We start from the raw sequence: 57,671 nt of genomic DNA, 5'->3' as shown, positions 1-57,671 counted from the left end.
CAATGACATCGAACTGATTGCTGCTCATCTTGACTTTGCTCTGCTTGATCTGCGGCTTGAAGTTCGATCGGGCGGCGCCGTGCGACCGTCTCACGGCAGGCCCTACTAACCCTGGCAACTTGAAGTTTGAACATCCTGTTCGACTTCAAGTCCCACCCGTCCGGTACAGGCCCGGACTCGCGGGCGCTGCCGCCGTACAGTCGCATGACTGTGCTGCTCGAGGCTCATGCCGACAAGTGTAAACCGACCTGGAACGCTTCCTGCATCCTGCTTGCCTGCACCCGCCTTGGCGAAGCGCACCGTCGTCAGACCGGAATGAACAGGGGCCGGTCGTCGTGCAAGTCGGGGACGCTCCACGTCCGCGCGGCCAGCCTCCCTCGGCCGCGCGGGCGTGATTATCCGCCTGCAGGGCCTTTTCCAGCGAGCTACCACGTCGCAGCCTCGTGCGTCGCCGGCCCGGAAAGGACCGGCGCCCGGGGGGTCGCTAGAACAGGGGGTATCCAGATGACCTTGATCCGGGCGCCGGAACCGGGATGACCTGAAGCGTCAGTCGATACTGGTCGCGGCAGGTCAAATGCCGACGTGTTCGGGCAGGCAGTGTACACCGTACGCCCTGCCCTGCACCTTACGTCGATCAGGCTGGCAGATCTGCGAGACCGCGCACGTTTAGCTAGTCCTCGCGATCACCAAATCGACCCGCTTCGGCGCGCGAACCGCGTCCGCGATCAACGCGCTCGACCGGCTCCGACCGCGGCGCCGGTTCGCTGCGCTCGATACGCGGTGCGCTGCGTTCTGCACCGCGACCACCGTCGGCCCGGCCAGCGCCAAAGTCGACCCGCGGCGGCGGGCTGTAGCTCGGTGCCGGCGCGGCCGGCGCGTTGTAGCGGATTGGCTCACGCGGCGGACTATAGCCGGTGGCCTCGCGACTGCGCTCGGTGCTGCGCGGAGCGTACTGCCGTGAGCGATTGAAACTGTCAGCCGGTGGCGTCGAACTGTAGCGGGGCGTCGTCTGCGGCAGAGTGCCGCTGGACGAACGATCCGGATAGGGAATGCCGCGCTGGCTAGCGTCGCGCGCCGGAGGAGATTGAACGCGCGGCTCGTTGATTCGAGAGGTTCGACCGGAGGCCGCGGCTTCGCGGCTGGCCATCGGCGCGCGCGATGAGTCGACCTGGCGCTGCGGCGAAAATTCACGTGCTTCACGGCGCGACGAACTGGCCTCACCGTAGCTGGCGCTGCGAGCGTTGCGATCACCATACGCGGACTCACCGGCGCTGACACCGCGCTGAAAACCACTGACCGCGGGATCACGTCGACGACTGGTCTCACCGTAACGATCGGCGCCGCGCACCGATTGGCGCTGAGCGTCGACCGCACGGCGGCTTTGCGTCTGATCCCAACTGCCGCTGTGGTAGCGCTGCGGATTGCGACTGTAGCGCGCGTCGCGGGTCAGTCCGTGCAGACGTGCCAGACGCTCTGCCTCATTGCGCGAATTGCCATAGCGCGGCGCATAGTAGCGGTGCGAGTAGTGGGGGTAATGCGCGTACCACGGATACCAGTCGTAGTAGTAATCGACCCAGGCGTAGCGATACGGCGAGTAGCTGAGATAGGCGTAGAACGGACGACCGTAGTGGTAACGGTAGCTGGGGAAATAACGATAGGTGACGCTGAAGTAGTTCCGTGGATACCAGGTGACACCGTAATAGAAGTGCGGGTGCCAGAACGGATCGACCCAGGCCCGATTGAAACTCCAGAACAGGGAGTAGTAGTAGGGGTAGTCAACCCAGTCCGGGTAGTCGTAGTAGTTCACCCCGAATCGATAACCGCCATCGACGTAGCCAGCATCGCTGTACTCCAGCGGCTCTACTGCCTGCCATCCGGGATCACCGCGACGGTAGGAATCCGCACCGTAATAGCGGTATTGCTGGGTCGCACAGCCACCCAGGAAGATCGTCACCATCAGGACCAAGATTGCACGCAACATAGCTTTGCTCCCCGCCATCGGGCTCTGCCCAGCTTACGGCAGCACGGCGGTCCGGGGATAAATCCGCTGTGAACTCGTCGCCAATCGGGCGACTGATTCAGCGCCGGTTGCGCTGTTGATTGGGAGTGGATTCAGCTGCGCAGCCCGATGCCGCGCTGCAACAACTGCAAGCCGAGCACGCTCAAGCCAAAGGCCAGACCCAGCATGACGGCGTAGGCGATCCACAGCGGCACATCACTCACTCCGAGCAGGCCAAAACGGAACGCATTGACCATGTGCAGAACCGGATTGAACCAGCTGACGTTCTCCCAGAAATCCGGCAACAAGGTCACCGAATAGAACACTCCACCCAGATAGGTCAGTGGGGTAAGGATAAAGGTCGGCACGATGGCGATGTCATCGAACTTCTTGGCATACACCGCGTTGACGAAGCCGGCCAGGGCAAACACCGTAGCTGACAACAGCACCGTACTGAGCATGACGATTGGGTGTGGAATCCGCACATGGGTAAAGCACATGGCAATCGCCAGCACGATGATGCCCACCATCAGGCCGCGGAACACCGCACCGGTGACATAGCCGGACAGGATGATCCAGTTCGGCAACGGACTGACCAGCAGCTCCTCGACATGACGACCAAACTTGGCACCGAAGAAGCTCGAAGAAATGTTGCCGTAGGCGTTCTGAATCACGCTCATCATCACCAGCCCGGGAACGATGAAATCCATGTAGTCAAAACCACCCATTTCACCGATGCGTCGGCCGATCAGGCTGCCAAAGATGAGGAAATACAGGGTCATGGTAATCGCCGGTGGCACCAGGGTCTGGCCCCAGATGCGCAGGATGCGATTGATCTCGCGGCGAACAATGGTGTGATAGGCAACTAGATTCGGGTGCATGGAAGGCCGGGGGTCGAAAGTCGGGAGTGGGGAGTCGCTCAAGCTGCTTTGTCGCCGCTGCCGGTCAAGCTGACGAACAGTTCCTCCAGCCGGTTGGCCTTGTTGCGCATCGAGCGCACCACGATGCCGGCTTGATTGAGGCGCTCAAACACCGCGTTAAGGCTCTTCGATCGCGGCATTTCCAGCTCCAGCGTATGTGCATCAATCGCACTCAGCTGGGCACCCTCGATGAGCGGCAGTTCGGCAGGCAGCTCGTTTTCGATATCGAACAGGAAGCCCTCGTTGTCGAGTTTGGCCAGCAATTGCTTCATCGGGCCGGATTCGATGATCCGGCCGTGGTCGATGATGGCCAGATTGCGGCACAGGCTCTCGGCTTCCTCCAGATAATGGGTAGTCAGGATCACCGAGGAGCCGCGGGCATTCACCTCGCGCAAGGTCTTCCACATGCTGCGGCGAATCTCGATATCGACTCCGGCGGTGGGCTCATCGAGGATCAGCAGACGCGGCTCGGTCATCATGGCGCGAGCGATCATCAGACGCCGCTTCATGCCGCCGGACAAAGTGCGACTCATCACCTGGGCCTTGTCCCACAGCTGGGCGGCGCGCAGCTCACGTTCGGCACGCTGCACTGCTTCGGCCCGCGGCACGCCGTAGAAACCGGCGTAGTTGACGCAGATGTCCAGCGGCTTTTCGAACATATTGAAGTTGATTTCCTGCGGCACGAGGCCAATCAGGCGCATTGCCTGCGAGCGCCGCTTCTGGATATCGACGCCGAACACCTCGACCCGTCCGCCGCTGGCATTGACCAGGGAGCTGACTACGCCAATCAGGGTCGATTTGCCGGCACCGTTGGGGCCGAGCAGGGCGAAGAAGTCGCCCTCCTGCACGTCCAGACTGACCCCCTTCAGGGCCTCGACGCGGTTGTCATAAGTCTTGCGTAGATCGCGGATGCTAAGGGCGGGTAGGGCACTCATCAGTCTGTCCGTAGGGTGGATCGGGCCCGGTCCAGGGCGGCGTCGCGGCGATGAACACTGTGTCGAACACCGGGGGCGGTAGTATATCGGCCTCGTTTTCCAGCTTCGGATCGATCGTGCCTCAACATTTTCCCTTGCGCCTTACCGCCAGCCGGATGATCGCCCCCAGCGTGCGCCATCTGGTGTTTCAGCGCGACGACGGCGACAGTCTGAGCTTTCTACCGGGCCAGTTTCTGCAGGTGCACTTCCACTACGACGATGGCAAGCCGACCAAGCGCAGCTATTCCATTGCCACGGTGTACGACGGACAGGCCCGACCGGACCTGCCGATCGAGATGGCGGTGTCCTACGTCAGCGGGGGTGCCGCCACCGCCCTGTTCGAGCACCTCAAGGAAGGCGACCGGGTCGAGGCCAGTGGTCCATTTGGACGCTTTTGCCTGATGCCGAACGACCAGAATCGACGCTATTTGCTGGTCGGCACCGGCACCGGCGTCACACCGTACCGCGCCATGCTGCCGCAGCTGGCGCAGCAGATCCGTGAACGCGGCATCGAAGTGATCTTGCTGTTTGGCGCCCGCACCCCGACCGAGTTGCTGTACGCCGATGAATTCGCCGCCTTCGCCGAGACCACACCGGGCTTCCGCTTCGTGCCCTGCTTCTCGCGAGAGATGCCGGCGCAGCCGCGTGCTGACGATCGACAGGGCTATGTGCAGAACGCCCTGGCCGAGTTTCAACCCGACCCGGAGGGCGATATCGCCTATCTTTGCGGCAACCCGAACATGGTCGATGCCAGCTTCGAGGTGCTCAAGGAAGCTGGCCTGCCCGTACCGCATATCCGCCGCGAGAAGTATGTCTCAAGCAAATAGGCCGGCTGCCTCGCATTCAGCGCGTCACAAAGCGCTGTGAACTTCGTTCTACTCTGCCAGCGGCCCGCTGCCGGCCAGGAGACAATGATGATCAATCGCAATCAACCGAGCCCGCTCGGCCAGCCCACCCTCGCCCGGCGCAGCCTGACGGCCGCGATGCTGCTGAGCGTGAGCGCCCTGGCCTGCGCCGCCGATCCGGCCACCCTGCGTCGGCAAGGCAACCTGGACTTCGAGCCTTGTGCGTTGCATGCCGGCAATCTGCCCTACTCGATCGAAGCGTATTGCACCGAGGTGGAGGTTGCAGAAGATCGCAGCAACCCCGAGTCGCGGCGAATTTCGCTGGGCCTGGCCTGGGTGCCGGCCAGCGGCGATGCCGAACCCGATCCGATCGTCATGCTTGCCGGCGGACCGGGGCAAGCGGCCAAGCAGGCCTATCCGATGGTCAACCACGCCTTCCGCGATGCCCGGCGCAACCGTGATGTATTCCTGCTCGATGCCCGCGGCACCGGCGATTCCAACCCGCTGGTCTGTCGCAATGCGGCCGGCGTGGCGGCGATCACCGAAAGCGCCGAAGACGACCCCAACCAAGCCGGCGAATTCGCCAGGCGATGTGTGGAAGCCCTGTCGCAGAAGGCCGATCTGCGCTTTTATGGCACTTCAGAACACATCGATGATCTCGACGAAGTACGGCAAAGACTGGCCATCGAGAAAATCAACCTGATCGGCATTTCCTACGGTACCCGCGTGGCGCAGCAATACGCGGCCCGCTATCCCGAGCACACCCGCACGGTGGTGCTCGATGCCGTGGTACCCAACACTTTGGTGCTCGGCGCCGAACATGCGCGCAATCTCGAGGACGCCCTGAACCAGCAGTTTGAGCGCTGCGTCGAAGCCGGCGGCTGTGCCGAAAAGCTGGGGAACCCGCGCGAACAATTGACCCAGGTGCGCGCGCTGCTGGAGCAAGGTGAGCTAGAGGAAGTCAGCTACCGTGATTCAACCAGTGGCCTCTGGCAGAAGGAAAAGCCGGCCTTTGGTCACTTGGCGCTATTGCTGCGCATGTACGCCTATTCACAGGAATCTGCCACCGCCTTGCCGTATCTGATCCACGAGGCGTCCGAGGGACGCTACGCCGACCTGCTGGCCCAGGCACGCGCCCTCGTAGGCAACCTGACTGACCAGCTCTATCACGGCATGCAGCTGTCGGTGAGCTGCACCGAGGATGCCGACGACCTCAGCGAGAGCAGCGCTGACGACGGCACCGTGATGGGGCCTGAATTCATTGCCTTCACCAAGGCCCAATGTGCGGTCTGGCCGCGCGGTACGCGCGACCCCAACTTTCGCCAACCGTTGAGCAATCCGGAACTGCCGGTGCTGGTGTTATCCGGCGAGTTCGACCCGGTCACTCCGCCGCGCTACGGCGAGGAGGTGGTGCAGCACCTGCCCAAAGGCCGGCACCTGATCATGAAAGGTCAGGGGCATGGCGCCATCGGGCTTGGCTGTATGCCGAAACTCTATGCTCAGTTTCTTGAGACCGCCGACGCCAAGGCGCTGAAACCCGAATGCCTCGGCCGACTGAAACCGCTGCCGCCATTCGCCGGAGTGTATGGGTGGGAGCCCTGAGTTGCCGTGATTCGTGATTGGTGATTCGTGATTGGCTGCGCTTCGATCCGAACAGCCGGCCAGTCGTTCCCGCTCTCGGCTCAGCCACAAGCGAAAGCCTCCAACAACGAATCACCAATCACAAATCACCAATCACGGACAAGCCAATGATCCAAGTCGATAACCTGCATAAGCAATTCAAGACCAAGACCGGTCTGGTCAAGGCCGTTGATGGGGTGAGTTTCAGTGCCCGCGACGGCGAGATCACTGGCCTGCTTGGACCCAATGGCGCCGGCAAGACGACCACCATGCGCATGCTGTACACCCTGATGACGCCGGACCAGGGTGCGGTCAAGGTCGATGGTCTCGACATCGCCCGCGAGGCCGAAGCGGTGCGGCGGCGTCTGGGCGTGCTGCCTGATGCGCGCGGGGTCTACAAGCGTCTGACGGCGCGCGAGAATATCGCCTACTTTGGCCGGCTACACGGACTTGACGACGCTTTGATCAAGCAGCGAACCGATGTGCTAAGTCGGGCGCTGGGCATGGAGGACGTACTCGATCGTCAGGCCGAAGGATTCTCCCAGGGGCAGCGCACCAAGACCGCGATTGCCCGCGCTCTGGTGCATGATCCAAAGAATGTCATTCTCGACGAACCCACCAATGGGCTGGATGTGATGACCACCCGCGCCTTGCGCGAGTTCTTGCGTCAGCTGCGCGCCGAAGGGCGCTGCGTGATCTTCTCCAGTCACATCATGCAGGAGGTTGCGGCGCTCTGCGATCGGATCGTGGTGATCGCCAAGGGCAAGGTGGTCGCCGAAGGCACTGCCGATGAACTGCGCAGCAAGACCGCGGAAGACAATCTTGAGGATGCCTTCGTCAAACTGATCGGTTCGGAAGAGGGGCTGCAGGCATGAAGACTCTGTTCGTCGTAATGCACAAGGAACTGCTCGACCTGTTCCGCGATCGCCGCACCTTTCTGCTGAATCTATTGATGGGTCCGCTGCTCTTTCCGGCCTTGATTCTGGGCATGGGTGCTTTGGCCGAAAAGCGCGCCAAGACCCAGCTGGAAAGCACGCTGAAGCTGCCTGTGGTGGGCGCCGAGCACGCCCCCAATCTGGTCAACTTCCTGTCCACCCACAACATCGAGGTACTGCCGGCGCCGGCCGACGCCGACGCCGAGATTCGGGCACAAAATCGCGACGTGATTCTGCGCATTCCGGCCGAGTTCGGTGATCAATGGCGAGCCAGCGAGCCGGCCGATATCGAGTTGATCTTTGATTCCACCCGCCGCGATACCGAGATTCCACTGCGCCGGGTGCGCGGGGTGCTCGATGCCTACAGCCAAACTGCAGGACATCTGCGTCTGCTGACCCGCGGGGTCAATCCGCAGCTGAGCAAGGCGCTGCGCACCAACTCGCGCGACCTCGCCACGCCCGAGGCCCAGCGCGGACAGATTCTCAGCGCCTTGTTGCCCTACCTGTTGATTCTCAGTGCCTTCCTGGGCGGCGCCTATCTGGTGATCGATGCCACCGCCGGCGAACGCGAGCGGCAGTCGCTGGAACCCTTGCTGGCCACGCCGGCCTCACGCAGCCTGATCATGAGCGGCAAGATCGGCGCTGCCTGTGTATTTGGTCTGGTATCCCTGCTGTTGATCATGGTGTCCTTCAAGGTCGCCTTCCTGTTTGCCGGTGCCACCTTCAAGGGCGTCGAAGTCACCTGGTGGGTCACCGCCAAACTGCTGGTTGTGCTGATGCCGATGGTGCTGCTCGGCACCACCCTGCTGACCTTGTTGTCGGCCAGCGCCAAGTCGATGAAGGAAGCGCAGAGCTACATGGGTATTCTGATGCTGTTACCGATGATTCCGACCATCATCCTGATGGTGAATCCGATCAAGGATCAGCTGTGGATGTTCACGGTGCCGTTCCTGGCACAGAACCAGCTGATCATCCGCATCGTGCGCAGCGAGCCGGTACTGGCCAGCGAATGGGGCGTGTACCTGGCGGCCGGACTCGGCCTCGGCGCGCTGCTGTGGCTGATTGCCGCCCGTCTGTACCATCGCGAGAAGCTGGCGATCTCGGCGTGAGGAGCCGGGATTCGGGATTTGGGGTTCGGGATTCGTCAAAGCGGGATAAGGCCAAGTTCGACTGACAGCGGTTAGTTAGCGCTAAGCACAGAGGAGCAGACAAGCCGCTGGAGCGGCGGGCTGTTGCGAAACCCGAATCCCCCCCAGGGTTTCCGCAGGCGCAACAGCGGCGCACAATAAGTCACCGCCATGGCGCTGCCGGGGAGTTCGCCATGAAGTGCGAGGCCGGACGCTGTTGGCATGCTGGAAAGGGGCTTGGTCGCAAGACCTTGGGGGGCCTGTATCGCCGGTGCTGGATGCTGGCGCTGCTGCTGGCGACGCCGCTGGCCCTGGCCCAGCCGGTGCCGCTGGATCAAGTCGAGTCGGTTGCTGCGGGTGGCGCGCATACCTGTGCCGCCGATCAGCAGCGGGGCGTGCGCTGCTGGGGTTTGAATTTTCTCGCCCAGCTCGGCGATGGCAGTCGGCGTGATCGACTGTTGCCGGTGGCGGTAGCCGGTCTGGGTGAACTCGTCAAAGCCCTGGCCGCCGGTCAGGATCACAGCTGCGCCCTACTCGACAACGGCGCGGTGCGCTGCTGGGGCATGAACTTCTATGGCCAGCTCGGCGATGGCAGTACCGAACTCGGCTTGAGCCTGGTCACCCCACAGGGACTTAACAGCGGGGTTCGTGCGCTGGCGGCCGGCGCCGATCATACCTGCGCCCTGACCGAGCAAGGCGCGGTGCTGTGCTGGGGTGCCAACTACGCCGGCCAACTCGGTGATGGCAGCGGTATCGACCGGTTGACACCCACCGCGGTTGCCGGCCTATCGAGCGGAGTGCGGGCGATCGGCGCCGGTCAGCGGCACAGCTGCGCGGTGCTGGATGGCGGTGGAATTCGCTGTTGGGGTTTCAACTTCGCTGGCCAGCTGGGTGACGGCAGCTTCGAGGATCGACTGAGCCCGGTCGCTGTACAGGGTATCGATGACGGCCTGAGGGTGGCCGGCGGCGAGCGTTTCAGCTGCGCCTTGCGGGCCGGCGGTGGAGTTAGTTGTTGGGGGGCGAACAATAATTCGCAGCTTGGTGCCGGTGATGACGAGACCGACCGCAGCACACCGATCGCCACCGCTGGCCTGCCCGGCCCGGCCAGCGCGATCGATCTGGGCGCCGAACATGGCTGCGCGCTGGTCACCGAGCAGGTGTACTGCTGGGGCCGCAATGATGTTGGCCAGCTTGGCGATGGCACACCGATTCGCCGTCATATCGCCACGCCGGTGCAGGGCCTGGCCGCTTCCGTTACGGCAATTGCGCTGGGCGATCTGCATAGCTGTGCCCGTTCGGCGCAGGCCACCTTGCAGTGCTGGGGCCTGAACTTCAGTGGTCAACTCGGCGACGGCAGCACCACCCAGAGCTTTGTGCCCTTGGCAACGCTGGGCCTCAACACAGCGATCAGTGCACTTGATGTTGGCGAGGAGCATAGCTGCGCGCTGGATCAGAACGGCGCAGTCAGCTGCTGGGGTCTCAACTTCTCCGGCCAACTTGGCGATGGCGGGCGCGATCAACGCCTGCGGCCGGGCGCAGTGAGCGGACTTAACAGCGCGGTCAATGCCATCGATGTCGGCGGATTCCATGCCTGCGCCCGACGCGGCGGTGCGGCGCTGTGCTGGGGCCGCAACGACTTCGGTCAACTCGGCGATGACAGCGGGCTCGATCAATTCTCACCGGTGCCGGTGCTGGGTCTGGACAGCGGGGTATCGGCGATCTCCGCCGGTGGCGTGCACAGCTGTGCGGTGCAGAACGGTGCGCTGTTCTGCTGGGGGCACAATTTCGCCGGCCAACTCGGCGATGCCAGCGATCAGCGTCGCTTCCGACCGGTGCCCGTGGTCGGACTGAGCAGCGGCGTCAGTCAGGTCGCCAGCAGCTTTGCCGCGCATACCTGCGCCCTCACCAGCGCCGGTGGACTCAAGTGTTGGGGGGCGAACGAGCGCGGTCAGCTTGGCGATGGCAGCACTACGACTCGCCTGACTCCGGTCGATGTGCCCGGGCTGGGTAGCGCTATACGCCAGGTCGCGCTGGGCCGAGAACACAGCTGTGCACTGAGCACCGCCGGAGCGGTGCAATGCTGGGGCAGCAATGACAATTTTCAGCTCGGCAGCTTCGAGATTGGCGATCGACTGCGCCCGGTCGATGTGCCGGGGCTGGCGCAGGGCGTGGCACAGATCGCCCTGGGCAATTCGCATACCTGCGCGTTGAGCACGGCCGGTGCGGTGAGCTGCTTTGGCCGCAATGACGCCGGCCAGATCGGCGACGGCACCAGTCTGCAACGCGCCGAACCGGCGCCGGTGAGTGGGCTGCAACGCGATGTGATCGCCATTGCCGCCGGTGCCGAACATAACTGCGCCCTGCTGCGCGGCGGCGCCATTCGCTGTTGGGGCTCGAACTACAGCGGTCAGTTTGGCAACCAGCGGTTTGCCGGCTCGCCGACCCCGGTCGCTGTGAAACTGGATCGCGATAATCGCAAGCGGCCGACGCCGGATGGCAATGCCGCCAGCCTGCGACCAGCCAGCGACTCTAGTGGGCGCTATCTGGTGTTCGAGTCAGAGGCCAGCAATCTGATCGATGGTGACAGCAACCAGAGCCGTGATGTGTTTCGCGTCGATACACACAGCGGCGCGCTACAACGGGTCAGCCTCGACAACGACGGCGCCCAGTTGGGCGGTCATGCCGGTGAAGCGGCGATCAGTGCCGACGGTCAGCGGGTATTGTTTATCGCCCCCGATGCTGCAGTGAATGCGTTGCTCGGCGAGTCGGCGAAAGCCCGTGCTAAGCGACAGAAGGGCGGACAAACCGGTTTGTTCCTTCGCAATATGCAAACCGGCACCACCCAGCGCATCGCCAGTACGGTGAGCGAAGGCAGCAGCCCGCGTTTTGCCGGCAATGGCGGCGCCCTGGTGTTTACCGCCATCAACACCGAGTTCAGTCAGGGCCCGACCGAGACCCGCCAGGTGTTCTTGCAACCGCTGGACGCTGCCGGCTTGCCGCAGGGCTCAGCGCAGTGCGTTTCCTGCAAATCGGTGCTGGCCGATGGCAGCGACAGCGGCGAGAACAGTGATGGCGAGGGCACTGATGCGGTGATCTCGGCCGATGGTCAGTGGGTGGCCTGGACTTCCAGCGCCAAGAATGTGTTAAGTGGGGTGCAGCCGGCCTGCCCCAGCGCCAACACCCAGGTGCTGTTGCGCAATATGCAGACCGGACAGGTGCAAACCGTCAGCTCGCCCAGTAGCGGTGGCAACTGCAATCAGGCCGGTGGGCAGAGCAGCAGCCCGGATATGGCGTTCAGTGGCGAGCTGCTGGTGTTCGAGAGCGATTTCCCGCTGGTGCCGCACGATAGCAATCAGCTGCAGGACGTCTACCTGTTCGACGCCCAGAGCAATGCCCTCACCCGACTTAGCGAGACCAGCTCCGGCGCCGATGGCAATGGCGCTTCCGCCAGCCCGAGCATCGCCGGCGATGGTCAAACCGTGGTGTTTCAATCCCAGGCCTACAACCTCAGCAGCCAGGCCGACAATAACGAGGTTGCCGACATTTTCAGCTGGAGCGCCGGCCAAACTGGCCTGAGCCGGGTCAGTGACAACGCAATCGGCGACCAGGCCGACGCCGTCAGTGACTACCCGGTGCTGAACTTTGGCGGGACCCAGGTGATCTTTGAGTCCGATGCGACCAACCTGTTGCTTGGCCGTGGCGGGCTCGACACCAATGGTGTCACCGATCTGTTCCAATCGATCAATCCGAGCGCGGTCACAGCGCTGAAGACGGCTACCTGGTGGAAGGAACAGGAGTCGGGCTGGGGACTGTTTATCTTCGATCAGGGCAATCTGCTGGCGCCGGCCTGGTTCACCTACGACGACGACGGCGAGCCGGCCTGGTTTCTGGCCGGCGGCGCCTTCCCACAGGCCGACGGCAGCTTCCGCGGTGATCTGTTCCGCTTTACCGGCCTGCCGTACAACCAGATCGGCGGCATCGCCAGCGAGACCAGCACTGCGGTCGGCAGCTTATCACTGCGCTTCATTGGCGATCAAAGTCTGCGCTTTGAGTACCAGGTAGGTGCGGTGAGCCAATTCAAACAATTGACCCGCTTCCCATTTGGGCCACGGCGCTTGGTGTGTCGGCCCAGCAGCGATCCCAACCGCGAATTCGCCAGCAACTACAGCGATGTCTGGTGGGGTGGCGCCGACCAGTCGGGATGGGGCCTGTTTCTCACCCATGTTGGTGATGGCCTGTTCGCTATCTGGTACACCTACGATCTAGACCACGAGCCGTTGTTCCTATCCCTGCTAACCCAGCGTCAGGCCGATGGTCGTTTTAGCGGACAGGTATTCCGCCAAGCCGACGGTCTGCCGTTCGATCAGATCGACAACCAGCCGCCCAGCCCCGGTGCGCAAGCCATCGGCACGGTCAGTTTCGAATTTGACAACGGCGCCCACGGCCGCTTCAGCTACCAGATCGACGGCGTCAATCAGACCCGCGAGATCCAGCGTCTGCAAGTCGGCTCGGTGGCTAGCAGCTGCGAGACTGTGGAGCTGGTCGACTGAGCGCTGCGTCGGCCTGCAATCCGGCCCGGGCGCGCCCGGGCAAATATGATGATTATGATTGCATCCGGCCCGGTCTTGGTCGCACCATTTGTCAATCGGCCCTGGAACGGAAGCGGGAGCAGACGATGGCAAACATCGAGCCTGCCGGCGATTCGGTGATTGGCCCCGCCTCTAGCGCGGCACCGCTGCGGCGCGCGGCCTTGCTACCGTTTTACGTGCCGATCATCACCGTCACCCTGGTGCTGGCGCTGCTGTTTGCCTTCGGCGTGCGGGAGCAGGAACAGCTACGGCTCGATCACATCGAGCGGGTACTCGGCACCCTGGAACAGGCCGAACGGCAAGTGGCGCGGCATATTCGCAACCAGCTCAATGTCACCGAACGCTCGCTGGCTCGCTATCAGGATGGTTTGCAGCGCGGCTTGGCGGCGGCCGTCGATGCCGCGATGGTGGAACGCTTCCAGGCCCTCACCGAGCCTTGGCCCGACGGCAGTGTGCGCTCCCGTAGACTCGGTTTTGATGGTCGACGCGAGGCTGGCATCTGGCTGCCGCGCGGGCTTGATCCTACCCCAGCCCTGCAGCAGCAGATCGTACTGGCCAAGCAGATCACCGATCAGTTCGGCCGCGGCGCACAGGAAAGCATCTTCGCCGATACTTGGTGGCTGCCAGCCGCCGGTGGCATCGTGTTTTTTGGGCCGGGGCCGGATCTGGCCGAGTTCGTCTTTCAGGCCGAGGCCGATTTCAGCTATGCCGGCACCGACTGGATGCAACTGGTCCATCCACACAACAACCCGCAGGGCGAACTTCGCTGGACACCGCTGTCCTTCGACCCGACGCCGCAGGTTTGGATGTTCTCGGCCGTGCTACCGCTACGGGTCAACGGCGTGTGGTTGGGCTCGGTAGGGCACGACGTGCCGTTGCAGCGCCTGCTGCAGCAGGTCGAGGCATTGGGCCAGGTCGAGGGCAGTGGTTTCGTGCTGGTCGACGCGCAAGACCGGGTACTGGCATCGGATCTGTACGCCGAACAGATCGTCGCCAGCGCCGGAAGACTCGATCTCAATGGTCTGCAAGACCAGCGGTTCCTGCGCGTTGCCAACGAAGCGCGGCGGCGCACCACTCAGCGTTCCGGCGGCGACTTTCGACTGCTGGACCAGCAGCAGGTCGCCTTCATCAGCCATCTAGCAGAGCAGGATTGGCTGCTGATCAATCTGATTCCGCTGCAGCCGATCACCGGACCAGTGCAAGCCTCGTTCGCCCGTCTACGCGACTTGACTCTATGGGCACTTCTGCTGGAACTGCTGGTAGCGAGCGGCGCAATGTGGTGGAACCATCGGCAGACGCAGCGCAATCTAAGACAGATCACAGCGGTGCACCAGCAGCTCGCCGAGCGCGAGCGACACCTGGCTCGTCTCAATGAAACACTGGAACAACGCGTTCAGGAACGCACCGAAGCGCTATCGCAGGCCAAGCTGCGCGCCGAGCAAGCGCTACAGGATCTGCGCAACACCCAGCACGATCTGCTGGCGGCGGAAAAGATGGCCGCGCTCGGTCAACTGGTGGCCGGCGTGTCCCACGAGATTAACACCCCGATCGGTATCGCCCTCACCGCTGCCTCGCATCTGCAGTCAACCTGTCTCACTCTGCAGCAGAAGGCCGATGGCGAAACGCTTAGCAGGCGCGAGTTTCTTCACTGGCGCCATGCCATCGAAGAAGGCATGCGACTGATCCTGGGCAGCCTGCAACGGGCCAACGAGTTGATCGCCAGCTTCAAGCAAGTGGCGGTCGATCAAAGTAGTGATGGCCGTCGCGAGTTCGAATTGCACACCCTGTTGCATGAAGCCGCGTTGTCGCTGCGGCCGCTATTCAAGCGTACCGGCATTACCTTGGAACTCAACTGCGAAGCCGGCATTCAGATCGACGGCTTCCCCGGTGCGCTGTTCCAGATCCTGAGCAACTGCGTCAACAACTCACTGCTACATGGTTTTGCCGGCCGCGACATCGGTCATGTAGTGATCCAGGCCCGTCAATACAGCGACGACATCGAACTACGCTATCAGGATGATGGCGTTGGTATGTCTGCCGAGGTAAGCGAACACGCCTTCGAACCCTTCTTCACCACCCGCCGTGGCCGCGGCGGCTCCGGCCTTGGCCTGCATATCGTCTTCAACCTGGTCACCCAACTGCTCGGCGGCAGCATCGAACTCGACAGCTCGCCAGGCAATGGGGTCATTCTCAGCATGCGATTCCCGCGCAAGGCACCGCCACGGGAGAAAGCCGTGGATGGGCAGCAAGCGGCTTGAGATTGGGCACTACTTTCCGATGCAGAAGCTGTCAAGCGCCTTCTGAGGCCTAAGAAGCCTAGGCTTGACGGGGATTTCGTCTGTCCGTTGGCCAGCTGGTGGGCCGAACGCTACCGCACGAGATCCAATACAGAGCCGGATGCCTGACCCATTATCTTCCTGTGAATTGCCAGGGCCTCTGCCTCGCTCAAGCTAGCGACAATGTCGATTGCCAGTCTCGATAGCGTCTGTTGATTCTTGCCCTGATAGAGCTCATCGGCCGTTGCGCGAAATCGGGTAGGAACCTTGGCAAGTTCTCCGCCAGTGAGAGCTTCGTGGAAATGGCGCGCCAGGTGCCTCACCACTCTCACTTGGCCTGTTTGTTGGGTTGACAGCCTAGGACTCAGTATCACGTAGTCCCACACGAGTCTTTGCAAGAAGTTGGTCTGGTGGTCATGCTCTTCTGCTAGAGATATCGACGCGCTTGCAGCGTCGTACTCGATTCCGGCGAGGAACTGCGTAATCGCTTGTGATCTGAACCCTTCTAGCAATTCCGCTTCCTTTTGCGTTCCCGGCTCAGCGATTTCCTTGAACACAAGGTCCAACAGGTTCTCGACCGCTTGGAAGTTGCTGTCCGTGTTCATGTACTTTCTGCTTTCGCTGTTTGGCTTGTCTCGTTCCCAGCGCTTGAAGAACGCCCTAAGGTAACTTCTGTTTTTCATCAGTCTCTCGAGCGGGATCAAGCCCGCGCGATAGAAATCCTCCAAATCGTGGACGCTGTATGTGATTGCATCCGCCACATCCATGATCTGTGCTTCGAGCGATTGCTCCTTACGGTCGCCAATCGCAAAATCCAGCGCATGCAGATCGTCCTCGTAGGCTCCAAATTTCCTGCGCGCTTTGTCCTTTGAATCCTCGTTGAGGTCGCGACGCCAGGGGTACTTGGTTACAGCAGCCAAGGATGCCCGCGTCAGGTCGAGTCCCACGACTCCAGCGCTACGAGATGTAGCTAGCCTGGTGAGAATGCGAAAGGTCTGTGCGTTGCCCTCAAACCCGTCTGGCAAACCGAATTCTTTTTCGGCGAGTTTGCACAGTTCCATTTCCGCGGCATGGCCGAACGGCGGGTGCCCCAGGTCGTGGGCAAGAGCGGCGGTTTCCACAACATCCGGGTTCAGCAGATCCGTGCTTATATCGTATTTCGCGACCAATCGCTCGGCCAACCGCCTTGCGACCTGCGCCACCTTTAGTGAGTGGGTCAACCGGTTGTGAAAAACGCTCCCTTCGGCCGAGCTTACGACCTGGGTAACGCCGGAAAGACGGCTGAAGTAGTCGCAATAGAGCACGCGGTCCCGATCCTTCTGGAACGGTGACCGCGAGTCATGCCGATCGCTGTGTGTTGGTGAGCGCCTGTCGGCCCGGTCACCGAGCGATCGCTTCTCCGGCTCCTGCTGCTTCAGAGATGGAGAACTCCCAGCGTCGGTTAATTTCTGCACGACCCGAATCCACTAGCCTCAGTGCGGCTAGCTTAAGGTCTGAAGGATCGGGATCACCAGCCGTACGTACTACTTCATCGACGATCTTGCCGATCGCCACCGGCTTCTTCTCTTGGTTGAGATAAGAAAGGACGGCTTGTTCAAGCACGGTAGTGTCAATCATCCAGCTTCCCCTCGTCGGCCCTTAACACAAAAATCTATCGTTTACAACTTGACTAGCAACGCTATTGAGACTTTGGGGTAGTTTAGCCAAATTATCAACTGCCGGCCGTCGGCCAAGGCTGAAAATCAATGTGTTAGGGCGCACAGTTTCGGAAATATTCACTAGTTGTTGTGCTGTCTGATTTGTCAAGGCCCATAGTTTCACGCTTTGTTTCACAGGTGGGATCCAGAGATACGCGCGCTGCGGTAGGAAAAGCGAGCGCTCGCTCGTTGTCCTAGAAACTCAGCCGCGCAGGTTTGAACAGATGGCAATGTTCGCGCCTGAGGATCCGATTGCGTTGCCGCCTGGCGCTGTTCCTGTTGGGGATAAGGCTGTCATGGCAGCCTAGCCGATGTCTCGTGCCCCCCACAGCGATCGGCGCGGTGTTCGCAAGTTCACCCCGTTCACGCCGCGCTCGATCACACGGGCGAGTTGAAGTCAGAGCTGGCCTTGCTGCGTCAATCGATTCGGGAAGACAAATCTCACCAGGCGCCGGATCTTCTGGACAGTGTTGTACGCCGTTGGACAACAGCCTACTTTCCGATGCAAAAACTGGAGAAAATCTCCCCCAACAGGGCATCGGCGTCGAATACGCCGGTGATTTCGCCCAGGGCTTGTTGCGCCAGGCGCAGTTCTTCGGCCATCAGTTCACCCATACGGGTGGCTAAGTGGTCGCCGGCGATCTGCAGGTGCTGGCCGGTCCGTTGCAGGGCGTCGATGTGGCGTTGGCGGGCGCTGAAGCCGCCGGCTTCCGGAGTGCGTTGCTCGGCGAACTGCTTCAGTGCTCGGTGCAGCTGATCGAGGCCTTGGCCGGTCTTGGCGGACAACGCAATGCCGCTGCGGCCATCCGGCTGCCAGCGGCCGGATGGCGGGCCGGCTTGGTCGATCTTGTTGCCGATCCAGATCACCGTCACGCCGTCGGGCAGTTCGGCCTGCAGTTCGGCCAGCGCGGCCTTATCACGATGATCCACCACAGCAAGAATCAGATCGGCACGGTCGCGTTCGGCGCGGGCACGGCGCATGCCTTCGAGCTCGATCTGATCGTCGGTGTCGGCGCGCAGGCCGGCGGTGTCGGCCAGGGTGATCTCGACGCCATCGATCAGCACTGCTTCGCGTAGCACATCGCGGGTGGTGCCGGCGGTGGCAGTGACGATGGCGCGCTCGTCGCCGGCCAGGGCATTGAGCAAGCTGCTCTTGCCGGCATTTGGCGGTCCGACGATGGCCACGTGCAGGCCTTCGCGCAAGCGGGCGCCACGCCGCGCCTGTTGCAGCAATTGGTCATGCTGTGCCAAGCAGGCGCGCCATTGCTGTTCGATGGCGGCATCGGCGAGGAAATCGATGTCTTCGTCGGGGAAGTCGATGGCCGCTTCGACATGCACCCGCAGCCGGGTCAGCCGTTCGAGCAGCCGATTGACCTGGATGGAGAACTCGCCTTGCAGCGAACGCAGGGCGGCGCGGGCCCCGGCCTCGGAACCAGCGCTGATCAGATCGGCAATCGCTTCGGCCTGCGCCAGATCCAACTTGCCGTTAAGAAAGGCTCGCTCGCTGAACTCGCCGGGCCGGGCCAGGCGCGCGCCCAACTCAACACAACGTTGCAGCAGAAGCTGGAGCATGACGCGGCTGCCATGGCCTTGGAGTTCCAGCACATGCTCGCCGGTGAACGAGGCCGGAGCGGCGAAGTACAACGCTATGCCCTGGTCAAGCAGCTCGCCAGCGCCGTCACGAAACTCAGCGTAACGAGCGCGACGGGGCGGCGGACAATCACCAAGCAGACGCTCGGCAATCAGCGGAACTTCTGGTCCCGACAGCCGCACCACGCCGATGCCGCCGGCGGCGGGGCCGGTGGCGATCGCGGCGATGGTGTCGGCGGTATTCATGGGCACGCCGAGTCTAGCCCGGATATTTCATGAGGTCGCGGCGAAAGATCCGGCAATGGCAAACGGGGCGTCAGCACGAACGGGGCGCCGCAAGTCGCGCCGCGCCCATTCGAGCTCAGTTCAGGCCTTGGCCGGCGCACCGTGGCGACGGGTGATTACCCACTGCTGCAGCAAGCCAAGCGCGCCATTGACCGTCCAATACAACACCAGACCGGCCGGGAAGAAGGCGAACATCACGCCGAACACCAGGGGCATGGCCTGCATCATTTTCTTCTGCATCGGATCCATGCCCGGCGTCGGCGACAGCTTCTGGGTCAACCACATAGTCAGCAGGTTGAGCACCGGCAGGACGAAGTAGGGATCGGGCGCACTGAGATTCTGGATCCACAGCACCCACGGCGCGTGGCGCAGCTCCACCGACTCCAGCAACACCCAATACAGGGCCAGGAAGACCGGGATCTGCAACAGGATCGGCAGGCAGCCGCCCATCGGGTTGATCTTTTCCTTCTTGTACAGCTCCATCATCGCCATGTTGAACTTCTGGCGATCGTCACCGTAGCGCTCTTTCAGTGACTCGATGCGCGGCTGGATGGCGCGCATCTTGGCAAAGCTCTTGTACTGGGTCTCGCTCAACTTGAAGAAGGCCGCCTTGATCACCACCACCAGCATGATGATGGCCCAGCCCCAGTTGCCCACCAGGGCATGAAACCAGGACAGCAACCAGAACAGCGGCTCCGAAAGCACGGTGAGGATGCCGTAATCGATCGCCAGTTCCAGTCCGGGTGCCACCGCAGCCAACTGCTCCTGCAGCTTCGGCCCTACATACAGTTGCACCGACTGTTGCAACTGCTCGCCGGGCGCAACTTGTTTCTTCGGTGAGAAGGCACGAATCAGATAGCGGCCACGATCGCTCAGATGATCGACTGTGATGGTGACGTTGTCGGTGGCGGTCGGGATCCAGGCGGCAAAGAAATAGTGCTGCAACATCGCCACCCAGGCACGGTTGGCCGAAACCTTCAGGTCTTCCTTGCCTTCGATGTCGTCAAACGGAATCTTGTTGAACTTGTCCGCTTCGCTGAACCAGGCAACGCCGGTGAAGCTATACGCCTCCGGGTGGGTAAAGCCGCTCTTGATTTCCGGCGGCACCCGAGTGAACTGGCGATAGGCGTTACCGGTCCATAGCTCACTGCTGCGGTTGTCCAGGGTCTCCACCACGTCGATGGCGTATTGCCCGCGACGCAGCACCAGTTCGCGGGTAAGGCTGAGACCATTCTCGCCCTGCCAGGTGAACGGCACGCGCAATTCGTCCTCACCCTTGGCTAGCCGATACTCGCTGTTAGGGGTGTCGAAATACTGCTGGTGGTTGGGTGCCGGTTGACCGTCGGCAACCCAGCCCTGCTGGGCGATGAAGAAATGCTTGCCGCTGTCCGAAAACAGCACGATGCGCTGCGATTCCGCGCCCGGACTGACGCCGTATCGTTTGAGCTCGGCGCCGATCAGCGCAACGCCCTGCGTATCGACTTCGAGTCGCAGCACATCGGTTTCGATCTGAATCCGGCGACCGGCCGGGGCGCCGCCGGAAGCGCTATCGGCCGGCTCCACACTGCCCTCGCGGCTGGCCAGCGGCAAGGCGGCATCAGAATCGGCGCTAGGCAGGGCTGCGTCGCTGATGGCGGCTGGCTGCTCGCTGGTTTGGTCCGTGGCGGGCGTGGCCTGTTCGCGTTGCCAGGCTTCCCAAAGCAGGAATCCAACCAGCAGCCAGGCAATCAGCAGAAATGTGCGAATTTGATTCATCGAGATCGTCTTGCGATGCGGGCCCTTGGCAGCCAGGCCGGAAGAATGAGCAGACGCAATCAGTCCGGTGGCGTGACCGGAGCCTCATCCGTTGCGACGGGAGCGGCCGGCATTGTGCCCTGGCCGCGGTTGCCGGGCAATGCAGCGAGCTTGCGCCACAACCAGGTCAGCTCCTTGCGCAGGGCTTCATTGCTTGCGTCAGGCGCATCGGCACGGGCCAGCAGGACCAGATCCAGGGCCGGCAGCTCGTGACGATGTAGGCGAAAGCTGTCGCGGATAAGCCGCTTGAGGCGGTTTCGGGCGACCGCGCGGCGATCAACCTTGCGTGAGATCGCCAATCCCAGACGGGCGGTTTCAGCACCTGACGCATGCCAATGCAAAACGAACAAACGCCCGCCAATGCGCTGGCGGGCGTTGAAGACTTGCTTGAACTCGGCTGCGGCTAGCAGCCTGGCGGTGCGCGGAAAGGCGGCCGCTTGGTTCACGCCGGGTCAGTCCTTCAGGACGCTGACCCGATCGTCAAGATCAGATCAGTCCCTGGCCGCAAGGGCTCAAGGAATCAGACGCTTGCGGCCTTTGGCGCGACGGGCGTTGATGATCTTGCGACCGTCAGCGGTGGCCATACGGGCGCGGAAACCGTGGGTACGGGCGCGCTTGAGGTTGCTCGGTTGGAAAGTGCGCTTCATGGCTGCACCTGAATCGTGGAGAAAAGAGGCGGGATGATAGCGGCTAATGGATGATTCGGCAAGCGTCTCGCCGTTGGCAGTGTCGCCTGCGGCGGCGTAGACTCGCAGGTTCGGTTGCCGATGGCGATTGCTGCGCATGGCAAGGCAGGAAACGGCGACCTCAACCGTAGGCAACGGTGACGCTTGACCGAACAGGTCGCGTCGAGCTGCGCGCGGCGCATTGAACGTGTAGAGGACATCCGATCCATGACTGACTGGTGGCCGCAGATCCTGAAGCGGCTGGAGGCCGAGCTTTCAGCCCAGGAGCTGCAAACCTGGCTGCGCCCGCTGCAAGCCAAGCAACAGGAGCAAAGCCTGCAATTGCTGGCTCCTAACCCCTTTGTGGTGGACACCGTGCGCGAGCGGTACCTGCCGCGTATTGGCGAGCTCGCGGCACATTTTTCCGGGCAGGCGGATCTCGCCGTCGAGATCGACGTCGGTCAGCTGAAGCCCAGCAAGCCGGCCAGTGCAAGCCCCTTGAGCAGCCCGTCCAAGCCCAATGTCGACCCGGGTTTCGATAGTGGATCGCTGGATGCTCAATACCAGTTCGAGAATTTCGTCGAGGGAAAATCCAACCAGCTGGGTCGGGCTGCCGCCATGCAGGTCGCTGCCAATCCGGGCAAGGCCTACAACCCCTTGCTTCTGTACGGCGGAACCGGGCTGGGCAAGACCCATCTGATGCACGCAGCCGGCAACGAAATGCGCCGACAGAACCCGGCCATGCGGGTGCTGTATCTGCGCTCTGAACAGTTCACCAATGAGATGGTCAGAGCGTTGCAGCAGCGCAGCATGGATGGTTTCAAGCAGCGTTTCCGGCAGATCGATGCCCTGCTGATCGATGACATCCAGTTCTTCGCTGGCAAGAACACCACCCAGGAAGAGTTTTTTCACACCTTCAATGCCTTGTTCGATGGCAAGCAGCAGATCATCCTGACCTGCGATCGCTATCCGAAGGAAGTTGAACACCTTGAGCCACGCCTGAAGTCGCGTCTGGGTTGGGGGCTATCGGTGGCGATCGAGCCGCCTGATTTCGAGACCCGCGCCGCGATCCTGCTGTCGAAGGCGCAGAACCGTGGCATCGCCCTACCCGACTCGGTGGCGATGTTGATCGCCAAGCGAATGCGTTCGAATGTGCGAGATCTGGAAGGTGCGCTCAATACCCTGGCGGCTCGGGCCAACTTCATGGGTCGGGCGATTACCGATCAGTTCGCCCAGGAAACATTGCGCGACCTGTTGCATGCGCAGCAACAAGCCACCTCGATCAGCAACATCGTCAAGATCGTGGGTGATTACTACCAACTACGCGTCGCCGATCTGGTCGGAAAGCGTCGCACCCAGAGCCTGGCACGGGCGCGACAAATGGCCATGGCCCTGGCCCGTGAACTCACCGAGCACAGCTTGCCGGAAATTGGCAACGAGTTTGGCGGCCGCGACCACACCACCGTGCTGCACGCCTGCAAGGTGGTGCGCGGTCTGATCGAGTCCGACGGCAAGTTGCGCGAGGACTGGGACAAGCTGGTGCGTAAGCTTTCTGAGTAGCTTTGCAGAAGAACTTTGGCGAGACTTGTGGATAATTTGGGGGCGACAGGAAGCGGTGTAAGTTATCCACATCGCATGCACAGGACTGACGGGCCCTCTCCACAATCTTGTTGCGTCGAATAATGTGTTTACTTTCAGCCAGTTATGCTTGTTCTTGACAGCTTGGCTCAGGCTCTAAAACAACCACTCTTATATTTAAATAAGATCATTATTTTAGCTTCGGCTCCGGTAAGGGACGACTCATGCGATTTACACTGCAACGCGAAGTTTTGTTGAAACCTCTACAGCAGGTGGTCAACGTTGTTGAGCGGCGACAGACCATGCCGGTACTGGCGAATCTTCTGGTGTCAGTAAAGGACAATGTGTTGTCGGTGACCGCCAGTGATACCGAAGTAGAGCTGGTGGCTCGCTGCAATCTGGACGGTGCTGAAGATGGTGAGACCACCATTCCTGCACGCAAGTGGTTCGATATCGTGCGTGCCCTGCCTGACGGAAGTCAGGTTACCGTTAAGCTCAACGGCGATCGGATCACGGTGTCAGCCGGACGTAGTCGCTTTGTCCTATCGACCTTGCCGGCCGAGGACTTCCCCTCCTCGGATGAGCTGGAAGTGGTAGAACGCGTTTCGCTGACCGAGAGCGTGGTCAAAGAACTGATCGAGCGCACCGCGTTCGCCATGGCGCAGCAGGATGTAAGGTTTTACTTGAACGGTCTGTTGTTCGACCTGTCGGAGAGCAATCTGCGTTGCGTGGCTACCGACGGACACCGATTGGCGCTGTGTGAGGCCGCGATTCCTACCGGCGCACAAAGTCGCAAGCAGATCATCCTGCCTCGGAAGGGCGTTCTGGAATTGCAGCGCCTGCTCGAAGGTAGCGACGTTGAACTGGAATTGGAGCTGGGGCGCTCGCACGTTCGGGCGCGACGTAGCGATGTCATGTTCACCTCCAAGCTGATTGATGGTCGTTTCCCGGATTACGAGGCAGTGATTCCGATTGGTGCCGACAAGCTGGTCAAGGTTGATCGCGAACTGTTGCGTTCGGCCTTGCAGCGAGCGTCGATCCTTTCCAATGAAAAGTACAAGGGCGTGAAGCTGGAGGTCAGCCCAGACCAGTTGCGCGTCACCGCGCACAATCCGGAGCAGGAAGAGGCCACCGAGGAAATTGAGGCGGAAACTCCTGTCGATGGCGTGGCGATCGGTTTCAATGTTGGCTATCTGATGGAGGCGATCGCGGCCTTGCGTGGCGAGCACATCATCCTGCAGTTGCGCGATGCGAACTCGTCCGCGCTGGTTCGTGAGGTCGATTCCGAGGCCTGTCGACATGTGGTGATGCCACTGAGGCTGTAAGGCTGAGCCGTGCGGATAACAACGCTCCGCATCGAAAATCTTCGGATCATCCAAGAGGCCGAGCTCCGTCTGGAGCCCGGCCTCAATTGGTTGGTGGGTCCGAATGGCGCAGGCAAGACCAGTGTGCTCGAGGCCTGTTCCTTACTCGCTTCTGGGCGCAGTTTTCGCAGTGTCGGCAGCTCCAATCTTCTGCGCGCCGGCTGCGAGCGCAGTACCGTGTTCGCCGAGCTGGTCTCTGTCGATGACAGGGTGGTTCGAGTCGGACTGGAACGGGATGCCAATGCCTATCGTGGGCGCGTCGATGGCGTAGTAGTCCGGACCTTGAGCGAATTGTTTTCGCATTTTCCTATGGTGTTCGTCGAGCCTGATTCCGGTCAGCTGCTGCACGGGCCGGGCGAGCTGCGACGGCAATTCGTTGATTGGGGTCTGTTCCACGTGGAACCAGACTTTCTTCCAATCTGGCGTCGTTACCAACGCGCGCTGCAACAGCGCAACTCTGTTCTGCGCAGCGGCGGCAGTCGAGAGGAGCTGCTGGCTTGGAACACCGGGCTGGCCGATGACGGCGATCGCCTGCACCACTGGCGGGTGGAACAGATTCGGCGGATCGAGTCAGTGCTGCAGGTCACCCTGCCCGTGCTGATGCCCGATCTTGGTCAGCCCGAGTTGCGCGTACGTAGTGGCTGGCTGCAGTCGATGAGTTTGATCGAAGCCCTGGCTAACGCGGAGGATTCGGATCGCCGCGTTGGCTACAGCACTGTTGGACCGCATCGTTTTGGCTGGACCCTGCGTTTCAAGGACGGTACCGAGCAGCAGCAACTGTCGCGAGGCCAAGCCAAGTTGACCGCCCTGGCGTTATGGCTGGTGCAACTACAGGTGTTTCGCCAGCGTCGGGAGCAGGCGCCGATGCTAGCCTTGGATGACGTCATGGCCGAGCTGGATCCCAACAATCAGCGGCGAGTGGTCGACCTGTTACAAAGTAGCGGGGTACAGACCTTGCTGACCCGCGCTGATTCCGCCGCCATCGACCTGCAAAGCAGTGAGAAATGGCCTGTGTTCCACGTGGAACAAGGCCGGGTCCAACGCCAGCTATAATCCCGCCTCCCCCGCTCCCCGCATCGCCGGCCATCGGTGACATTGTCTATGTCTGATACACCTCAAGTTCCGAACACCGAATACGATTCCAGCAAGATCACCGTGCTGCGTGGCCTGGAAGCTGTACGAAAGCGGCCCGGCATGTATATCGGTGATGTGCACGATGGCACCGGTCTGCATCACATGGTGTTCGAGGTGGTCGACAACGCCATCGATGAAGCGCTGGCCGGTCATTGCGATCAGATCACCGTCACGATCCACATCGACGGCTCACTCAGCGTGCAGGACAATGGACGCGGCATACCGGTCGACATCCACAAGGAAGAAGGCCGTTCGGCGGCCGAGGTCATCATGACCGTGTTGCATGCCGGCGGTAAGTTTGATGACAACAGCTACAAGGTGTCCGGTGGCCTGCATGGCGTCGGTGTGTCGGTGGTCAATGCCCTGTCCGAGACGCTGCGCTTGGATATCTATCGCGAGGGCTACCACCACGAGCAGGAATACCGCTTGGGAGAACCGCAGTATCCCGTTCGCCGGGTCAATCCCTCCAGCCGCCGCGGTACCGTACTGCGCTTCAAGCCGGCGATCGAGATCTTCCAGGACATCGAATTCCACTACGACATCCTGGCCAAGCGTCTGCGCGAGCTCAGCTTCCTCAACTCAGGCGTCAAGATCGATCTGATAGACGAGCGCGAGGATGGCAAACACGATCGATTCGCTTACGAAGGCGGCATCCGTTCCTTCGTCGAACATCTGGCGCAACTGAAGACCCCGCTGCACCCTTCGGTGATCGCTCTGCAGGGCTACGAGAGTAACGGCATCTCGGTGGACGTTGCCCTGCAGTGGACCGACGCCTACCAGGAAACGGTGTTCTGCTTCACCAACAATATCCCGCAGAAGGACGGTGGCACCCATCTGGCCGGGTTTCGTGCCGCCCTGACCCGCACCCTCGGTGCCTATATCGAACAATCCGGCTTGCTGAAACAGGCCAAGGTCGGCATGTCCGGCGACGATATGCGCGAGGGTTTGATTGCCGTGCTGTCGGTCAAGGTGCCCGATCCCAGCTTCAGCTCGCAAACCAAGGACAAGCTGGTCAGCTCAGAAGTGAAGCCGGTGGTGGAATCGATCGTCGGCGCCAAGCTCGACGAATTCCTGCAAGAGCACCCGAACGAAGCGCGCGCTATCGCCGGCAAGGTAGTCGATGCCGCACGGGCGCGGGAAGCTGCTCGCAAGGCGCGTGAAATGACCCGCCGCAAAGGCGCCCTGGATATCGCCGGCCTACCCGGCAAGCTGGCCGATTGCCAGGAAAAAGATCCGGCGCTGTCCGAATTGTTCATCGTCGAGGGTGACTCGGCAGGTGGTTCAGCCAAGCAGGGTCGCAACCGTCGCACCCAGGCCATCCTGCCGCTGAAAGGCAAGATTCTCAATGTCGAGCGGGCGCGCTTCGATCGCATGCTGAGTTCGGCTGAAGTCGGCACCCTGATCACGGCACTGGGCTGCGGCATCGGCAAGGACGAGTACAACCCGGACAAGCTGCGTTACCACCGCATCATCATCATGACCGACGCCGACGTCGACGGCTCGCATATCCGCACTCTGCTGCTGACCTTCTTCTATCGGCAGATGCCCGAACTGATCGAGCGCGGTCATGTGTATATCGGTCTGCCCCCGCTGTACAAGATAAAGCAGGGTAAGAACGAGCAATATATCAAGGACGATCAAACACTTAGCCAATACTTGATCAATCATGCCGTGGAAGGCGCCGCGCTGACCTACAAGGCCGATGTGCCGCCGATCAGTGGGCCAGGGCTGGAAAAGCTACTCTCACTCTACGTTGCCGCAAGCGAGGCGATTCGCCGTCTGGCAACTCGCATCGACCCGCAGGTCAGCGCCGCCATGCTGGAGCTGCCGCCGCTGAACGCGGAATTGTGGAGCGATGCCGCAGCCCTCAGCGCCTGGACCGAACGCCTGCACGCGCGGCTGGCCGATAGCGCGATGGGCAAGCCACGCTACCAACTCAGCGTCGAGCCGGTGCGCGGCGACGACCCGGGCGTGCTGCACATCGACCGCATGCATCACGGGCTGCGCACCCGCCAGAGTCTGGCCAGCAACATGTTCCAGAGCAGCGAGATGCGGCCGATTCTGGAAGCAGCCGCAGCCCTCGCTGAACTGATCGAGGGTGAAGCGCTGATTGAACGCGGTGGCCGCCAGCAAACGGTGCAGGGCTTCGAGCAGGCGCATGCCTGGTTGATGGACGAAGCCAAGCGCGGTCGCACCATTCAGCGCTTCAAGGGCCTCGGTGAAATGAATCCGGATCAGCTGTGGGAGACCACGGTTAACCCGGAAACCCGCCGTTTGCTCAAGGTGCGGATCGAAGATGCGGTTGCCGCCGATCAGATCTTCTCCACCCTGATGGGCGATGTGGTCGAGCCGCGTCGCGAATTCATCGAAGAAAACGCGCTCAAGGTCGCCAATCTCGACATCTGATCCGCGGGCGACCGGCGTGGCCGGTCGTCTTGATCAGCGTCATTCCGTTGCCTCCGTTGCCCCTCCACATCGGCGTGCCCTGCGCGCCGGCTATACTGTGCTTACGCAGGACCGGCTATCGCTAGTGCTCGGGGGCTGAGAGTGGTCGCGGCGGTGCGGGGAAACACCAACCAAGCGAGACATTCATGAAGAAGACCCATCTGTATCTTCTTGCGCTGTTGCTGTCGGTGGTGGGGGTGGCCGCCATCGGCTACAAATGGAAAGTGCTCAAATTTCCCTTGGCGCCGGTGGCCGAGGTCGACGTCTGGACGGTACAGGCGCGAGTCGAATACAACCCACGTCGTGGACCGAATACGGTCACCCTGCAAATTCCCAAGCGTCCACCCGGCTTTGCCGTGCTTGATGAGCGCTTCATTGCCAACAATTACTCGCGTCTGGAAGAAGAGCGCGGCAGCAGTCGCGAAGTTCAGTGGGCCATTCGCCGTGCTCGTGGCACGCAGGCCCTGTACTACCGCGCCACTGTGGTGCGCGCCAGCGAGAATCCGGCGCTGGGCGGCCGGCCCAAGGTAGGACAGCCAGCGATCCTGGAAGAGCCTTATTTCACCGCCTCGGCCAGTCTGCTGGAGGATGTGCGGCAGGGCTCAGCAGATATTCTCACTTTTGCCCAGGAACTGGTGCGGCGGATGAACGCCGAGCAGCCGGCCGAACAGGTTGCCCTGCTGCTGGAGAATCGCCAGGATCCCGAGGCCAAGGCGGAACTGATTGCTCAGTTACTGTCCTCGCGCGAAATTCCTGCCCGGATCATCCACGGCTTCCTGCTTGGCGAAAGCGAAGGCGCGATGGAGATCCGGCCCTGGCTACAGGTTCACAACGGCACCGACTGGCTCACCATCGACTTGCGAACAGCGGTCGACGGCTGGCCGGAAAATCTGTTCCTGTGGACGACCTCGAGCAGCCCCTTGCTCACTGTCGAGGATAATCCGCGCGCCAAGGTGGAATTCACCGTCAGCCGTAACCTCGCCGACGCCATGGCGATTGCCGAGCGTCGTCTGGAAGTACAGCATGAACACCTAGTTAAGTATTCACTGCTGAGTCTACCGCTGCAGACGCAGCAGGTGTATCGCGTGTTGCTGCTGGTACCGATCGGCGCCTTCATCATGCTGATCCTGCGCAACCTCATTGGCGTCAAGACCTACGGCACCTTCATGCCGGTGCTGGTGGCCCTGGCCTTCCGCGATACCGGGGTGGTGGCCGGGGTACTGCTGTTTATCTCCGTGGTCGGATCTGGATTACTGGTGCGCTTCTACCTGGAGCGATTGCGTCTGCTGCTGGTGCCACGCCTGACCGCGGTGTTGATCGTGGTAGTGCTGTTGATGGCCCTGGTCTCGGTGATCAGCAACCAGCTCGACATCGAGGTCGGGCTCTCGATCGCCCTGTTCCCGATGGTGATCATGGCGATGACCATCGAGCGCATGTCGATCGCCTGGGAGGAGCGTGGCGCCTCACAGGCGCTGAAGGAAGGCGTGGGCACCATGCTGGTCGCCGCCCTGGCCGCCACGGCGATGACTTATGATCCGCTGGTGCACGTCGTATTCGTGTTCCCTGAAGTGCTGTTGCTGATACTGGCCCTGACTCTGATGCTTGGCCGCTACTCCGGATACCGCTTGACCGAATTGTTCCGCTTCCGTGCTCTGGCGCGCGAGTTTGGCGCCACCGAGAAGCGTGCTGACGACAAGTCCAACGCAGAACCGCAGGACAAGTGAGCCGCTATGCTCGGTCTGTTTGAAATCGCCAGGCGTTTGAATCGCATCGGACTGGTGGGCATTGGCGAGCGCAATGCCGACTTCGTGCTGATGTACAACCGGCGCAAGTTCTATCCTCGAGTAGACGACAAGCTGATCACCAAACAGTTGGCTCAGGCGGCGGGTTTGCCGGTACCCGATCTGTACGCGGTGGTGCACGAAGAACATCAGATCGGCGACCTGCACGACAAGCTGAAGCCATTCGATCAGTTCGTGGTCAAGCCGGCGCACGGTTCTGGCGGCGATGGCATCCTGGTGATCACCGGACGACGCGGCGACAAGTACCGTCGCTCCAACGGTCACCTGATGCCACGGGAAGAATTCGAGCATCACTTATCTAATGGTTTGTCTGGCCTGTTCTCACTTGGCGGGCAGCCCGATCACCTGTTGATTGAATACTGTGTTCAGTTCGATCCGGTATTCGATCAGGTGTCGTACAAAGGCGTGCCGGATGTTCGCATCATCGTATTCCTTGGCTATCCGGTGATGGCCATGATTCGCTTGCCGACCCGTCTGTCGGACGGCAAGGCCAATCTGCATCAAGGTGCGATTGGCGTTGGCATCGACATTCCAAGCGGACAGACGCGACGTGGCGTCTGGGGCACTGAAATCATCAAGGAGCACCCCGACACCGAGCACAGCATCGTCGGCTTGACCGTGCCCAACTGGGACGAACTGCTGGGCATGGCGTCGCGTTGCTACGAACTTTCCGGATTGGGCTATGTCGGGGTCGATTTCGTGCTCGATCGCAACAAGGGCCCATTGATCCTTGAGCTCAATGCGCGCCCCGGACTGGCCATTCAGATTGCCAACGGCAATGGCTTGCGCCATCGGCTGAAGAAGGTTCAGGCCCTGGAGCAGGCCGGTCAGCTATCGAATGATGCCGATGAACGGGTCGCTTTTGCCCGTCAGCACTTCCCGACAATCTGAACAAAAACGAAACGCGATCGTCACATTGCCCAAGAAAAGCTTAATGGGGGCAGGTTTGAGGCAGGCAATGTGCCATTCGTCACGCCAAGGGTATTGAGCATTTGCACTAAAAGCGTTTAGTGTTGACGGTTCTGCGGGCGTGCACTGTGGGCACGCCATCCGTTTGTAGCCATTCGAGGAATCGCATGACTCCGACCCGACTACTGCATGCCGTCGTCGCATTGCTGCTGCTCGTAGTGTTCGCCGTGCCGGCTGATGCTGCGCGTAGCAAGAAAGATGAAAAGCCGGAGCCGGCCTATCCCAACGCGGTCCGCAAGGACCCGGAGCACTCGGTGTCGCGTCGTCTGGCCAAGCAGGTGCAGAAGACCTACGACCTGGCGCAGGGCGAGGACTTCGAGAAGACTTACGAAGCGGCGGTGGCCGTGCGTGACTCGAAGTTTGCCGGCCCCTATGAGAAATCTCTGGCCTGGCAGATCATTGGCATCAGCTGGATCGATCGCGACGATTATCCGAAGGCCATCGAGGCCTTTGAGCAGACCATCGAGAACGACGGCCTGGGCAATGACCAGCATTACCAGACCATGTTCCAGATCTCTCAGCTGTACATGTCGGAAGAGGACTACGACAACGCGCTGAAGTGGCTGAATCGCTTCTTCGACGAAACTCAGGGCGCCAAGCCCGAGCAGTTGGCCGTCAAGGCAAACATCCTCTACCGTCAGGAAAAACCCGCCGAAGCCATCGATGTGATGAAGCGGGCGATTACCGAGAGCGACGATCCGCAGACCTCCTGGTATCAGATCCTGCTAGCCTGCTACGCCGAAACCGAGCAATACGACGAGGCTGGCAAGCTGGCCGAGCAGCTGCTGGAAAAGAATCCCAACGACAAGCCTCTGATGCGCAATCTGGCGGCGATCTATATGAATGCCGACATGAACGACAAGGCCATCGCGGTGCTGGAGCGGGCCAAGGCCAATGGCATGCTGACCGAAGAGCGCGATTACAAGCAGCTCTATCAGCTCTACCACTACGCTGAAAAAGAAGCCGAAGCGATCGCCACGATCAACGAAGGTCTGGCCAAGGGGATCCTGCCGGAGACCGTTGAAACCTACCGCTTCCTCGGTGAGGCCAACTACTTCGGTGAAAATCTCCCCGGTGCCATCGAGGCCTACCGCAAGGCCGCGGCATTGGCGACCGACGGTGAGATGCACATCAACCTGGCCCGTGTGCTGTACGAAGAATCACGCTGGGCCGAAGCCAAACAGGCGGCCAATGACGCCCTGTCGCGTGGTGTGCGCCGCCGTGGCGATGCCTACATCCTGCTCGGCGGCGCTGAGCTGGAGTCAGGCAACCGGGCGGCTGCCATCGCGGCCTACAAGGAAGCCGCCAAATACCCCGAAACCGAGAACAACGCCAAATCGTGGCTGCGTTCGGTCGGAGTGAAGTAACCGGGCTGTCGATCGCCCCGCAATGGTATTAAGCTTGACTACCCTGACCGGTTTCCATGGCCAGTCAGATCAATCCGGATGCAACGAATAGCGGCCCCGCATGACCGACTTCAACACACCCAACAACGAAAATCAGGGTCTTAACTGGCCGCGAATTCTCGGCCTTTCCTTTGCCATGTGCATGCACGTCGCGCTGTTCATGATGCTGATCATGCCGGTATCGATGCCGCAGGCCGAAGAGGAAGAGGAAGAGATCGTCGAGGTTACCTTCATCGAGCCGCCGCCGCCGCCGCCGCCCCCGCCGCCGCCGCCGCCGGAACCGCCGAAGCGCCCGCCGCCGAAGCAGATCGAAAAGCCCAAGCCCGTACCGCCGCCGCCGGAAGCCCCGCCGCCGGTGGTGCTTGATACTCCGAGCCCCGTATCGATTCCGGCCCCGCCGCCGGCGCCGCCGGCGCCTCCTGCGCCGCCAGCCGACTATGGTCCCTCGGAAGATCAGACCTATCGCAAGATTCGCCCACCGCGTTACCCGCCGCAGGCGATTCGTCGCCGCGAAGAAGGCGAAGTGATACTCCGTGTTTTGGTTGGCACCGACGGCAAGCCCGTCAAGGTCGAGATCGAGAAAACCAGCCGCTCGCGTCTGCTTGATCGTGCCGCCATAGATGCTGTGCAGAACTGGGTGTTCAATCCCGGCCTGCGCAACGGCCAGCCGGTGCAAGGCTGGGTGCTGGTACCGATCTCGTTCAAACTCTCCGAAGCCTAATAAATAAGGGTAAGCGTTATGCTGCAAGAAGCCACTACCACTCAGCCGGCCCAAACCACGGCCGCGCCGCTCGATACCACGGCCAACGCCAGTGCCATGCCGACCAGCATCGCGGTCGACTCCGACGCTGCTGCGTTCAACAAGATGGGCTTCGACCACATGATCCAGAACATGGATACTGTGGCTTGGGTCGTGCTTGTCGTCCTGGTCATCATGTCCATGGGCTCATGGTTCTATACCTTCGTCAATTTCCTGAAGAACATGATGATTCGCTCGCGTGCCGAGAGCGTGATCCGCACCTTCTGGGAAACCACCAACGCTCAGGACGCGATCCGCTTCATGGAAGAGCAGCCGAAAGGCGAGCCGTTCTCGAAGATCGCTCTCGACTGTGCTCAGGCCGCCGCTCACCATCAGCGTCATGAAGGCAGCCGTCTGGTCGAAGCGCTGAACCGCTCCGAGTTCATCGACCGCGCCCTGCGTCAGGCCGTCACCCGTGAAAGCAGCAAGCTGGAAACCGGTCTGACCTGGCTGGCCACCACCGGCGCCACCGCTCCGTTCGTCGGCCTGCTGGGTACCGTGTGGGGCATTTACCACGCCCTGATCAGCATCGGTTCCAGCGGCAATGCTTCGATCGACGCCGTGGCAGGACCGGTGGGTGAAGCGCTGATCATGACCGCGATCGGCCTGTTCGTCGCGATCCCGGCGGTGTTGGCGTACAACTTCTTTGTCCGCATGAACCGCAACACCAATTCGAACTTCGACACCTTCGCGCACGACTTGCACGACTTCTTTGCCACCGGTTCCCGTGTTGGCGAAGTGACCAAGAAGTAATCGACACTATCAACGGAGAACGACGCTATGGCGTTCAGTAGCGGCGGCGATAGCGGTGGCCCGATGGCCGAGATCAACGTCACGCCCCTTGTGGACGTGATGTTGGTGTTGCTGATCATTTTCATGGTCACGGCACCTCTGATGTCGCACAAAGTCCAGGTCACCCTGCCCCAGGAAGCCCTGAAAGAAAAACCGGATTCGCAGGGCATACCGATCACGCTGGCAGTGACGGAGTCGGGCGACCTGTACTGGAATGATGATCCAATCATCCTGAGCGTTCTGGAGTCGCGCTTGGCGGTGGAAGCGCAGAAGCAGCCACAGCCACAGGTCAATATTCGCGCCGACAAGACCACCAAGTACCGCACCATTGCTAATGTGGTGAAAACCGCCAAGGACGTGGGCATTGCCAAGGTTGGCTTTGTCACCACGCCGGAACGCTAGGGAGTAACGAGTTATGGCATTCAGTTCCGGAGGTGGAAGCGGGTCAATGGCGGACATCAATGTCACGCCCTTGGTGGACGTACTGCTGGTGCTGTTGATCATCTTCATGGTCACCGCGCCGATGGCCTCGTACGAAATCCAGATTGATCTGCCGCAGCAGAGCCGCAACCAGCCAGAGCAGAAGAAGGATCCGCCGCCGCCGGTGCGCATTCGAATCGACCAGTCGGGGGCGCTGTTCTGGGACAATCAGCCGATGCCGCGGGCCGCGGTGGAAGCTTCGATGATTCTCGAAGCCCAACGCGATCCACAGCCGATGATTGAGTTGGAAACCGCCGGGGAAGCCCAGTACGAGAAACTGACTGATGTGCTGACCATGGCGAAGAATTCAGGTTTGGAGAAGATCGGTTTCGTCGAAACCCTGTAACCCTTCAGGGCAACGACAACCCGTTGAGGCCGCCTACGGGCGGCCTTTTTTTTCCTCCGGCGAAATGGTCTTTCACTCCGCGGAACAGGCGCAGCGCCGAGGGCGCCGCGAAGCGCCCGCGAGTACAGGTCTCCTGCGGACACACCGGGTTTGCAGCTGGACAGGATGTTCGAACTTCAAACCGTCGGATCAATATTCTGGCGTCGACCGCTCAGGATGAGGACAATAACCGCCCCAGTCGTGCTCGGTATCGTCCATGAAAGCTGTTGCCCTGACCCGGTTCCTGATCGAAGCCCAGCGTGAGCGAGGTCAACTGGCGCCGGACTTGCGCCTGCTGATCGAGATTGTGGCCCGGGCCTGTAAATCGATTTCGCACGCCATTGGCAAGGGCGAATTGGGCGGCGTGCTCGGCAGTGCGGGCTCGACCAATGTGCAGGGTGAAGCGCAGAAAAAACTCGATGTACTGTCCAACGAGATCTTCCTCGACGCCAATGAATGGGGCGGCCACCTGGCGGCGCTGGCATCCGAGGAAATGGACGATCCGCACCTGATTCCGCACCGCTACCCCAAGGGCAACTACCTGTTGGTCTTTGATCCCCTGGACGGCTCCTCGAACATTGATGTCAATGTCTCGGTGGGCACGATTTTTTCGGTGCTGCGCTGTCCCGAGGGTATTACCGAGCCCAATGCCGAGCACTTTCTGCAGCCGGGTGTTAAGCAGGTTGCGGCGGGATACACGGTTTACGGACCAAGTACCCTGTTGATACTCACTCTAGGTGACGGCGTGCATCAGTTCACCCTGGATCGTGAACTCGGCAGCTTTGTGCTGACCAAGCGCAACCTGCGCATCGCCGAGGACACCAGCGAGTTCGCTATTAACATGTCGAATCAGCGTCACTGGGAGCCACCGGTGCAGCGCTATATAGATGAGCTGGTGGCCGGCAAGACGGGTCCGCGGGAGCGGGATTTCAACATGCGCTGGGTCGCCTCGATGGTCGCCGATGTGCACCGGATCATGACTCGCGGTGGCATCTTCATGTATCCACTGGATGCCAAGACCCGGGACAAGGGTGGCAAGCTGCGCCTGATGTACGAAGCCAACCCGATGGCCATGTTGGTTGAACAGGCAGGCGGCGCCGCCAGTACCGGACGCCAGCGCATTCTGGATCTGGCACCCGCTGCCTTGCACCAACGCGTGCCGGTCATCCTTGGCTCAAGGAACGAGGTGGAACGCGTTGTTAGCTACCATCGATCATACGATCAGCAGTCATGAGCAAGCCAGGCGACTTCATCGAAGTCTATCCCAATGCCTTGGCTCCCGCTCTCTGTGAGCAACTGATCCAGCGCTTCAACGCCTCCGGCGCCAGCCATCCCGGCCGCATTGGCGGTGGCGTGTATCCGGAGCTGAAGAACAGTCGCGACATCACCCTGCAAGGCAAGCCAGAATGGGCTGATGCCGAGCAACAGCTCAATAGCGCCCTGTTCGCCTGCCTGTTGCGCTATGTGCGTCATTACGGCTTCTCCTTGATCGCCCCCTTGATGCTGCAGTTTCAGCCGCCGGGAGAAACCCTGGCGCGACGCATCACCTTGGACGATATGCAGTCCCTGCCCGATGAACAATTGGCAACCTTGATAGGCACTTGCTTTCGGCCCGGCTCGATCAATCTGCAGCATTACCGTGCGGGTGAAGGTGGCTATCCTTACTGGCACTGCGAGCTGTATCCGAAAGACCCTAGCTGTGAGCCGCTACACCGTCACCTGCTCTGGACTGTCTATCTTAACGACGACTTTAATCATGGAGAAACGGAGTTCTACTATCAGCAGCGGAAGATAAAGCCGCAAAAAGGTGCACTGCTGATTGCTCCCACGGCCTTTACCCACACGCATCGCGGAAACCGCCCGGAAAACGGCGACAAGTACATAGCTACCAGTTGGGTGCTCTTCCAGCGCGCTGAAAAGCTATTTGGTCAACCGGCGCGATAACCGCAGCGCCGTTTCTTGATGGGCGGCTTTCAGCGCTACGCTGGCGTTTGACCCACACACGGCAGGAGCTCCATCGACAGGCGTTTTGTCGCGCCTCCGGCGCGCAGAGCGAACAGTCGCGCAAACCTACTGCCCCAGCCGCACTTCATTGTAGTAGGGTGGAATATCGGCGTAGCCACCGCTGCGCAAGCGCTCCTGCACCTCCAACCACCAGCGCACATCAAAGATCTCACCGTGTTCGGCCAGCAAGGCCTGCTTCTGCTCCTCACTCAGACCGAGAAAGCGCGGAAACTGCTCTGGAAAGACATCATTATCATCGACGTGATACCAGGCGCCGTGGTGCATCTCTTCGTCGTCGTAACGAGCTGTGGGCAGGGCACGAAAGCGACACTCAGTGACCAGACAGAGTTCATCGTAGTCGTAGAAAATCGCCCGCCCAGTACGCGACATGCCGAAGTTCTTCAGCAACAGATCACCCGGGAAGATGTTACTGCGCGCCAGATCCTTGATTGCCTGACCGTAGTCGACCGCCGCCTTGATCGCCATCGCAGCATCCACTTCCTTGATGTACAGGTTCAAAGGCCGCAACCTGCGCTCGATGTAGCAATGGCTCACCACCAGATCCTCGCCCTCTTGATACACGCTCTCCTTGCAGCCATCCAGCAACTCCTCCAGCAAGGCCGGTGCGAACTGCGCCTTGCGAAAGCGTAGAAAGCGAAACTCCTGTGCATCAACCAGCCGTCCGACACGATCATGGTGAAAAACCAAGCGGTACTTAGCTTGCACTTCCTCCCTAGCGACATTCTTTGGGAAGGCAAAGCGATCGCGAATGAGCTTGAACACCAATGGATACGAAGGCAGGGTGAAAACCAGCATCACCATGCCCTTTTCGCCTTCAGCGTGTACGAACTGCTCGTTAGGAGCACCAAGCAGATGGCGGTAGAAATGCCGGTAGCGCTCGGTCTTGCCTTGTTTGGCCCGACCTAGAACGGTGTAGATTTCATCGATCGATTTCTTCGGCAACAGCGTGCGCAGAAACACCACCGCATCGCCCACTGTCGGCAGATCGGCATGAAAGTAACTACGGGTGTAGCCGAACAGGATGGCAATATGCTCGCGGCGAGTGATCACCGCATCGGCACGCACGCCATTCTCGCCATTCACCAGTGCAATCACGCAGGGACCATAGCGCTTCTCGCCAAACACCCGGCCCACCAGATAGGCGCGGCGCTCGCGATAGAAGACGGTTTGCATCAATTCCACAGCATGCACCGGATGTTCGCCCCAGTCGGCCAGCTGATCCTGAAGCGCGCGTGCGATCAAGTCGGCGCAGCGTGGAATGTCCTGGTAAGCGAGGGCGAAAGGAAAATCCTGCAGAACCCGCTCGAATAGCTGGCTAAGATCGGCTGACACCGCGTAGGCGTGTCGAGCGACAGGATGCGCAATACGGTCGGTAGGCTCAATGTCGAGCGCTACGAACTCGATCGCCGGATCGACTCCCCGGGTCTTGAAGAAGCGCCGGCTCAGGGTGTTGAAAAAGGTCTTGTTTAGCTCCTGATCAATCAGTGGGGCGATCAGTTCGGCGTAGAAATCGCGAATCTGACTCCACAAGGCATGATCAAGCGCCGCCTTGCCAAGCAACTCGGAGACGGCGTCGGTGGAACGTCCGACGCACAGGTCGTACGATTCGATCCGATCCACAGCGTCCTGTCGCGCCGCGCCCCAGTCGCGCTCTTCGAAGCGTCGCTTGGCGCGCTGAGTAATCTCAGAAAACAGCCGGTTGTAGTCGCTGAAGCCATCGCGAATGGTCTCCGCCGCCCGAAGCGCCAACTCGCGCTTTGATGTCACGGCATTCTCGATCTGCACTGGCAGCTCGGCGCTCATACCTTCTCCATCCGCTGATACTTGCAACTCCAGCGTAACCAGTGCCCCGCCGGGCGTCCACGTGAGAGATTTGCGTAGCGCAGCGAACGGAATCATTTGTCAGCACGACGCCTGCTTGCGACACTCGGGCCTGTTCGTACAGCTCGGCCGCATTCCGAGTGAGCAGCAGGCATCATTGGAAGCGCGGAATCGTTCACATTACTTTACAGAACGTTCTGTAAAGTAACCGCCCATGCCCAGACCGCCCCTTGCCCGCACCAAGATTCTTCTCGCTGCCCGCCAGATCGTTGAGCGCAGCGGTGCAGGTGCCCTGACCTATGATGAACTGGCCACGGTTTCTGGCCTCACCCGCGGCGGCATCACCTACCATTTTCCGACCAAGGATGACCTGCTCCGCAGCCTCCTTGATGACGACATCAAGCAATGGCGCGCCAGTGAGCAGGCCTCGCGACCGAGCAATGTCGACCCTGCTCTGGCCGAGCTGATCGGCTTCATCCGTTCCCACACCAGTGAGGACGAATCGAAGCGCAGATTCGTGGCCGGCATGCTCAGTGCCGCTGTTCATCAACCCGAATTATTGGACAGCTGCCGAAGCGAAATCGCCCGACAACGCGGCGACCAGCGCTGGGACGAAGCCGGGCTCAAATGCTATTTGTTGCGCCTGGCCGCGGCCGGACTGTTCTGGGAAGAACTGTTTCAGTTGCATCCGTTGCCAACCAAGGTGCGCAAGCAGTTGATCGCCCTGATGGAACGCAAAGCGGAACAGTGGAGTTCCACCGAACCCACTGCCGAAACCGCCACCACCGATGCCGAAGAACAACACAAGAACCGCTAGGGATCCCGAATGATCAACAACACTGAGATGACGCCTCGGCGTTTCTTTCGTTGCCTTGCCGTGTTTGGCCTGCTGCCCATCGCGCTACTGGGCGGTTGTGGCGGCGCTGAACAAGGCGCTCCTGAACACCAGTTTCCCGCACCCGACGTGAGTGTGGCACTGCCGGTGCAGCGCGATGTCACTGCCTGGGATGAATATCAGGGACGCCTGATCGCCGTCGATCGGGCCGAGATCCGGCCGCGGGTGACCGGCTACCTTGCATCGATGCATTTCAGCGAGGGCGAACGGGTGGCGAACAATGCCCTGCTGTTTCGCATCGACGATCGTGAATACCGCGCGGCCCGCGATGCGGCTGCGGCTGAGCTAAGGAGCGCCGAGGCCAGCGTGATCCTGGCCGAACAGGAGCTGCAACGGGCGGACCTGTTGCTGCAGTCGAAGGCGGTGTCAGAGGGCGAGCGTCAACGGCGTAAGGCCGAACACGATCAGGCGTTGGCCACGCGCTCAGCCGCCAAGGCACAACTGGCCCGCGCCCAGCTAACACTGGAGTTCACCGAAATCCGCGCCCCCTTCAGCGGTCGCATCAGCGCTGCCATGATCAAGCCCGGCAATCTGGTCAACGCTGACCAGACGGTGCTTACTACCCTCTTGGCTGAAGACCCGATCGAGGTTGAGTTCAGCGGCGACGAGCAGACCTTCCTGCGCTACAGCCAGCAGGTGCGACAAGGTGATCGGCCAAGCGCGCGGGAAACCCACTACGAAGTGCAGGTCGGCCTCAGCAACGAGCAGGGCTTTCCGCACCGTGGTCAGATCGTTTTTGTCGACAATGCGCTCGATCCGAGCACCGGCACCATTCGCGCCCGCGCGCGCCTGGACAACGCCGCCGGCCTGTTCACCCCGGGTCTGTTTGCCCGCGTGCGGCTGATGGGCGAGACGCGCAAGAACGCATTGCTGGTTCATCCGCAGGCGATTCTTACCGATCAGGACCGCCGCTACGTGTTCGTCGTCAACGAGCAGGATCAGGCGATTCGGCATGACCTGCAGCTTGGCCCCGAGGTCGATGGTCTGCGTGCCGTCGATCAGGGCCTGCAGCCTGGCGATCGAGTGATCGTCAACGGCACGCGCAAGGTGTTCTTCCCCGGCCAACCGGTGAAACCCAATGCTGTGGAGATGAGCCAACCCAACGCGCAAGTTCTCGACGCCGAACAAGCGTCGGCCCAGGCCCAGGGATAGGCCGCATGGCACACACCGACTTCTCGCGCATTTTCATCGATCGGCCCATTCTGGCTTCGGTGCTTTCGATTCTGATTCTGGTCGCCGGCCTCATCGCCATACCGAATCTGCCGATCAGCGAGTACCCTGACGTGGTGCCGCCTTCGGTGCAGGTGACGGCGCTCTACCCGGGCGCCAACCCAACCATCATCGCCGATACCGTCGCCGCACCGCTGGAAGAAGCGGTGAATGGCGTTGAAGGCATGATCTACATGAAATCCACCGCCAGCTCCGATGGCTCAATGATGTTGACCGTTACCTTCAAGGGCGGCACTGACATCGATCTGGCTGCAGTGCAGGTGCAGAACCGGGTGGCGCAGGCCCTGCCAAGATTGCCCGAGGCAGTACGGCAACTCGGGGTCACTACGGTCAAGAGCTCGCCCAACCTGACCATGGTGGTGCATCTGTCTTCGCCCGACGGGCGCTACGATGGCCTGTATCTTTCCAACTTTGCCAACCTGCGAGTTAAGGACGAGCTGGCCCGTCTCGAGGGAGTTGGACAGGCAATCGCATTTGGTGCCGGCAACTACGCCATGCGCGTCTGGCTCGATCCAGACAAGGTCGCTGCACGTGGTTTGACCGCCAGCGATATCGTGGCGGCAATCCGCGAACAGAATGTGCAAGTATCGGCCGGTGCGATTGGTGCAGCGCCGGCGCCTGAAGGCACGGTGATGCAGCTTTCCATCAATGCGCAGGGGCGATTGGAGAGCCCGGAGCAGTTCGGTGACATCGTGCTGAAGAGTGAGCATGGATCACTGACCCGGCTGAAGGACGTGGCCAGAATCGAGCTCGGCTCGCAGAGTTATGCCATCCGTTCCCTGCTCAACAACGAAGACGCGGCTGCCGTGGTGATCTTTGAAGCGCCGGGGGCCAATTCCATCGCCCTGTCCGAAGCCGTTCGCGCGACCATGGCCCGCTTGGCACCCAGTTTCCCCGAGGGGGTGGAGTGGAGCGTGATGTACGACCCCACGGTATTCGTGCAGAACAGCATCGACGCCGTGGTGACCACCTTGTTGGAAGCCATTGCCCTGGTGGTACTGGTGGTGGTGATCTTCCTGCAGACCTGGCGCGCCTCCTTGATTCCACTGATCGCCGTACCGGTGTCGATCATTGGCACTTTTGCTGTGCTTTGGCTACTTGGGCTATCGATCAATGTACTGACTCTGTTCGGCCTGGTGCTGGCCATCGGCATCGTCGTCGACGATGCCATCGTGGTGGTGGAAAACGTCGAACGCCACATCGAAGAGGGCTTGCCGCCGTTGCAGGCTGCGCACAAGGCCATGGAGGAGGTGTCGGGGCCGATCGTGGCGATCTCCCTGGTGCTGGCCGCTGTGTTCGTGCCGATGGCCTTCTTGCCCGGCGTCACCGGCCAGTTCTACAAGCAGTTCGCGGTCACCATCGCGGTCTCCGTGCTGATCTCGGCGTTCAATTCGCTGACCCTGTCGCCGGCACTGGCGGCGCGATTGCTGCAGAAGCATGGCTCGCGCAAGGACCTGCTGGGGCGTCTGATCGATCGTCTGATGTCCGGGTTCTTTACCCGCTTCAACCGTGTGTTCAAGCGTGGTGCCGACGCCTATTCAAGCCGCATTGGCCACACGCTGCGGCGGGCGCCGCGCCTGCTGATTCTCTATGCCGGCTTGCTGGCGCTCACCGTGGTTGCCTTCCGCGCGGTGCCTGGCGGCTTTATCCCGACCCAGGACAAGCAGTATCTGTTCGCCATCGCCCAGCTGCCTGAAGGTGCCAGTATCGATCGCACCGACGCGGTGATGCGCAAGATGGGCAGTCTGGCAATGGAAGTGCCGGGCGTGGTCAGCGCGGTGCAGTTCCCGGGCCTCAACGCCATCCACTTCGTCAATACACCGAACATGGGTGTGATGTTCGTTGGTATCGCGCCGCAGAATGAGCGCGATATCGAGGCGGCCGAGATCGTCATGCAACTGAACATGAAGTTCAGTCAGATTCAGGAGAGTCTGAGCTTCGCCCTGATGCCGCCGCCGGTACTCGGCCTGGGCAACGCCACCGGCATCGAGATGTACGTGCAGGATCGATCGGCACTGGGCTACGCCGAGCTGAACAACCACACTCAGGCACTGGCCGGCGCGCTGCGCGGCATTGAAGGATTCGATCCCATCGGAACCTTCACCTCGTTCCAGCCGAATGTGCCGCAGCTGGAAGCGGCGGTCGACCGCAGCAAGGCGAAACTGCAGGGCTTGTCGATTACCGACATCTTCACCACTCTGCAGGTCTATCTGGGTTCGGCCTATGTCAACGACTTCAATCTGTTTGGCCGTACCTACAGCGTGTACGCCCAGGCCGACGCCAGCCACCGCGATCAGGTGGCCGACATCGGCAAACTGAAACTGCGCAATGCGGCCGGCGAAATGGTGCCGCTGGGCAGCGTCGTCGATGTGCAACCGAGTTTTGGTCCCGACCCGGTGATTCGCTATAACGCCTACCCGGCGGCTGATCTGTCGGCCGGCATCAACCCGGCCCTGATGTCCTCCAATCAGGCCCTCAGTCTGGTGCAGGAGATGGCCGGACAGGTATTGCCGCGCGGTCTGGCCCTGGAGTGGACCAACCTCACTTACCAGCAGGTCAATCAGGGCAATGCCGCGCTGTGGGTGTTTCCGCTGTGTATCCTGCTGGTGTTTCTGGTGCTGTCAGCTCTGTACGAAAGCTGGAGCCTGCCGATGGCGGTGATCCTGATCGTGCCGCTGTGTTTGCTGTCAGCCATCGGCGGCATCTGGTTACTTAATCTTGCCCATGGCCTGTGGCTATCGATCGACCCGCCGGCCGGCCCGCCTACCTTTCTCGACAACAATCTGTTCACTCAGATCGGCCTGGTCGTACTGATGGGCCTGGCCTGCAAGAACGCCATTCTGATCGTCGAGTTTGCCCGCGATCTGGAGGAGCAGGGCATCGATACCTTCAAGGCAGCGGTGGAAGCATGCCGGCTGCGCTTGCGTCCAATCCTGATGACCAGCTTTGCCTTCATTGCCGGCGTCACGCCCCTGGTGTTTGCTTCTGGCGCCGGCGAGGAAGTGCGTCATGTGATGGGGGTGACCGTGTTCGGTGGCATGCTCGGCGTGACATTCTTCGGGCTGTTCTTCACCCCGGTGTTCTACGTGGTGATTCGCCAACGGGTGTTGCAGCGACAGGCGCGGGCTGTGGCGGTGAACGAGGGCAAGGAATCCAGCCATGACTAAGCATCGAGTTTCACCGCGGCTGTCGGTTCCTCTGTGCGCGGCCTTGCTCAGCGCCTGCACCGTAGGCCCACAGTACCAGCGGCCTGAGCAGCCCTTGCCAGCGCAGTTCGAGCAGGCGCCGATCGTCGACCCGCAGCCCGGCCAGCAGACCATGTGGGCCGATCTTGGTGGCGCCGAGTTGCAGACCTTGATCACGCGTGCATTGGAGGCGAACACGCAGGTCGAGCAGGCTGCCGCGCGCCTGGCCGAAACCCGCGCCTTGAGCGGCCTCAGCGTCTATGCGCTGTTTCCCACCGTGACTGCTGCCGCCGACGCCGAACGCAGCAAGAGCAGCCCCGGCGATCCGTTCTCGATGCCCGACCAGGGTACGGCCGAGCGCTACCGCGCCGGCTTTGACGCGCTGTGGGAGATCGATCTGTTTGGCAGCCTGCGCAACCAAAGCAGGGCCATCTATCGTCGGGCCGCCGCCGATCAGGCCGAACTGGCCGCGGTGCAGATTGCGGTGATCGCTGAAACGGCACAAACCTGGTATGCCCGCCGCGGCGCCGCTCAGCAGCTCGCCCTGCTGAACCAGCAGATTGACCGTAAGCAGCAACAACAGGCGTTGTTGCAGAAGACCCTGGAAGCCGGACGCAGCAATGCCCTGGATAGTGCACGGGTCGAACTCGAACTGCGCAGCCTCTTGGCCGAGCGGCCCGCCCTGGAGAACGAGCTGCTGCGGCAGGAGCAGCGCCTGGCGGTGCTCACCGCCTGGCCGCTGGCCGAGCTGCGCCAGCATCTGGCCGAGGAGTTCGACTGGCCGCCATTGCCTGCCCTGCGATCGGTCGGCACGCCGCGCGATTGGCTACTGCGTCGGCCTGACATCGCAGCCGCCGAACGCCGACTGGCGGCGGCGTACTCGGATATCGGTTACGAGACGGCGCAGTACTTTCCGATTCTCAACCTGGTCGGTGACTTCGGCTGGACCGCGCAAAGCTTTGGCGCATTGGGCGGTGGTGCCAGCGAGCGCTGGCGCTTTGGGCCCAGCCTGAGCTGGCGCTTTCTCGACTTTGGCAGAGTCAAACGTTACGTTAAAGCCGCCGAGGCGCGGGCCGCCGGTGCAGAAGCGGCCTACCGGGACACGGTTCTGCGCGCGCTGGAGGAAACCGAGAACGCGCTGGCCCAGCTGCGCGCGGTCAATCAGCGCGCGGCCGAACTGCAACTCGCCGAGGCCAGTGCGGTGGCGGCCGAGCGCCTTGCCGAGCAGCGCTTCGAAGCCGGTGCCGACAGTCTGTTCGAACTGCTCGATGCGCAGCGTCAGCGCATCGCCAGCGAACGCGAAGCGCTGCAGGCCAGGATCGATCAGGCCACCGCCCTGGTGGCGGTGTACAAGGCGTTGGCCGGCGACTTCGCCGAAGTGCTTCAATCAGACGATCCGTCGGCGGCGCTGGAGACGCGCAGCTGACCCAGGGTATTGCGGTCGGTACCGAACCAGATGCTATCGCTGTCAGGGTGAAACTCGGCGTGTCGGACCGCGCCGCCACCACTTTGCAACGTGATCGCTTCGCTGAACTGCTGCCTTGCTCTATCGAAACTTAGCACCTTATTGGGTTGAGGCGCGGTGAGAAACAGCCAGACCCGGTCGCTGGCGTCGATCGCCATCGCATACGGTGCCGCCGGTCGCTGCTCTTCCGGCAGCCGCCATTCGCTGAACGCAGAGCTGCGCGGATCAAAGTGACCCAAATAGTCCTGGGCGTAGTCGACGTACCAGATCAGCCCTTGGCTATCGATGGCAACGCGTCGCGGTCGCGCGTGCTCACGTGGCAGGGTGAATTCGCTGAGCTGAAAGTCGCCATGGCCGATGCGTACCAACTTTCCTCCGGCAAACAGCACTACCCAGGCGTTGCCCTGGTGGTCGCGGATCAGGCCGTAGGGTCGACTCTGCGGAGTCTTCATCGGCACCACGCGCAGCTCACCTGAGTCCACCTGAAGATGCCCTACTGCATTGCCGTTCTGCATGGTGAACCACAGACCTCCGTGGCCATCGAAGGCCAGGGTATGCGGATCGCGCGTGCTGAGGCCGGCCGACTCAGGCACGCTGATCGTCGTGCGCAGTTGCCCGTCACTGGTATAGCGCAGCAGAGTGCCGTTGCCATTGCCGGCCACCCAGATATCACCGTCTGGCCCGACCAAGGCGCTATGCGGCCGAGTGCCTGTGGGCAATGCGATGCGATTGAACGAGTGACTCTGTGGGTTGAAGACTCCGAGGTAGTTGTCGGTCTGGCCGACGAACCAGATCCGCCAGTCCCGGCCGACCGAGGGGTCGCGCGGTCGTGAGTCAGGATAAGGCACCGTCCATTCGGTCATCTTCGGCGAGGCTGCGCTGGCCGCTGCCGGAGCGGACCCGACGATCAGCGCCGTCAGCAGGGCGAGTGAGAACCAGCTTGAAATGGCTCGAGTCGTTGCGCGCATGGCGGTCTCCTCGATGCGAGTGAAGCTCCATCTTCGGCCGAGCCACGCGCCAGCGCAAACCGCTCACTGCTACAGCAATGCCACCGCCTTGAACTGGGCAAACACCGATTGGCCCGCGGTGAGCTGGAGCTGTCGCTCGGCCGCGCGGGTGATGCGGGCAAACAGTCGGCGACCATCGCGGCAGCGGCCGATCACCAAACGCATCGCCGGATTGGTACCGTCGACGATCCGTTCGACCTGCAATGGCAGGCAATTCTGAGCACTGCTGAGCGGTGGCAACTGCGGCCACAGGGTGACGTCGCGCGCGGCGATGCGCAGGCGCACCGCACGATCGGGCCGCGGGCCCCGCCAGGGAATATGGATAGCGTCCTGACCGATCTGCAGTCGCAGCAGATCCGGCTCATCCTGCTGCGCGCTGGCCTCGAGGTCGAACACTGCGGCCAGCTCGCCGGGGGCTTGCAGCCCGATATCGGGTGCGGCCATGGCCTCGGCCAGACTGAGTCGCGGTTGATTGCGTCCGGCCGTCAGCACGATCACCTGATCGGCAACGCGCTCGACTTCGTCCAGTGAGTGCGTCACCAACAGCATCGGCAGGGCTTCGTCGCTGGCCAGACGTCGCAACAGCTGACATAGCGCAAGACGCGCCGCGCTGTCCAAGGCCGAGAGGGGCTCGTCCAGCAGCAGATAGCGTGGGCGGCTGAGCAGGGCGCGACACAGCGCCACCCGCTGCGCTTCGCCGCCGCTGAGGCGGCCGACCCGTCGGCTCAGCAGATGACTGATGCCGCACACCTCGGCATAGCGCCCGATGTCGACCTCGCCACTGTCCGAGGCGGCATGGCGGCCGGCGGCAAAGCGCAGATTGCCGCTGACGTCCAGGTGATCGAACAGTTGTGCCCGCTGACATAACCAGGCGATCCGACGCCGGTGCGCCGGAACCCAATGTCGGCCACGTTGCCAGACCTCGTCGGCGAACTGCACATCGCCCGACACCCGGGGCTCAAGGCCGGCCAAGGCGCGCAGCGCCAGCGACTTGCCTGCCCCCGAGGCACCAAACAACACCGAGATGCCGCGCGCCGGCAACTGCAGGTTGAGGTCCAGCTGAAAGGCCCCCAGCGAGGCCTGCAGACGCGCGCGCAGCAGCGCGTCATTGTCAGGCGGGTTCTGCATCATTGATCCGTGCCGCCATCGCGTGCCTGCTGCCGTCGTCGCAGCGTCTGGATTGCCAGCAGGCACACCATCGCCAGCCCGAGCAACCACGCCGAGAGTCGATGCGCCTCGGCAAAGTCGAAGGCCTCCACGGCATCGTAGATGGCGATCGACATTACCCGGGTTTCGCCGGCGATATTGCCGCCGATCATCAACACCACACCGAATTCCCCCAAGGTATGGGCGAAACTGAGCAGGGCCGCACTCAACACCGCCGGCCGACTTAGCGGCAGCACTACCCGGAAGAACCTTTCAATCGGTCCTGCGCCAAGGCTGGCAGCGGTATCCAGCAGTTCCCGGCGCATGCTGCGAAAGCCATCGAGCAGGGGCTGTACGGCAAACGGCAGCGAATACAGCATCGATCCGATCAGCAGGCCTTTGAAACTGAACACCAGCGGACCGAGTCCCAAGGCCGCCGCTGCCTGACCGACCGGGCCGCGCGGACCAAGCAGCAGCAGCAGGTAGAAACCCAGCACCGTCGGCGGCAGCACCAGGGGCAGAGCGACCAGCACCTCGACCATGGCGCGCACTCGGCTGCGGCCCAGCGCCAACCAGCCGGCCAGCGGTATGCACAGCAGCAGCAACAGGCCGGTGGTACTCAGGGCCAGCCACAGGGTCAGCTTGAGCGCGCTCCACTCCGCCGGGCTCAAGCCGATCATTGCGTTGGCGCGCTGTGCTGGGTCACGCCTGGCAAGGGGCCGAACGGGATCAAGGCTGGCCAGCGACCTGATCTGGTCGGCTCGGCGCGGAATCCAGAGGCAGGAAGCCGCGCTGGCGGAAAATTACCTGCGCCGGCTCACTGAGCAGGAAATCCAGCCACTGCTGCGCCGCATCGCGGCGCTCGGTGTGCAGCATGACGCCGACCTGCCAGAGTGGCCGATGCAAGCCGGGGTCGATGGTCAGCCAGCGTCCACCCGCCACCTCGTCCTTGTAGGAGGTGGCCAACAGAGCCGCTTCGGCTTCGCCGCTGATCACCAGCTGTGCCGCTTGTGCCACGTTCTCGCCCAGCACCAGGTGGGATTGACACTGCTCCCATTGGCCGCTGCCGCGCAGCACCTCCTCGGCGCGCATGCCGTACGGCGCATGGCGCGGATTGGCCATCACCAACTTACCCTGCAGCCGCTCGCCCAGCTGATGGAGGTGCTCGATGCGGCTGTCCTCACGCACCCACAGGCCGAGCTGGCCGCGGGTGTACTGGACCGGCGTGCCCTGGGTCAGTCCCTGGGCCTGCAGCCGCTCGACAAAATCTTGATCGGCGGAGAGGAATACGTCGAACGGCGCGCCTTGCTCGATCTGCTGGCTAAGTTTGCCCGAGGCGGCAAAGCTGGGGCTGACTTCGATTTCGGTATGGCGCTTGAATTCAGTGCTAAGGGCCAGCCATACGCTGCGCAGGTCCGAGGCCGCCGCCACCCGCAGTGGCTCGGCGGCCTGTGCCGGCAGGGCAGGCCCGAGCACGGGCAGCAGGCACAGGGCCAAGCGCAATGCGCCCGTTCTGAATCCAGCCCAGCCCGCTGTTTTGGCCATGTCACTCGCTCCGCCACCGGTGCCACATAGGGTAACGGATCGCGGCCGCTTGCCGCGCCATCGGAGCGCGGCGCGGGGTGCTCAGTGCGCGGCGGCCATCCGATAGCGAGCGATGCTGCGCTTGCTCTTCGGCTCGAGCAGCCAGTTGGACAGATTGCGCAGCGCCGCTTCGGCTGCGCCTTCGGCCTGCTCCGAGCCGCCGAGTTCACTCTCGGCCATCCGTCGCAGACGCTGTTCCAGTGGCAGATGTTCCATGCCACGGGCACGCAAGTAGCCGCCCCATTCGGCGCCGTCCAAGGCCAGGCTATCGAGCAGCAGGATATGACTGCAATTCAGCAGGGCCATTTCCAGCGCCGCAGCCGACAGCACCTTGGCCAGGCCCGCGGAACAGGCCCCCTGATCGAGCTGCGGTGCTTCGAACGCGTCGAGCCAGAAGGCAAAGCGCAGGTCATGGGTCAGGTTGGCACAGGTGACGGCAGCGCCCAGCCGGCGTCGGGAATGCGCCAGATACAAGCGTCGCGGCTTGCGTCGCGAGCGCAGCTTGCGAGTGGCGGCAAAGAACTCGCTCAGCAGCCGTTGACGATGAGCGTCGATCGAAGCGGCCGGCGGCGAATCGTGTGCCGATAGAGCGCGGTCCTGCTCCTCCAGCGAACGCAGGCCATCGATCAGCAGCCACCATTCCTGTTGCCCGACGCGCTGTACGTCGTCGTAGCGGTCGCGCCACCCCTGCAAGCCCTGGGTCTCCTGTCGGGCCAAACAGCGCCAATCAAAATCGCGTGCCATTGCCGTTCCTCGTCTAACACCAGCTGGAACCTAGGCAGTGTCGGCACGGGGCTGGATATCGCAGGCTGGAGAGAAAATTTTCCGAGAAAATCTCCATTCGACCGGGATTTGCGCTGATTGACCCTCGAGTTGGCCGTGCAGTGCCCCTGACATCCGCCCGGTGGCCGGCTATGCTCGGCGACCCCGGGCAGCGTGCCCGGCGTTGACCGCGCCTGATTCAGAGGATCCTGTTGATGAAGTCTGTTCTTTTTGCCCTGTTGCTGGGCGCCGCCCTGCCCGCCTTTGCGCAAGACAACCCGCGTGTGCTGCTGAATACCGATCGCGGGCCTTTGCTGCTTGAACTCGATCAGCAGAAAGCGCCGAACACGGTGGCCAATTTCCTCACCTACGTCGGTGACGGCAGCTTCGACAACACCCTGGTGCAGCGAATCTCACGCAACTTTGTCATTCAGGGCGGTGCCTTCAAGGACAACCTCACGGCTATTACACGGCGAGCGACGATTCGCAGCGAGCGCGGCAACGGTCTAAGCAATGAGTACGGCACGATCGCCATGGCCTTGTCCGGCAATCCGCCGAATCGCGACAGCGCCAGTTCGGACTTCTTCATCAATACCCGGGCCGGCGGCAACAGCAGCCTGGACACCGATTTCACCGTGTTCGGCCGGGTTATTTTCGGTCTGAAGACACTGCAGACCTTGAACAACCTGCCGCTCTACGACCAATCCGAAACCCCGGTACGCATGCCGGTGATCAAGAAGGCTGTACGCACCACTGGTTTTCCGATTCTGGACCTGCACACCGGAGCCTGGTACGACCCGGACAACAGCGGTCGCGGCTTTTCTGTCGAGGTGGCCCAGGCCGCTGGCGGCGATGAAGCCGGCAACAGCCCGCTGCTGGTGGTCTACTGGTATGACTATGCTGAAGGTCGGCAGATCTGGACCACCGGTGCGGCGCCGTTCAATTGGGGCGATAGCGCCGTCACCCTGAACATGAACATCACCGAGGGCGGCCAGTTCGGTGCCGACTTCGATCCGACCCAGGTCACCAGCAACCCGAACTGGGGCACACTAACGGTGCGTTTCACCGGCTGCGACAGCGCGGTATTCAGCTTTGACAGCGAACTCGGCCAGGGCGAGTGGAACATGCAACGCATCACCCTGCCGACCCGTGATGTCTGCGTGGGACAATAGTCGGGGTCGGCGATAACGGCGGCGGTCACATTCGCCGCCCTCGCCCCTCCTGATACCAAAGCGCTCACACTTTCAGCCATGTATAGCTTCCGTTTCCGCTCAGAAACCTTTGGCGGCTTTGCCGAAGTCACCGGCATCGCCAAGTTGGATGATGGCGGCCTGGAGCTGCAGTTTCAGGCCCGCGATGCCGTGTTCGGCGTGCTGAAGTCAGAGATCAAGTCGCGACGGGTGTCGCTGGGCCAGCTGCTGCAGGTCAGCTATCACGCCGGCCCATTCTGGCTGCTGCCGCGGGTCGAGTTGCATCTTCACGACCTGCTGGGCGCCGAGGAATTGCCCGGCGGCGCCGAAGGCACGGTGAAGCTGGGTGTGAAGTGGTCCGACCGGGCGGCAGCCAAACGGGCGACGGAATGGCTGCAGCGGCTGTTGCATGAGCAGCGCTTTCAGAGCCTGCAGACCGAGATTGAACAGTTGAGCCGCAGTCACCCCAAGCCGGTGGCTGCCTGGCAGGCGACGGCACTGACCGGGGCTTCGTCGCCGCCGCCGCCACCGCCACGCTTGGAGTCGGAGTAGCGAGCGGCTATTCGGGCCAGCACCGTCAGAACGCCCGCGTCAATGCCGATGTTGGATCGCCGGCTGCTGCGACTGATCAGCAGCCTGCTAGACTCGAAACCGGCGAGCTGAGCGGCTTGCCGACCTCCCACCTTACTCACGGCAACGCGCATGGCCGACGAGCCTCAGACCATCGACCCGGAACAGCTCTGCGTTGGGCTGTACGTCGAACTCGGTCTGGGCTGGATGGAACATCCGTTCGCCTTCAATCGCTTCAAGATCAAATCTCAGGCGCAGATCGATACGCTCAAGAGACTCGGCCTGAAGGAGATCCAGTACGATCCGGGCAAGAGTGATTGTCTGCCCCTGGCGGCACCGGCTGACGATGCGCCCGCGCCGCCGCCACCGCCGCCGCCGAGCAAGGAGGAGCTGGCCGCGCGCGCCGAGAAGCAGGCCCGCATTGAGCGAGTGGCCGAGTTGCGGGCCGGCATCAAGCAGGTTGAGCGGCAGTTCCTGCAGGCGGCCGACGTGCTGAAGAAGATCAATCGACAGCTGCGCTCGCGTCCGGAAGAGACCTTTGAGGAGACCGACCATCTGGTCAGCAGTCTGGTGGCGGCGGCGCAGGCGCAGGGTGAGATGCACCTGCATGCGATCAGCCAGGGCCTGGGCGAAGACGTCTACTTCCATTCACTCAACGTCACCGTGCTGTCCCTATTGCTCGGTCAGTCGCTGCGATTGAAGACCGAGGAGCTGCATCAGCTGGGCCTGGGGGCAATCCTGCACGATGTTGGTCTGCTCGAAGTGCCCGATGCCATCGCTGCCCGGCGCGAGGGGCTGAGCAAGCCAGAGCAGCTGATCTACGAAGGCCACGTGCGCAGCGGGGTCAAGCTCGGGCGTCGAATCAATCTCGGCGATCAGGCGCTGGCAGTGATCGCCCAGCACCATGAGCGCGCCGACGGCAGCGGTTATCCGGAGGGTTTGTCGGGTGCCGAAATCAGTCTGGCGGCGCGCATCGTCGGCCTGACCAATGCCTACGACAATCTGTGCAATCCACAGGATCTGGCCAAGGCGCTCACTCCCTATGAGGCCTTGTCGTATCTATTTGCTAAGCAGCGCGACAAGTTTGACCAGAATCTGCTGCGCGCCCTGATCCGCAACCTGGGCGTCTATCCGCCGGGCACCGTGGTGCGGCTATCCAACCAGCGAATCGGGCTGACCATTTCGGTCAATACCAAGGAGGCGTTGAAGCCGGTGGTGTTGCTGTACGATCCTGACATTCCGCCGGAGGCGGCACTGCTGCTCGATCTTGCCGCCGAGCCGGAGTTGAAGATCGCCGAGGGCATCAAACCCGGCCTGCTGCCGCGCGAGGTGTTCGAATATCTCAACCCGCGGCAGCGGGTAACCTACGCGTTCGACAAGCAACCCGGCGCGCTGCGCCGATAATTGCCGGAGTTTCATGGACACGGTCACTTTTCGTTGCCCCGCAACACCGGGTTTCGGTGAGGTCGAGGGCGTGCTGCGGCTGTCCGCTGCCGCCCTGCACCTGCAGTTTCACCTCTACGATGCAGTGCTGGGCGTGCGCCGGCCGGAGGTGCATCAGGTCGATCTGCGCTGGGATGGCATCGCCAGCGCCGCTTACCAGCAAGGCTGGTTTGGCCGCGGCGCGCGCATCGATCTGGTGCTCAACGACATCCAGCCGCTGGCTCAGTTTCCGCGCAGCGAAGCGGGCTTCAGCCTGCGTCTACCCTGGGCACAACGACGCGCCGGGCGCAAACTGGTCGACGAGTTGCAGCATTATCTGCGCGATCAGCGCTACGCTCGGCTGCAGCGTGACATCGATTATCTGAGCAAGAAAGCCGATTGATCGGGCGTACGCTGCGCCACGCCATGGTCGAAACAGCAATCGCGCTTACAATTCGCCGATGAACGATTCGTCGACCTCTCCCTTGCGTGCCCTGTTGCCGATTGCCGGCAAGGCCCTGGAAACCGCCCTCAATCGTGCTGCCGCGCTGGATCCAGCCATGTCGGCTGAGCTGGTGGCTCTGCAGGGGCAGAGCATCGAGCTGGCGCTGGAGGCGCCAGCGCTGGCCTTGCGCCTCACCGTGAGCGAAGACGGTCGACTGCGGGTCGGTCCTAGCGAGGCCAGCGAACCGGCCCTGGCCTTGAAGGCGACCCTGGGCGGGCTGCTCGGCCAGCTGCTGCCGGGACGCGAGCAGGGCGCTGCAGTGGGGCGCATGCGGATCAGCGGCGATGCTGAGCTGGCCCGGCGCCTGCAGAAGATCGCCGGCCGCTTCGACCCTGACTTCGAAGCGGCGTTCGCCGCTGTATTCGGCGAGGTGCTTGGCGTGCAGATTGCGAAAGCACTGAAAGCCGGCCTGCAGCGTGGTCGACAGGAGGCGCGGCGACTGGCCCAGGATGTCAGCGAATACCTGGTCGAAGAGCGTCGCGACCTGGTCGGCAGCGAGGAGCAGAAAGCCTTCTTCGATGATGTCGACGAACTGCGCGATGATGTCGAGCGCATGGCGGCGCGAATTCAGCGTCTGCGGCGGACACGCGGCACATGAGGGCGGTGCTGCGGGCCAGTCGCATCCTGCGTGTGCTGGTCAAGTACCGTCTTGATTCGCTGCTCGAAGGCACTGGGGTCGATCCTCTGCTGCGCCTGATTCGACCCTTCGTGCCGCGGGCGTCAAAAAAGGTCGCGGCCCTGAGTCGTGGCGCCCGCCTGCGGATGGCACTGCAGGATCTGGGACCGATCTTCGTCAAAGCCGGACAGGTGCTCTCGACTCGCCGTGATCTGGTGCCGGAAGACGTCGCCGACGAGCTCAGCCTGCTGCAGGATCGGGTGGCGCCGTTCGACGGTGCCGAGGCCCAGCGCATCATCGAGCAAAGTCTGGGCAAGCCGGTGGGCGAGCTGTTCTCCGCCTTCGAGCAAACGCCCCTGGCCTCGGCCTCGATCGCCCAGGTGCATCCGGCCAGCCTGGCCGACGGTCGCGAGGTGGTGGTCAAGGTGCTGCGACCGGGCATCGCCAAGCAGATCCGCGCCGACCTCGCCCTGCTGCGTGCCCTGGCCGAGATTGCCAATCGCACCCATCCGCGAGCCGACAAGATCCGCCCGCTGGAGGTGATCGATGAGATCGAGGCCACCCTGCACGGCGAGCTCGATCTGCAGCGCGAGGGCGCCAATGCCAGCCTGCTGAGGCGCAACTGGCTCGATTCGCCCGACCTCTACGTGCCGGAAGTGTTCTGGAGCCACAGCGGCGAGCGGGTGCTGACCCTGGAGCGGGTGCGCGGTATACCAGCCGATGATGTGCAGGCCCTGGATGCTGCCGGCGTGGATCGGCATGTGTTGGCGGCCAAGGGCGTGCGGGTGTTCTACACCCAGGTGTTCCGCGACAACTTCTTTCATGCCGATGCCCATGCCGGCAACATCTGGGTTGATCCCAGCAAGCCGACCGACCCGCGCTACATCGCCCTCGACTTCGGCATCATGGGTCAGTTGCCGAGCCGTGATCAGTACTACCTGGCCGAGAACTTCATGGCCATGTTTCAGCGCGACTATCGGCGCATCGCCGAACTGCATGTCGAGGCTGGCTGGATGCCGTCGACGGTGAAACTGGAGGAGTTGGAGGCCGCCACGCGTTCAGTGTGTGAGCCCTACTTCACTCGGCCTCTGTCGGAGATCGCCCTGGGCGAAGTGGTGGTCAAGCTATTTCGCACTGCCCAGCGTTACGAGCTGACCCTGCAGCCACAGCTGATCCTGTTGCAGAAGACCCTGCTCAATATCGAGGGCGTGGGTCGGCTGCTCGACCCCAAGCTGGATATCTGGGCAGTCGCCCATCCGGTGCTGGAAAGCATCCTGCGCGAGCGCTACAGCGGTCGTCACTTAGCACGCGAGTTCCGCAAGCGGATTCCAGAGATCGTGACGCACGCGCCGGATATGCCGCGGCTGATCCGCGAGTGGCTGGTGCAGCAGACCACCGGCGGCCATCAGCTGCGCATGCGCTCGCAGGATCTCGAAGCGCTGGTGCAGGTCAGCCGCGAAGGCCAGCGCAAGACGGTGTACGCCATCCTCGGTACTGGCCTGATGATCACCGCGGCAGTGCTGTTCGGCCTGGAAGCCGGCGGCCCGCGATTGCTCGGGGTGGCGGCGGCAGTATGGATCGCCATCGTCGGTGCCATGGGCGCCTTCTACGCCGCCTGGCCGCGTGGCTAGCGATGGCTGGCCGGTCACCGCCTGAGTTGACGTCGCTGTCAGCGAGGGGCTAACTAGCTGCTGTACTGTCGAACCACGAGCCCCGGCGTGAGCGAACGATTGCTGTTACCGACCTTATTGCCCATCGTGGCCTATATGCAGGCGCGTGATCGCGGCTTTGCCGAGGCCGCCGGATCAGTGGCCGAGCTGGCCGGTCTTCGGGCAGCCAATGAGCGCCCGCCGGATGCGCGAGGATCGGCCACCCTGGTCGACCTGGTGCACCGCCGACTCGGCAGCCGCGACAGCTCCCTGCTGCTGGCCGATCAGGTGCCGTTGAATGGCATGGGCAATATCGGCCTGTATCTGGCCAGCGCGGCCAATCTCGGCGAGTTGCTCAATGATGCTGCAGCCTATTTTGATACCGTGCGCATGGGCGATACCCGGGTGGCCCTGCTCAAACAGGGTGATCAGGCCTGTCTGACCTTCATCCGCGACGCCGAGTGGGATTTGTCGGCCTTGCTGTGCACCGAGATCGACCTCGGCTGCTTGCTGCGCGTGCTGCGCCACTGCTTCGGTCGCGACTTCCGGCCCGAGTGCATCCGCTATCCCGAATGCGGCATCGAACTGCCCGAGGCCTGGCAGCGTGACTACGGAGTGCGCACCGAAGCGGCTGGCCTGCATCTGCAGCTGTGCTTTGCCAGTGCGATGCTGGCCCGACCCACCGCACATCCGAACCCGGACATTCGCGCCGCCCTGCAGCCCTCCCTGAACACCGAGATGCGGCGGCTGAAGAACGACAGCAGCTGGATGCAGCAAGTGGTCTCGCGGATCGTCGACTCCGGCCAGGTGCGCCGGCTCGATCTGGAATCGGTCAGCGCCCTGCTGGCGATCAACAGCAATGCGCTCAGTCGTCGACTGGCCGAGGAGAACACCGAGTTCAGCAATCTGGTCGAGGCAGTCTGTCGTGAGCACGCCCTGCGTCGCTTGCTGGACAGCGATGTCAGCATCGCCGATCTCGCCGACGAGCTCGGCTTTGCTGAGCCGGCACTATTCGAGCGCCGCTTCCGGCAGTGGCTGCAGGTGTCGCCGGCACAGCTACGGCAGGAGTCGCGCGCCGCCGGCTACCTTGCCCGTCATGTCGGTGGCGACCTGTTGAATCAGCTGCCCAATCCCTCACGGGCTTGTGAAGTGCTGCTCGGGTTGCAGCAGAACGACGATGCCTCGATGGCTGAAATCGCCGACATCATCGGTGCTGATCCGGTGCTGGCCGCGCGCGTGGTAGGCGTGGCCGGCAGCGCGTTGTACGGCGGTCGGCGCATTCGCAGCGTTCAAGATGCAGCCAGCGTGCTGGGCCTGAACGAACTGCGCCGACTGGCGGCGATGATGGCGCTGCGCCAATCCTTGGGGCCGGTGAACTGCGCCCATTTCGACCTGCAGTCGTATTGGGTCGCCTCCCTGGTGTTGTCCAGTGTGGCGCCGTCCTGGCTGCACTACGTCGACGGTTGCCGCTTTGATGACAGCCTATCGTTGACCGGCTTGTTATGTGAGATCGGCTCTTTGCTGTTTGCCTGTTCGGCAGCCAAACAGATGGATGCTCATCTTGCCGACGGCGACCCCGATGCCGATGAAGCCGCCATTCGCGTGGCCGAGATCGCAGCATTTGGAACACCTCGCTATGCCCTGGCATCACTGCTGCTGGCGCGCTGGAATGTGGCACCCGATGTAGTGCGGCAGGTACGGCAGCTGGATCTGGCCCTGGATCCGGCTGCCAATGAAGCCTCGCTGGAGTCGCTGGCCCTGCTTACCCTCGGTCGCCTGGTTCGTCGTCGGGTGCAGGGCCTGGATACCGAGCGAGAGTTTGCCGCCCTGCGCGTCGGATTCCGCCTGCCGGCATCTTGGGCCATCGATGCCGACAACGATGGCCTGGAAGCGCGCCTGGACGATGCCATCGAGCGCTGCCGCGAGCAGGCCGAGATGATGCTGGCCGGCTAACCCGGATATTTCATGAGGTCGCGCCGAAAGATTCGGCCATTCCAAGCGGGGCCAGAGTTTCGACCGATGGTGTTGAGATAACAGAGTGTTCGCGATCTTTCGGCGCTGGCACGGCCCTCATTCGGCCGCTGCGCGGCTACGCAGGGCATTCGCCCTGAGGTCCTTTGCGCCGATTG

At 62.0% G+C, this 57,671-nt stretch carries 46 protein-coding genes (1 of these 46 running past the window's edge); 30 read left to right on the top strand and 16 right to left on the bottom strand.

The annotated features are described in order from the left end of the window. The 4 genes from mnmG to IFO71_RS11555 form a co-directional block, all read right to left on the bottom strand. Positions 1 to 28, bottom strand: partial view of a tRNA uridine-5-carboxymethylaminomethyl(34) synthesis enzyme MnmG gene (mnmG, locus tag IFO71_RS11570; RefSeq protein ID WP_192029795.1) — the start only. 1,856 nt of this gene lie to the left of the window's left edge; the window shows 28 of its 1,884 coding nt (coding positions 1-28); it begins with the start codon at positions 26 to 28; its stop codon lies off the left edge, out of view. 642 nt (positions 29 to 670) lie between these two features. Further along, complete coding sequence (locus IFO71_RS11565) at positions 671 to 1,981, bottom strand: hypothetical protein (protein ID WP_192029794.1); 1,311 nt, start codon at positions 1,979 to 1,981, stop codon at positions 671 to 673. 131 nt (positions 1,982 to 2,112) lie between these two features. After that, entirely contained in the window at positions 2,113 to 2,880 is a 768-nt protein-coding gene (locus tag IFO71_RS11560) for an ABC transporter permease (RefSeq protein WP_192029793.1), read from the bottom strand. Positions 2,881 to 2,918: 38 nt separating this feature from the next. After that, complete coding sequence (locus tag IFO71_RS11555; protein ID WP_192029792.1) at positions 2,919 to 3,854, bottom strand: ABC transporter ATP-binding protein; 936 nt, start codon at positions 3,852 to 3,854, stop codon at positions 2,919 to 2,921. Positions 3,855 to 3,904: 50 nt separating this feature from the next. Here IFO71_RS11555 and IFO71_RS11550 point away from each other — a divergent pair, with 50 nt between their 5' ends. The 6 genes from IFO71_RS11550 to IFO71_RS11525 all read left to right on the top strand — a co-directional run bounded on the left by IFO71_RS11550 (position 3,905) and on the right by IFO71_RS11525 (position 15,267). Continuing rightward, positions 3,905 to 4,720: an FAD-binding oxidoreductase gene (locus IFO71_RS11550; RefSeq protein ID WP_192029791.1), complete on the top strand. Its 816-nt coding sequence runs from the start codon at positions 3,905 to 3,907 to the stop codon at positions 4,718 to 4,720. Positions 4,721 to 4,807: 87 nt separating this feature from the next. After that, positions 4,808 to 6,340 carry an alpha/beta hydrolase gene (locus IFO71_RS11545; RefSeq protein WP_192029790.1) on the top strand — a complete coding sequence of 511 codons (1,533 nt, stop codon included), beginning with the start codon at positions 4,808 to 4,810 and terminating at the stop codon, positions 6,338 to 6,340. 146 nt (positions 6,341 to 6,486) lie between these two features. Then, complete coding sequence (locus IFO71_RS11540; RefSeq protein WP_192029789.1) at positions 6,487 to 7,233, top strand: ABC transporter ATP-binding protein; 747 nt, start codon at positions 6,487 to 6,489, stop codon at positions 7,231 to 7,233. Next, positions 7,230 to 8,402 (top strand): ABC transporter permease, encoded by a 1,173-nt coding sequence (locus IFO71_RS11535; protein ID WP_192029788.1) that lies wholly within the window; start codon positions 7,230 to 7,232, stop codon positions 8,400 to 8,402. The genes IFO71_RS11540 and IFO71_RS11535 overlap by 4 nt, the downstream gene beginning before the upstream one ends. 212 nt (positions 8,403 to 8,614) lie before the next feature. Further along, positions 8,615 to 12,970: an RCC1 domain-containing protein gene (locus IFO71_RS11530; RefSeq protein WP_192029787.1), complete on the top strand. Its 4,356-nt coding sequence runs from the start codon at positions 8,615 to 8,617 to the stop codon at positions 12,968 to 12,970. 125 nt (positions 12,971 to 13,095) lie between these two features. After that, on the top strand, positions 13,096 to 15,267 hold the full coding sequence (locus IFO71_RS11525; RefSeq protein ID WP_192029786.1) for a sensor histidine kinase: 2,172 nt from the start codon (positions 13,096 to 13,098) through the stop codon (positions 15,265 to 15,267). Between the two features lie 110 nt (positions 15,268 to 15,377). On the opposite strand, the gene IFO71_RS11520 is transcribed toward IFO71_RS11525, so the two are convergent. From IFO71_RS11520 to rpmH, 6 genes are all read right to left on the bottom strand, one after another. Further along, complete coding sequence (locus tag IFO71_RS11520; protein ID WP_332309367.1) at positions 15,378 to 16,739, bottom strand: deoxyguanosinetriphosphate triphosphohydrolase family protein; 1,362 nt, start codon at positions 16,737 to 16,739, stop codon at positions 15,378 to 15,380. Further along, positions 16,666 to 16,902 (bottom strand): PH domain-containing protein, encoded by a 237-nt coding sequence (locus IFO71_RS11515; RefSeq protein ID WP_192029784.1) that lies wholly within the window; start codon positions 16,900 to 16,902, stop codon positions 16,666 to 16,668. Before IFO71_RS11515 ends, IFO71_RS11520 begins: the two co-directional genes overlap by 74 nt. 572 nt (positions 16,903 to 17,474) lie before the next feature. Next, the gene (mnmE, locus tag IFO71_RS11510; protein WP_192029783.1) at positions 17,475 to 18,818 is read right to left on the bottom strand and encodes a tRNA uridine-5-carboxymethylaminomethyl(34) synthesis GTPase MnmE; all 1,344 of its coding nucleotides are present in this window, start codon (positions 18,816 to 18,818) and stop codon (positions 17,475 to 17,477) included. Positions 18,819 to 18,938: 120 nt separating this feature from the next. Next, a complete protein-coding gene (gene yidC / locus IFO71_RS11505) occupies positions 18,939 to 20,612 on the bottom strand; it encodes a membrane protein insertase YidC (protein WP_192029782.1) in 1,674 nt (557 codons plus the stop codon). A gap of 59 nt (positions 20,613 to 20,671) precedes the next feature. Next, a complete protein-coding gene (gene rnpA / locus IFO71_RS11500; RefSeq protein ID WP_192029781.1) occupies positions 20,672 to 21,097 on the bottom strand; it encodes a ribonuclease P protein component in 426 nt (141 codons plus the stop codon). 66 nt (positions 21,098 to 21,163) lie between these two features. Then, positions 21,164 to 21,298: a 50S ribosomal protein L34 gene (rpmH, locus tag IFO71_RS11495; protein ID WP_192029801.1), complete on the bottom strand. Its 135-nt coding sequence runs from the start codon at positions 21,296 to 21,298 to the stop codon at positions 21,164 to 21,166. 246 nt (positions 21,299 to 21,544) lie between these two features. Here rpmH and dnaA point away from each other — a divergent pair, with 246 nt between their 5' ends. The 13 genes from dnaA (at position 21,545) to IFO71_RS11430 (ending at position 36,414) form a co-directional block, all read left to right on the top strand. Next, positions 21,545 to 22,876, top strand: coding sequence for a chromosomal replication initiator protein DnaA (dnaA, locus tag IFO71_RS11490; protein WP_192029780.1), 1,332 nt, complete (start codon positions 21,545 to 21,547; stop codon positions 22,874 to 22,876). 242 nt (positions 22,877 to 23,118) lie between these two features. Beyond that, a complete protein-coding gene (dnaN, locus tag IFO71_RS11485; RefSeq protein WP_192029779.1) occupies positions 23,119 to 24,219 on the top strand; it encodes a DNA polymerase III subunit beta in 1,101 nt (366 codons plus the stop codon). A gap of 9 nt (positions 24,220 to 24,228) precedes the next feature. Beyond that, positions 24,229 to 25,311, top strand: coding sequence for a DNA replication/repair protein RecF (gene recF, locus IFO71_RS11480; protein ID WP_192029778.1), 1,083 nt, complete (start codon positions 24,229 to 24,231; stop codon positions 25,309 to 25,311). Between the two features lie 48 nt (positions 25,312 to 25,359). Next, positions 25,360 to 27,798 carry a DNA topoisomerase (ATP-hydrolyzing) subunit B gene (gyrB, locus tag IFO71_RS11475; protein WP_192029777.1) on the top strand — a complete coding sequence of 813 codons (2,439 nt, stop codon included), beginning with the start codon at positions 25,360 to 25,362 and terminating at the stop codon, positions 27,796 to 27,798. A gap of 185 nt (positions 27,799 to 27,983) precedes the next feature. Further along, complete coding sequence (locus IFO71_RS11470) at positions 27,984 to 29,561, top strand: UUP1 family membrane protein (RefSeq protein WP_192029776.1); 1,578 nt, start codon at positions 27,984 to 27,986, stop codon at positions 29,559 to 29,561. Between the two features lie 6 nt (positions 29,562 to 29,567). After that, positions 29,568 to 30,530, top strand: a complete 963-nt coding sequence (locus tag IFO71_RS11465) for an alpha-L-glutamate ligase-like protein (protein WP_192029775.1) — start codon at positions 29,568 to 29,570, stop codon at positions 30,528 to 30,530. A 185-nt stretch (positions 30,531 to 30,715) separates the two neighbouring features. After that, positions 30,716 to 31,975 (top strand): tetratricopeptide repeat protein, encoded by a 1,260-nt coding sequence (locus IFO71_RS11460; RefSeq protein ID WP_192029774.1) that lies wholly within the window; start codon positions 30,716 to 30,718, stop codon positions 31,973 to 31,975. Between the two features lie 100 nt (positions 31,976 to 32,075). Then, positions 32,076 to 32,735, top strand: coding sequence for an energy transducer TonB (locus IFO71_RS11455; RefSeq protein ID WP_192029773.1), 660 nt, complete (start codon positions 32,076 to 32,078; stop codon positions 32,733 to 32,735). A gap of 96 nt (positions 32,736 to 32,831) precedes the next feature. Continuing rightward, the gene (locus tag IFO71_RS11450; RefSeq protein WP_192029800.1) at positions 32,832 to 33,566 is read left to right on the top strand and encodes a MotA/TolQ/ExbB proton channel family protein; all 735 of its coding nucleotides are present in this window, start codon (positions 32,832 to 32,834) and stop codon (positions 33,564 to 33,566) included. 27 nt (positions 33,567 to 33,593) lie between these two features. Beyond that, on the top strand, positions 33,594 to 34,007 hold the full coding sequence (locus IFO71_RS11445; protein WP_192029772.1) for an ExbD/TolR family protein: 414 nt from the start codon (positions 33,594 to 33,596) through the stop codon (positions 34,005 to 34,007). Positions 34,008 to 34,020: 13 nt separating this feature from the next. Beyond that, positions 34,021 to 34,431 (top strand): ExbD/TolR family protein, encoded by a 411-nt coding sequence (locus IFO71_RS11440; protein ID WP_192029771.1) that lies wholly within the window; start codon positions 34,021 to 34,023, stop codon positions 34,429 to 34,431. Between the two features lie 256 nt (positions 34,432 to 34,687). Next, positions 34,688 to 35,704 (top strand): class 1 fructose-bisphosphatase, encoded by a 1,017-nt coding sequence (locus tag IFO71_RS11435; protein ID WP_192029770.1) that lies wholly within the window; start codon positions 34,688 to 34,690, stop codon positions 35,702 to 35,704. Beyond that, positions 35,701 to 36,414 (top strand): 2OG-Fe(II) oxygenase, encoded by a 714-nt coding sequence (locus tag IFO71_RS11430; protein ID WP_192029769.1) that lies wholly within the window; start codon positions 35,701 to 35,703, stop codon positions 36,412 to 36,414. Before IFO71_RS11435 ends, IFO71_RS11430 begins: the two co-directional genes overlap by 4 nt. A 126-nt stretch (positions 36,415 to 36,540) precedes the next feature. On the opposite strand, the gene aceK is transcribed toward IFO71_RS11430, so the two are convergent. After that, complete coding sequence (gene aceK / locus IFO71_RS11425; RefSeq protein WP_192029768.1) at positions 36,541 to 38,298, bottom strand: bifunctional isocitrate dehydrogenase kinase/phosphatase; 1,758 nt, start codon at positions 38,296 to 38,298, stop codon at positions 36,541 to 36,543. Between the two features lie 232 nt (positions 38,299 to 38,530). On the opposite strand from aceK, the gene IFO71_RS11420 reads away from it, so the two are divergent. The 4 genes from IFO71_RS11420 to IFO71_RS11405 are packed head-to-tail and all read left to right on the top strand — an operon-like array spanning position 38,531 to position 45,052. Continuing rightward, complete coding sequence (locus IFO71_RS11420; protein ID WP_192029767.1) at positions 38,531 to 39,133, top strand: TetR/AcrR family transcriptional regulator; 603 nt, start codon at positions 38,531 to 38,533, stop codon at positions 39,131 to 39,133. A 9-nt stretch (positions 39,134 to 39,142) separates the two neighbouring features. Beyond that, positions 39,143 to 40,363 (top strand): efflux RND transporter periplasmic adaptor subunit, encoded by a 1,221-nt coding sequence (locus tag IFO71_RS11415; protein ID WP_192029766.1) that lies wholly within the window; start codon positions 39,143 to 39,145, stop codon positions 40,361 to 40,363. A 5-nt stretch (positions 40,364 to 40,368) separates the two neighbouring features. After that, a complete protein-coding gene (locus IFO71_RS11410) occupies positions 40,369 to 43,608 on the top strand; it encodes an efflux RND transporter permease subunit (protein ID WP_192029765.1) in 3,240 nt (1,079 codons plus the stop codon). Next, positions 43,601 to 45,052: an efflux transporter outer membrane subunit gene (locus tag IFO71_RS11405; protein WP_192029764.1), complete on the top strand. Its 1,452-nt coding sequence runs from the start codon at positions 43,601 to 43,603 to the stop codon at positions 45,050 to 45,052. The genes IFO71_RS11410 and IFO71_RS11405 overlap by 8 nt, the downstream gene beginning before the upstream one ends. On the opposite strand, the gene IFO71_RS11400 is transcribed toward IFO71_RS11405, so the two are convergent. From IFO71_RS11400 to IFO71_RS11380, 5 genes are all read right to left on the bottom strand, one after another. After that, positions 45,010 to 46,059 carry a Vgb family protein gene (locus IFO71_RS11400; protein WP_192029763.1) on the bottom strand — a complete coding sequence of 350 codons (1,050 nt, stop codon included), beginning with the start codon at positions 46,057 to 46,059 and terminating at the stop codon, positions 45,010 to 45,012. The two genes, IFO71_RS11405 and IFO71_RS11400, sit on opposite strands and share 43 nt — an antisense overlap. Before the next feature lie 69 nt (positions 46,060 to 46,128). Further along, a complete protein-coding gene (gene modC, locus IFO71_RS11395) occupies positions 46,129 to 47,226 on the bottom strand; it encodes a molybdenum ABC transporter ATP-binding protein (protein WP_192029762.1) in 1,098 nt (365 codons plus the stop codon). After that, positions 47,226 to 47,924, bottom strand: a complete 699-nt coding sequence (gene modB / locus IFO71_RS11390) for a molybdate ABC transporter permease subunit (RefSeq protein ID WP_192029761.1) — start codon at positions 47,922 to 47,924, stop codon at positions 47,226 to 47,228. The genes modC and modB overlap by 1 nt, the downstream gene beginning before the upstream one ends. Before the next feature lie 49 nt (positions 47,925 to 47,973). After that, positions 47,974 to 48,789 carry a molybdate ABC transporter substrate-binding protein gene (modA, locus tag IFO71_RS11385; RefSeq protein WP_192029760.1) on the bottom strand — a complete coding sequence of 272 codons (816 nt, stop codon included), beginning with the start codon at positions 48,787 to 48,789 and terminating at the stop codon, positions 47,974 to 47,976. 81 nt (positions 48,790 to 48,870) lie between these two features. Continuing rightward, positions 48,871 to 49,572 (bottom strand): hypothetical protein, encoded by a 702-nt coding sequence (locus tag IFO71_RS11380; RefSeq protein ID WP_192029759.1) that lies wholly within the window; start codon positions 49,570 to 49,572, stop codon positions 48,871 to 48,873. A 233-nt stretch (positions 49,573 to 49,805) separates the two neighbouring features. Between IFO71_RS11380 and IFO71_RS11375 the strand changes: the two genes are divergently transcribed. From IFO71_RS11375 to IFO71_RS11345, 7 genes are all read left to right on the top strand, one after another. After that, entirely contained in the window at positions 49,806 to 50,762 is a 957-nt protein-coding gene (locus IFO71_RS11375) for a peptidylprolyl isomerase (RefSeq protein WP_192029758.1), read from the top strand. 78 nt (positions 50,763 to 50,840) lie between these two features. Further along, positions 50,841 to 51,332: a hypothetical protein gene (locus tag IFO71_RS11370; protein WP_192029757.1), complete on the top strand. Its 492-nt coding sequence runs from the start codon at positions 50,841 to 50,843 to the stop codon at positions 51,330 to 51,332. A 150-nt stretch (positions 51,333 to 51,482) separates the two neighbouring features. Further along, a complete protein-coding gene (locus IFO71_RS11365; RefSeq protein ID WP_192029756.1) occupies positions 51,483 to 52,754 on the top strand; it encodes a cyclic di-GMP phosphodiesterase in 1,272 nt (423 codons plus the stop codon). Positions 52,755 to 52,767: 13 nt separating this feature from the next. Beyond that, on the top strand, positions 52,768 to 53,175 hold the full coding sequence (locus tag IFO71_RS11360; RefSeq protein WP_192029755.1) for a hypothetical protein: 408 nt from the start codon (positions 52,768 to 52,770) through the stop codon (positions 53,173 to 53,175). Between the two features lie 58 nt (positions 53,176 to 53,233). Beyond that, on the top strand, positions 53,234 to 53,875 hold the full coding sequence (locus tag IFO71_RS11355) for a ubiquinone biosynthesis accessory factor UbiJ (RefSeq protein ID WP_192029754.1): 642 nt from the start codon (positions 53,234 to 53,236) through the stop codon (positions 53,873 to 53,875). Then, positions 53,872 to 55,524 (top strand): ubiquinone biosynthesis regulatory protein kinase UbiB, encoded by a 1,653-nt coding sequence (gene ubiB, locus IFO71_RS11350; protein ID WP_192029753.1) that lies wholly within the window; start codon positions 53,872 to 53,874, stop codon positions 55,522 to 55,524. The genes IFO71_RS11355 and ubiB overlap by 4 nt, the downstream gene beginning before the upstream one ends. Before the next feature lie 87 nt (positions 55,525 to 55,611). Next, entirely contained in the window at positions 55,612 to 57,495 is a 1,884-nt protein-coding gene (locus tag IFO71_RS11345; RefSeq protein ID WP_192029752.1) for an HDOD domain-containing protein, read from the top strand. The last annotated feature ends 176 nt before the right edge of the window (positions 57,496 to 57,671 follow it).

This window comes from Pseudomarimonas arenosa, from assembly GCF_014841215.1.
In the GTDB taxonomy this organism is placed as follows: domain Bacteria; phylum Pseudomonadota; class Gammaproteobacteria; order Xanthomonadales; family Xanthomonadaceae; genus Pseudomarimonas; species Pseudomarimonas arenosa.
Note: the sequence above shows the minus strand (reverse complement) of the source record. Positions and strands in the feature narration are given on the sequence as shown.

Excerpts from the sequence above, each read along its gene's own strand:
- IFO71_RS11565 (WP_192029794.1), bottom strand. The coding sequence starts at position 1,981 with ATGTTGCGTGCAATCTTGGTCCTGATGGTGACGATCTTCCTGGGTGGC.
- IFO71_RS11560 (WP_192029793.1), bottom strand. The coding sequence starts at position 2,880 with ATGCACCCGAATCTAGTTGCCTATCACACCATTGTTCGCCGCGAGATC.
- IFO71_RS11555 (WP_192029792.1), bottom strand. The coding sequence starts at position 3,854 with ATGAGTGCCCTACCCGCCCTTAGCATCCGCGATCTACGCAAGACTTAT.
- IFO71_RS11550 (WP_192029791.1), top strand. The coding sequence starts at position 3,905 with ATGAACACTGTGTCGAACACCGGGGGCGGTAGTATATCGGCCTCGTTT.
- IFO71_RS11545 (WP_192029790.1), top strand. The coding sequence starts at position 4,808 with ATGATCAATCGCAATCAACCGAGCCCGCTCGGCCAGCCCACCCTCGCC.
- IFO71_RS11540 (WP_192029789.1), top strand. The coding sequence starts at position 6,487 with ATGATCCAAGTCGATAACCTGCATAAGCAATTCAAGACCAAGACCGGT.
- IFO71_RS11535 (WP_192029788.1), top strand. The coding sequence starts at position 7,230 with ATGAAGACTCTGTTCGTCGTAATGCACAAGGAACTGCTCGACCTGTTC.
- IFO71_RS11530 (WP_192029787.1), top strand. The coding sequence starts at position 8,615 with ATGAAGTGCGAGGCCGGACGCTGTTGGCATGCTGGAAAGGGGCTTGGT.
- IFO71_RS11525 (WP_192029786.1), top strand. The coding sequence starts at position 13,096 with ATGGCAAACATCGAGCCTGCCGGCGATTCGGTGATTGGCCCCGCCTCT.
- IFO71_RS11515 (WP_192029784.1), bottom strand. The coding sequence starts at position 16,902 with ATGATTGACACTACCGTGCTTGAACAAGCCGTCCTTTCTTATCTCAAC.
- mnmE (WP_192029783.1), bottom strand. The coding sequence starts at position 18,818 with ATGAATACCGCCGACACCATCGCCGCGATCGCCACCGGCCCCGCCGCC.
- yidC (WP_192029782.1), bottom strand. The coding sequence starts at position 20,612 with ATGAATCAAATTCGCACATTTCTGCTGATTGCCTGGCTGCTGGTTGGA.
- rpmH (WP_192029801.1), bottom strand. The coding sequence starts at position 21,298 with ATGAAGCGCACTTTCCAACCGAGCAACCTCAAGCGCGCCCGTACCCAC.
- dnaA (WP_192029780.1), top strand. The coding sequence starts at position 21,545 with ATGACTGACTGGTGGCCGCAGATCCTGAAGCGGCTGGAGGCCGAGCTT.
- dnaN (WP_192029779.1), top strand. The coding sequence starts at position 23,119 with ATGCGATTTACACTGCAACGCGAAGTTTTGTTGAAACCTCTACAGCAG.
- gyrB (WP_192029777.1), top strand. The coding sequence starts at position 25,360 with ATGTCTGATACACCTCAAGTTCCGAACACCGAATACGATTCCAGCAAG.
- IFO71_RS11470 (WP_192029776.1), top strand. The coding sequence starts at position 27,984 with ATGAAGAAGACCCATCTGTATCTTCTTGCGCTGTTGCTGTCGGTGGTG.
- IFO71_RS11465 (WP_192029775.1), top strand. The coding sequence starts at position 29,568 with ATGCTCGGTCTGTTTGAAATCGCCAGGCGTTTGAATCGCATCGGACTG.
- IFO71_RS11460 (WP_192029774.1), top strand. The coding sequence starts at position 30,716 with ATGACTCCGACCCGACTACTGCATGCCGTCGTCGCATTGCTGCTGCTC.
- IFO71_RS11455 (WP_192029773.1), top strand. The coding sequence starts at position 32,076 with ATGACCGACTTCAACACACCCAACAACGAAAATCAGGGTCTTAACTGG.
- IFO71_RS11450 (WP_192029800.1), top strand. The coding sequence starts at position 32,832 with ATGCCGACCAGCATCGCGGTCGACTCCGACGCTGCTGCGTTCAACAAG.
- IFO71_RS11445 (WP_192029772.1), top strand. The coding sequence starts at position 33,594 with ATGGCGTTCAGTAGCGGCGGCGATAGCGGTGGCCCGATGGCCGAGATC.
- IFO71_RS11440 (WP_192029771.1), top strand. The coding sequence starts at position 34,021 with ATGGCATTCAGTTCCGGAGGTGGAAGCGGGTCAATGGCGGACATCAAT.
- IFO71_RS11435 (WP_192029770.1), top strand. The coding sequence starts at position 34,688 with ATGAAAGCTGTTGCCCTGACCCGGTTCCTGATCGAAGCCCAGCGTGAG.
- IFO71_RS11430 (WP_192029769.1), top strand. The coding sequence starts at position 35,701 with ATGAGCAAGCCAGGCGACTTCATCGAAGTCTATCCCAATGCCTTGGCT.
- aceK (WP_192029768.1), bottom strand. The coding sequence starts at position 38,298 with ATGAGCGCCGAGCTGCCAGTGCAGATCGAGAATGCCGTGACATCAAAG.
- IFO71_RS11420 (WP_192029767.1), top strand. The coding sequence starts at position 38,531 with ATGCCCAGACCGCCCCTTGCCCGCACCAAGATTCTTCTCGCTGCCCGC.
- IFO71_RS11415 (WP_192029766.1), top strand. The coding sequence starts at position 39,143 with ATGATCAACAACACTGAGATGACGCCTCGGCGTTTCTTTCGTTGCCTT.
- IFO71_RS11410 (WP_192029765.1), top strand. The coding sequence starts at position 40,369 with ATGGCACACACCGACTTCTCGCGCATTTTCATCGATCGGCCCATTCTG.
- IFO71_RS11405 (WP_192029764.1), top strand. The coding sequence starts at position 43,601 with ATGACTAAGCATCGAGTTTCACCGCGGCTGTCGGTTCCTCTGTGCGCG.
- IFO71_RS11400 (WP_192029763.1), bottom strand. The coding sequence starts at position 46,059 with ATGCGCGCAACGACTCGAGCCATTTCAAGCTGGTTCTCACTCGCCCTG.
- modC (WP_192029762.1), bottom strand. The coding sequence starts at position 47,226 with ATGCAGAACCCGCCTGACAATGACGCGCTGCTGCGCGCGCGTCTGCAG.
- modB (WP_192029761.1), bottom strand. The coding sequence starts at position 47,924 with ATGATCGGCTTGAGCCCGGCGGAGTGGAGCGCGCTCAAGCTGACCCTG.
- modA (WP_192029760.1), bottom strand. The coding sequence starts at position 48,789 with ATGGCCAAAACAGCGGGCTGGGCTGGATTCAGAACGGGCGCATTGCGC.
- IFO71_RS11380 (WP_192029759.1), bottom strand. The coding sequence starts at position 49,572 with ATGGCACGCGATTTTGATTGGCGCTGTTTGGCCCGACAGGAGACCCAG.
- IFO71_RS11375 (WP_192029758.1), top strand. The coding sequence starts at position 49,806 with ATGAAGTCTGTTCTTTTTGCCCTGTTGCTGGGCGCCGCCCTGCCCGCC.
- IFO71_RS11370 (WP_192029757.1), top strand. The coding sequence starts at position 50,841 with ATGTATAGCTTCCGTTTCCGCTCAGAAACCTTTGGCGGCTTTGCCGAA.
- IFO71_RS11365 (WP_192029756.1), top strand. The coding sequence starts at position 51,483 with ATGGCCGACGAGCCTCAGACCATCGACCCGGAACAGCTCTGCGTTGGG.
- IFO71_RS11360 (WP_192029755.1), top strand. The coding sequence starts at position 52,768 with ATGGACACGGTCACTTTTCGTTGCCCCGCAACACCGGGTTTCGGTGAG.
- IFO71_RS11355 (WP_192029754.1), top strand. The coding sequence starts at position 53,234 with ATGAACGATTCGTCGACCTCTCCCTTGCGTGCCCTGTTGCCGATTGCC.
- ubiB (WP_192029753.1), top strand. The coding sequence starts at position 53,872 with ATGAGGGCGGTGCTGCGGGCCAGTCGCATCCTGCGTGTGCTGGTCAAG.